This is a genomic window from Streptomyces sp. NPDC006261, assembly GCF_040613515.1.
GTDB lineage: Bacteria > Actinomycetota > Actinomycetes > Streptomycetales > Streptomycetaceae > Streptomyces.
Window position 1 is genome coordinate 1 of record NZ_JBEXSI010000025.1, and the last position, 57,671, is coordinate 57,671.

A 57,671-nucleotide genomic window follows, 5' to 3' on the forward strand; every position below is an offset into this window, starting at 1 on the left:
CGCGGCGCGCGCCAGGAGGAGTTGGTCGGTCGAGGTGCTCCGTGTACTGGTCTCCATGCCGCTCACCCCGGTGTAGGTGGTGCGCTCCATCCCGGCCCGGACGGAAGTCCGGGCCCGAGGCCATTTCCCTGGTACCGATGACCCGCGGCCATCGTCGGTACCGATGAACCGCAGGAGGTGGGTGGTTCAGGAGGAGCGGAGTTTTCTGGCCAGCCGCCGCACCGGAGCCGGAAGGTACCGGGCGGCCCGCTGCTTCGTGGTCTGCGACCGCACCACCGGCTTCCCCGGCGTACCGTCGTCCTCGGTGAGATTCCAGTACTGCTCGGACTTCTCGCCCTTGCGCGGGTACTCCTCGCCGGGGCGGCGGGTGACGACCTCGGGACGCTCCCAGGCGATGTTCCGCTTGACCACCTTCGCCGGGGCTCCCACCGCGACGCAGTTGTTGGGGATGGCCTTGGTGACGATGGAGCGGAAGCCGATCACCGAGCCGTTGCCGATGGTGGCGCCGCCCATCACGACCGCGTGCTTCGCGATCCAGACGTGCTCGCCCACGACGATCGACTGGGACGGGTTCGCGCGCTTCCCGCTGCGTACGTCGAAGATCGGGTGGGTGTCGTCACCGCGCACCTCGATGTTCTTGGCGAACATCACGTCGGCACCGATCGTCACCGAGACGCCCTCGACGGCGGATATGAAGGTACGGCCGGCGCAGCCGACGTTCTCACCGATCCGGATCCGGGACTCGTGCCCGCAGCGCAGTTCGAAGCGCAGGCCCGCACGCCGCTTCGTGGTCCGCTCGATATCGATCTGCCCGTTGTCTCCCGTGAAGATGACGAGCAGGTCCTTGATGTCCGCCTCGGGGCTGATGACGAGCTTGTTGTTCGCCCCCTTGAACCGGATATCGATCTTTTCCTCGCGGACCTCGCCGTCGTAGACGATCTCGTTTCCTTGATCGTCCTTGTAGCGCTCCAGCTTGCGCACTTGCAGCATCGCGATGTGAGGGGTGCTCTCGACCACGACCTTGACCGGTCAGGGGACGGGCTCGCCCTCGTACCTCCGTTCCGGCATGGGATCTCGGGCTCAATTTATCAGACGAGACTATTGCCGAATTGGCATGATCGAACCGGGGCAAGCGGTTCTTTTCGGCGCCTGAAGGGTACGTTTGAGGGAGAAGTCCCCTCAGGGAGGCTGATTCGATGCCGTGGCTCGCATGGTTGCTCGCCGCCGCGGCGCTGGGCGTCGCGGAGTTCTTCACCCTGACGCTGGTCTTCGGGCTGCTGGCCGGCGCCGCGCTGGTCGCCGCAGTGGTGGCCGGGGTGGGCATCGGCCTGCTCGGTCAGCTCGTGGCGCTCGCCCTGGCGGCGGTGGCGGGGCTCGTCGTCGTGCGTCCCGTCGCGCTGCGGGCCATGGCCCGCTCACCCATCACCCGTGAGGGCAGCGACGCGCTGATCGGCAAGCGGGCCGAGGTCATGCAGGAGGTGACCGCCACCCACGGTCTGGTCAAGGTCTCCGGTGAGGAATGGTCCGCCCGGGCTCTCGACGAAAGCCATGTGATCCCGGTGGGAGCGCTGGTGGACGTCATGGAGATCGAAGGCGCCACAGCCGTCGTGTACCCGCGCGAGCTTCTTCCGTGAACGGCTGAACACGTAGCGAGGGAGGACGCATGGATCCCGTTGTCATCCCGATCCTTGTCGCGGCGATCGTCGTTGTTTTCTTCGTGGCCGCCACCGTGCGGATCGTTCCGCAGGCGCGCCGCTACAACATCGAGCGGTTCGGCCGGTATCGCCGGACCCTGCAGCCGGGCCTGAATTTCGTCCTGCCGGTGGCGGACCGGGTCAACACCAAACTCGACGTGCGTGAGCAGGTGTACTCGTCCGACCCCAAGCCGGTGATCACCGAGGACAACCTCGTGGTGAACATCGACACCGTCCTCTACTACCAGATCACCGACCCGCGGGCGGCGGCCTACGAGGTCGCCGATTATCTGCAGGCGATCGATCAGCTCACGGTGACCACGCTGCGTAACGTCATCGGCAGCATGGACCTGGAGGGGACGCTCACCTCGCGTGAGGAGATCAACGCCCGGCTCCGTGCCGTCCTCGACGACGCGACCGGCAAGTGGGGCATCCGGGTCAACCGGGTCGAGATCAAGGCCATCGATCCGCCGAACACCATCAAAGAGGCGATGGAGAAGCAGATGCGGGCCGAGCGGGACAAGCGCGCGGCCATCCTCCACGCCGAAGGGGAGCGGCAGGCCAAGATCCTCACCGCGGAGGGTACGAAGCAGAAGGACATCCTGGAGGCGCAGGGCACGCAGCAGGCCATGATCCTGAGGGCGGACGGCGAGTCCAAGGCCGTGGAGCTCGTCTTCCAGTCCGTCCACCGCAACAACGCCGACGCGAAGGTCCTGGCCTACAAGTACCTCGAGACCCTTCCGCATCTGGCGCAGAGCGAGAACAACACGTTCTGGGTGATCCCGGGCGAGCTGACCGAGGCGGTCCGCGCCGTCACCAGTGCGTTCGGCGACCGGTCGGAGATGGGCTCTCCCGTATCCGCGCAGCCTGAGGAAGCCGCCGGCGACGGTACGCCGGACGAGGGCGGGGCTCCGGAGATCGAGGCGGACCCGACGCTCGCGCTGGACGCCGCCGCGGCCGCTGACGAGGTCGCGAAGCAGGCCGCTGTCGCGGTGAGCGACGCGAAGGCCGAGGCGGAGGCAGCGGGGGAGGCCCAGGTGCCGGGCCGGGGGCGGGCGTCCGGCGGTTGAGGGCGGGCAGCAGGTGCCCCCGGCGCAGTCCAAAGGCGACGCCGGGGGCACCCGCTGCTGGGAAGCGGTGGTCCGGGGTCCTTCGCCGACGCGCGCGTGAGGAGTGACCGCACCGACGCGGGTACGTTCACAAGCAGCGCGGCGAGCCGAGCGGCTCGGCGGTGATGTGGAAATGGCTCGGCGGTGATGTGGAGGTAGCGGCGTGGAACGGCAAGGCGCGGCGCCTGGCCATGCCGCCGGGCGCCCCGGGCAGCTCCTCGATCACGTAACGCTCGTGAGTCGCCCGTGCCCGCCGGGCGGTGGCCGGACGTCGGCATGACTTACCTCGTCGCCCAGCCCGCGTCCTCCAGAATGTCGCACAGGGCGTGAGCGGGGCGATCGACGCCCGAACCCGTACGGTCACACTGCCAGCGGCACCGCGTGGATCTCGTCCGCCGTGTGGCCCGTGCGCTCGTGGATGCGCTGGACGGCATCGGCGGAGGGGGCGGTGGAGAGGCAGTAGACCGTGCCGGACTCCGGGTCCGCCCAGGCGCGTTCGAAGTGGACGCCCTCCTCCTTCTCGATCGCCGTGTCGGCCTCGTGCGCTTCCTTCAGTTGCGCCGCCGTGATGCCCTTCATGCCTCGGTGGACGTCCATGTACATGGTCATGGCCCACGCACCTCCGATGGTCGGGTGTGGTCTCCCTTCCATGCTGCACCCGATGGAGTGCGGGGGCTCGACCGGCGGCCGGGCCCCCCGCCGCTTATCGCGCCGCCTCCACCCTCAGCTCCGCCACCCCCGCAGGTTTCGCCGGGTCCTCGGACCGCACCGTCAGCCGGACCTTGCGCGCCGTGTCGCCCGCCAGGTACGGGCGCCAGAAGCGGCCGTCGACCGAGGTCTCCAACGTGCGGGACGCAGGAGGTACGTCGCTCCAGCGCGGGGTCACCGAGGTGACGCGCAGGGGGTGCGGCCCCAGGTCCACCGTCAGGACTCCCTCCGCGCCGTCCGGGGACCAGGAGGTCGTCGGGGAGCCGTCCACCGCCGCCTCCGCGTAGAGGCCGGGGGCCTCCGAGGTGGCCGTCACCGGGCGGCAGCGCGCCGCGTCGGCCGTCGGGGTCAGATCGGGGCGGCGGGTGGGGAGGGTCAGGGGGGAGGAGAGGCGGTGCGCGCCCCGTGCCGTGTGGACCGTGAAGGGCGTGCCCGCCGTCAGGCGGACCGTGCTCGTCCGGGGGCCGATCTCGACCTCGTACGTCGCGTCCCGGTACCGCAGCCCCGTCAGCCGCACGCCCTCACCCAGCTGGGGCGGCAGCAGCGGGTCCAGGTGCACGCCGTCCTCGCGCAGACGCAGACCCGTCAGGCCGTGCGTGAAGACCTGGAGGAAGCCGCCCTTGCCGGTCAGGAAGTCCTCGGCCGGGAAGCCGGACAAGGGGTCCTCGGCGCCGGACTTCTCGCCGCGCGCCTCGGAGAACAGGTCGTACGGGCCCCGCAGATACGGTCGTACCGCCCGCTGCAGATACGTGTACGTCGAGCAGCCCGGCTCCCCGATCGCCGCCGCGTCGATCGCGTGGACCGAATCCGTCATCGCCGGGCCGTCCGGGTCGGTGCGGGCCGCGTAGTAGTCCAGGGTGGCGGCCGCCGCGCCCGGCTCCATCGGCCACTCCAGCGGGTACATCAGCAGGACCGTGTCCGCCTGCTTGATCGTGGAGCCGTTGTAGCCCGCGTACTGGAGGAAGACCTTCCGCTCCGCGTCGTACGGGATGCGGAGGCCGTCCGCCACCTCGTTCCACCCGGTCGGCGGGCGGTGACCGAGGAGTCCGGCGGCGCGGGTCGCGTTGCGCAGGGCGGTGGCGGCGACCGCGTTGGTGAAGACGGCGTCGTCGACGCCGTTGCTGTACTCGTCGGGCCCGGCCACGTTCTTGACGGAGTAGCTGCCGTCCGCGTTCGCCGTGGCGCGGGACTGCCAGAAGTCCGCGATGCCCTCGAGGAGCGGCCAGCCCCTCGCCGCCAGCCAGTCACGGTCGCCGGTGGCGAGGTAGTACTGCCAGACGGCGAGGGACACATCGCCCTGGAGGTGGTTCTGGGTCAGGCAGTGCGGCGGGTCCCAGCTCTGGCACTCGGAGTCGATGAGGCCCCGGCTGGCGCTGGTCCAGGGGTAGAACAGGCCCCGGTGGCCGTACTTCTCGGCGTTCGCGCGGGCCGCGTCCCGGGTGCGGTAGCGGTACTCGACGACCGAGCGGGCCAGCTCCGGGCGGGTGGCGAGCAGCCCTGGGAACATCCACGTCTCGGCGTCCCAGAAGATCATGCCCGCGTAGTTGTCGCTGGTCAGGCCTGCTGGGGCGATGCTGTCGGAGGAGCCACGCCGGGTGCCGGCCAGGAGCCCGTACTGGGTCGAGCGCAGCCAGCGCTGGAGCTCCGGGCGGCCGGGGACCAGGACATCGGCGGACCACGCCTCGCGCCAGGCCGTCTCGTTCGCCGCGAAGATCCGGTCCCAGCCGCGCCGGGCCGCCCGGTGCGCCGCCTCACGGGCGTCCTCGGCGGGGGCGGCGGAGGTGAGGGCGGTCTCGACGCCGACGTACTTCTCGAAGGTGTACGTGCGCCCCTCGCGGACCGGCGTCGGCCTCGGGGCCGTACGCGACTCGGGGCGCAGTGTTTCGACGATCCCGGCGTCTCGGCGCATCGTCTGCGCCACCGCCCCCTCCACGCCGGTGCCGAGCGTCCTGAACGTGCCGTCCTTGCGCAGCGTGATCCGGCGTGCGCCCCGGTCGTCCAACCGGCCGGTGACCGTCGCCGTACCGCTCCAGCGCGGCGTCATCCGCAGGCGTACGGCGCCGGTGTGGACGTCGGAACGGTCGGCCAGGACGTCGTAGTCGAGGTCCGTGGCCCGGCCGTCCGCCGTGGTCCACCGCAGCGAGGTGCGGACGAGGCCGCAGCTGAGGAAGACCGTCTGCCGGTAGTGCGAGATCCGGCCGGCCGGGGTGTCCGCTCCGAATTTCTCGTTGCCTACTCCCACCTCGATCGTCGTCCAGCTCGGCAGGGCGGCGATCACCTCGCGGCCCTCGGAGACCGCCTTGTCCCGTGCGTAGAGCCCTGAGACGAACGCGCCGTCGTAGCGGGGGGTGTAGAGCGGCCAGCCCGTCTTCTCGCCGGTGGCCGCGTAACCGCTGCCGGTGGCGGGGACCCGGTGGCCGAGGTAGCCGTTGCCGACGTACGCGTCGTAGCCGTCCGCCTCCCCGAAGCGGGTGGACGACAGCATCCAGCTGGGGTCCTGACCGTCCGGCCGGCCGCACGCGGGAACGGCCGGGGACGGCGGCGGCGTCGGGGTGGCGGCGGCCGCCGGGGCGAGGGGCGGCAGCGGTGCGATCAGGGCGGCCGCGACCAGGGGTGCGAGGACGGAGATACGCGAGAGGATCACGGTACGAAGGTAGGGAGGCGGCCGCACAAGCGGGTGGTGCGGCACGCCTGCCCCCGGAACTTGGCGTGAACGCGCCCGCCGGATGGCCCTGCCTTGCCTTCCCCGGCGCGACCCTCAGTGCCGGGCGAGGTCCTTGACGAAGACCAGGCCGTCCGCCTCCGCCAGGTGCGCCGGGTCCAGGCCGAAGTAGCCGAACCAGGGGGACGCGCGGGGCGCGGGGAGCGCGTCGCCCAGTGCGGCGGCAAGGCGGCGTGCGTCGACGAGGAGGCGGTCCGCTGGGAGCGCGTACAGCAGGCCCTCCACGGTGTCCGGCGGCGGCGCGTCCACTCCGTGGTGCCGGATCGTGCCGAGGGCCGTGGCGAGGAAGGCGTACTCCTGGCTCAGCCGGGCGCTCACGATCGAGCCGGCGCCCCACCACTCCAGCGGCTCACCACCCATCCGCACCGAACTCTTCTCCCGCTGCAGATGGCTGTTGTGGGCGAAGGCCAGGACCGGGCCGCGTGCGGCGAGGGCGAGGAGGTTGTCGGCCATCATCCGGTCCCGCACACCGAGCAGCCGCGTCATACGGCCGGGTGAGGCGTCGGCCATCCAGGAGTGGTAGCGCAGCAGGCCGGTCGCGGTGCGCCCGTACAGGCGGGCGCGGTCCCAGCTCTCCCGCCCGGCCGCCGCGATCAGGTGCGGGGCCCGCTCGTCGAGCAGGGAGACCAGGTCGGCGGCGAGGAGGTGGAGTTCGGCTGCCTCGGGTGAACGGCCGAAGGAGCGGGACGGGTCCGTCATCGCCGCCGGTTCGCTCCAGCGCTCGTCGGGACCGAGGAGGTGGTCGAGGGTGGCCGCGGCGCAGGGCAGCAGGCCGTCCGCGTCCAGAAAGGAGGCGAGGTGCTCGTGGAGCGCAGTGAGGGCGTGGCGGGGGCTCGCGGCGCCCGTGATCTCCAGCGGGCCGTCGAATCCGGCGAGGCGGAGGTGGTCGGAGGCGGGGCGGACGGCGTTGAACTCGCGTGCCCAGCGAACGAGTTCGCGGTTGGCGGCGGACGCGCCGAGCCCGTGGCTGAATCCGTGCTCCATGGCCTCGTCGAGGGTGCCGGTGCCCGCCGTCACATAGGCGTCCACGACCAGGCCCATCAGGCAGTCGCTCTCGATCGCGATCGTCCGGTATCCCTCCTGCTCGACGAGGTGCCGGAAGAGTTCGTTGCGTACGTCGAGCAACGTGTCCTCGCCGTGGGTGGGCTCCCCCAGGGCGAGCAGCCGGGGGCGGGACGGGAGCAGCTTCATGACGGCGGCGGCTCCGACGGCATGGGTGGTCTGCGCGATGCGCGTGATGTCGTTGGCCATGGATTCAACGGTATCGTTGAACCTTCGGTGGAGACTTCGGCGTACAGTCGGCTGCGTTCTGGGGTTGGTGTGAGGGAAAAGCTTCAAAGTCGGGTACGGCTCCGGCCGGTCGATCTGGCCCGCCCGCACGGTCTCTCCACCCAGGCCGTACGGAACTACGAGGAGGCGGGCGTCCTCCCGGCCGCCGAGCGCACGGAGAGCGGCTACCGCACCTACACCCCGCTGCACGCGCGCGCCCTGGGCACGTTCCTCGCCCTGGTGCCCGGCCATGGCCACCAGGCGGCGAGGGGCGTCATGCGCGCTGTGAACCGGGGAGCCGTCGATGAGGCGTTCCTCCTCATCGACGAGAGCCACGCCCAGCTCCTGGAGGACCGGCGGACCCTGCGGGCGGTGGAGAGCGCCCTGCGTGATCTGGGGCCCGAGGCGTCCGGGTCCGGGCCGGCCGGAAGTCCCGTCTCCACCTCCACCTCCACCTTCATCGGACCCCTGGCGGGCCGGCTCTCCCTCCGGCCCGCCACCCTGCGCAAGTGGGAGGACGCCGGGCTGGTGCGCCCGCGCCGCGACCCGCTGACCGGGTACCGGGTGTACGGCGAGGCCGACGTACGGGACGCCCGGCTGGTCCACCAGCTCAGGCGGGGCGGCTACCTGCTGGAGCAGATCGCCCCGCTGATCGACCAGGTCCGGGCGGCCGGCGGGCTCGCGCCCCTGGAGGCGGCACTGGGCGACTGGCGCTCCCGGCTCTCCGCCCGCGGGCGCGCCCTGCTGTCCGGGGCCGCTGAGCTGGAGGCGTACCTGCTGGAACTGAGTACAGCGGGCACCACCGCCTGATCCACCATCCCCCTCAATCCGCCATCCCCGTCTTCGCCCCCGCCCCGCACAACGGCACCACCACGCTCCCCGGCGGCCGGTGCGCCGATCCGTCCCGTACCGCCGCCCAGCACGCCACCCCCGTCGTCTCGACGTAGAACCCACGTGCTGCCAGGTCCCGTTGGGCGTCCCGGATCTCGTCCTCCGACACCGTCAGGAACGTGCCGCCGGACGCCCGTACCGCCGCCAGGATCTGCCGGGCGCGCGGCGGACGCGGGATCGCGATGCCCTCCGCCAGGGTCGGGGCGGCCTCTCCAGGGGTACCCCCACCCGCCGCCAGATCCTTTGCCCCCGCCCGGAACGCCCCCGCCAGCGGCGACGCCGCCTCGGCCTGTACGGCGACCAGCCGGGGGCGGGCCGCGATCAGGCCCAGGGCGTGCAGCTCGGCGGTGGCGAGGGCCGCGCCGAGGAGCAGGGTGCCGTTGCCGACCGGGACCACGAGGGCGTCCGGGAGCCGGCCGCCGAGGTCCTCCCAGAGCTCGTACACGTACGTCTTCGTGCCGTGCAGGAAATACGGGTTGAAGACATGCGAGGCGTAGAAGACGCCCGGCTCGTCCGCCGCGGCGCGGGCCGCCAGGGCCGTCGCCTCCCGGCCGCCGGGGACGGTCACCACGCGCGCGCCGTGGGCCCGGATCTGCTCGGTCTTCTTGGGCGATGTGTCCTCGGGGACGTACACCGTGCAGGGCAGCGCCGCCCGCGCGCAGTACGCGGCGACGGACGTGCCCGCGTTGCCGCTGCTGTCGGCCACCACCCGGTCGGGACTCAGCCGCCGGGCCAGCTCCGCGAGCATCACCGCACCCCGGTCCTTGAAGGAGAGCGTCGGCATCAGGTAGTCGAGCTTGGCCGAGACGGTGTCCGTGAGCGGGACGAGCGGGGTGCGGCCCTCGCCGAGGGAGACCTCGGGGCCGGAGAGCGGCAGAATCTCTTCGAAACGCCAGAGTGAATTGGCACGCCCGGAAAGCGCGTTCAGGGCGAGCCCGGGGGTGGGTGTGAAGTCCAGGTCCCACGGGCCCCGGCAGACCGGACAACACCAGGTCAGGGCGGAAATGGGGGACCGGGTTCCGTCCTGGGGGCAGCGGTAGGTGGTCATGGCCGCCAGGATGTCAGGCATATGGCAGGTGAATGGCGCGCGTACGGCGTGGCTCAAGGCACCCTTGTGGGTTTGCCATGGATCGGTCAATCTTTCGCTGGCAGCAGGGCGTGCCGGTCACGGACGACGCAGAAAACGGGGCGTTCGGACGGTTGATTTGTCATGCCCCTGCCGGGAGCTTCGCGCGGCTCCGGCACCACCCCCCACCAGCGCACCGCCTATGAGGAGGACCCCTCACATGTCAGTGATGCGTCACACCCCCCATGCACGTCGAAGACTTGCCGCGGCGACCGTCATAGCCACCGCAGCCGCCGTCGCCCTCGCCACCGCCGGTGCCCTCCCGGCGACCGCGGCCGAGCGCGCACCCGAAGGCGTGATTCTCAACGCGGGCGCTCCGGGCGCCGTCAGCGACAGCTACATCGTCACCCTGAAGGACTCGGCCGCCAGGTCCGACTCCGCCCAGGGCAAGGCGCTCGCGAAGAAGTACGGCGCGAGCATCGAACGGACCTTTCGCTCGGCCCTCAACGGCTACGCGGTCGAGGCCACCGCCGCGGAGGCGAAGAAGTTCGCCGCCGACCCGGCCGTCGCGTCCGTCTCGCAGAACCGCACCTTCACGGCCTCCGCCACCCAGAACAACCCGCCGTCCTGGGGTCTGGACCGGATCGACCAGCGCAACCTCCCGCTGGACCAGCGCTACACCTACCCCGACAAGGCCGGTGAGGGCGTCACCGCCTACATCATCGACACCGGGGTGCGGATCAGCCACAGCGACTTCGGGGGACGGGCGTTCAACGGCTACGACGCCGTGGACAACGACAACGTCTCGCAGGACGGCAACGGCCACGGCACGCACGTGGCGGGCACCGTGGCGGGCACCGCGTACGGCGTCGCCAAGAAGGCCAGGATCGTCGGCGTCCGGGTGCTGAACAACAGCGGCTCGGGCACCACGGCCGGGGTCGTCGCGGGCATCGACTGGGTGACGGCCAACGCCGTCAAGCCCGCCGTCGCCAACATGAGCCTCGGCGGCGGCGCGGACTCCGTCCTCGACGCGGCCGTCCGGCGCTCCATCGCCTCCGGCATCACCTACGCCGTCGCGGCGGGCAACGAGTCGACCGACGCCTCCACCAAGTCCCCGGCGCGTGTCGCCGAGGCCATCACGGTGGGCTCGACGACCAACACCGACGCCCGCTCCAGCTTCTCCAACTACGGCTCGATCGTGGACATCTTCGCGCCCGGTTCCTCGATCACCTCGTCGTGGCACACCGGCGACAGCGCCACGAACACCATCTCCGGTACGTCGATGGCGAGCCCGCACGTCGCCGGCGCGGCCGCCGTCTACCTCGCCGACAACCCGGGCTCGACCCCCGCCCAGGTCTCCGCCGGTCTCGTCGCGGCCGCCACCCCCGGCGTCGTCGGCAACCCGGGCACCGGCTCACCCAACCGTCTGCTGTACGTGGGCGCGGGCGGCACCACCCCGCCGGACCCGGACCCGGGCAAGAAGTTCGAGAACACCACCGGTTACCCGGTCAACGACAACTCCACCGTCGAGTCGCCGGTCACCGTCACCGGGATCACCGGCAACGCCCCGTCGGCGCTGAAGGTTCCGGTCAACATCTCGCACACCTACATCGGTGACCTGAAGATCGATCTCGTCGCTCCCAACGGCACGGTCTTCAACCTGAAGGCGTTCGGTTCCGGCGGCAGCGCCGACAACGTGATCACCACGTACACGGTCAACGCCTCCTCCGTCGCCGCCAACGGCACCTGGAAGCTCCGGGTCGCCGACAACGCCCGCTACGACACCGGCCGGATCAACAGCTGGGGTCTGCACTTCTGATCCCCGTGACGCGGTCCTGAACCGGTGACATGACGTCGGGGCGGTCGCAGCACGCGACCGCCCCGACCTCGTTACTGCTAGCGCCGGTTGAGCCCGCGGTCGACGGTGCTGACCAGCTCACCGTTCTCCGTGTCCCCGTCCAGCGACCAGAACATCGCGCCGCCCAGGCCCTTGTCCCGGATGTACGAGGTCTTGGCGCGCAGCACCTGCGGGTCGTCGTACGTCCACAGGGTGGTCCCGTCGAAGAGCCAGGCGTGGCCGTTCTTCGTGTCCCGGTGGATCTGGAACGTGCCGGACTCGGCCAGCTTCTTCAGGACCTTGTAGTCCTCGTAGCCGTTCGCCCAGGTGGCCGGAGCCGGGCCGGCGGCCGGCTGGCCGAGGCCCTTGCCGCCGCCGCTCACTCCGGTCCAGCCCTGGCCGTACGTCGGCATGCCCACCACGAGCTTGTGCTTGGGGGCACCGCGCTTGATCCAGTCCCGGACCGTCTGGTCGACGCTGTAGTCGTTCTTCGCGTACAGCGCCGACTGCTGCGCCGTCCTCGTCTCGCCCGACACGTGGTAGTCGTAGCCCTGAAGGTTGACGAAGTCGAAGTCCTTCAGGAGGCGCTTCACGTCGAAGCCCGCGTCGATCGCCTTCGGGTTGGCCGGGACGTACGCCGACAGGTCGTAGTGCCTGGGCTTCGGCTTGTGGTGCCCGTGGCCCTTGCCCTTGGCTGCCTCGCCCTTGACGGCCTTGGCCCGGCTCTTCGCGTACGCGTCGAGCTGGGTGCGGAACTCGCTGATCAGGGCGGTGAAGTTCTTCTTGTCCTCCGGGCGGAAGACCGTGCCCTCGTTGGCCGCCGAGCCGGGCCATTCCCAGTCGACGTCGATGCCGTCGAAGACGCCGGCCGCCGCACCCTGGCCGCCACGCACCCCGTCCAACGGCAGGTTGCCCTTGATGTACAGGTCGATGCAGGAGGCGACGAGCGCCTTGCGGGAGGCCGCCGTGCGCACCGAGTCGGAGAAGTGGGTGGACCAGCTCCAGCCGCCGAGCGAGATCATGACCTTGAGGCCGGGGTTCTTGGCCTTCAGTTTCCGGAGCTGGTTGAAGTTGCCCGCGAGCGGCTGGGTGTCGGTGTCGGCGACGCCGTCCACCGAGTTCGCCGCGTCGAGCGGGCGGGCGTAGTCCGCCCAGGCGTCGGCCTGGCCGGGGATGTTGCCGGTGAAGCACCTGCCCTCGGCGCTGACGTTCCCGAAGGCGTAGTTGATGTGGGTCAGCTTGGCCGCGGACCCGCTGGTCTGCAGGTCGTTGACCTGGAAGTCGCGCCCGTAGACGCCCCATTGGGTGAAGTAGCCGATGTTCTTGTACGCGGGGCGGTGGTGGCCCTCGGAGCGGTCGCCGCCGTTGCTCTGGCCACGGTCCGGGCCGGCCACGGCGGCCGGGGCGGCACTCGCCAGCAGGGCGAAGGTGACGCCCGCGATGGTCAGTCGGGACAGGTTTCTTCGGGGCATGAGGCTCGTTCCTGTGCGTGATCCGGTGCGGAAGGGACATGCGGAGCCGTGCTGTGCACAGGAAGGTATTGGTCTGGACCAAAAACGGTCAAGGGTTCGGGAGCCGCGGCTCCCGGCCGCTGTGTCGATCAGTGGGTTGCGGGGCGGATCCGGAGCGGGTCCGGGGCTGGAGAATGTCCGGGAAGTGCTCTGGCGGTCGCGGCCGATACATGCGCGATCCGCTGCACTGTCATCACATTGAGTGAAACTCTGACCCATGCTTGCGATGTACAACCCACGGTTGTCAGGCTGTTGCAGACTGTCAACCTGTTGGGAGTGGCCTGTGACTTTCGGTGAGCAGCCCGCCTATCTGCGCGTGGCGAGCGATCTGCGGGAGAAGATCGTGAACGGCGCGCTGCCGCCCCATACCCGCCTGCCGTCGCAGGCCCGCATCCGGGAGGAGTACGGGGTCTCGGACACCGTCGCCCTGGAGGCGCGCAAGGTCCTGATGGCCGAGGGGCTGGTCGAGGGCCGCTCCGGCTCCGGCACGTACGTGCGCGAGCGCCCCGTCCCCCGCATGATCGCCCGCTCCGGGTACCGGCCGGGGAAGGGCGCCAGCCCCTTCCGCCAGGAGCAGACCGCCGACGGGGCGCGCGGGACCTGGGAGTCCCGCAGCGAGCAGGAGGGGGCGAGCGCCGAGGTCGCCGAGCGGCTCGGTATCGAGCAGGGCGACCGGGTCATGCGCACCCACTACGTGTTCCGCGAGGCGGGTGAACCGATCATGCTCTCCACCTCCTGGGAGCCTCTCTCTGTCACCGGGCGTACGCCGGTGATGCTCCCCGAGGAGGGTCCGCTGGGCGGCTGCGGGGTGGTCGACCGGATGGCGGCGATCGACATCGTCGTGGACAACGTGGCCGAGGAGGTCGGCGCGCGCCCGGGTCTCGCGGAGGAGCTCCTGGCGCTCGGCGGGGTGCCGGGCCACGTGGTCATCGTGATCGGGCGTACGTACTACGCCTCGGGGCGCGCGGTGGAGACGGCCGACGTGGTGGTGCCCGCTGATCGCTACCGGGTCGCTTATCACTTGCCGGTCAGATGAGTTGACGCCCCGACGGGCCCGGCAGCTCCTTCGCGAGCAGGGATGATGGGGTTGAGAAGGGGGCGCATTCAGCGGATGCGCCCCCTTCGTCATGGCCGGATGTGTATCTCTTTGTACAAAGACGCCTGCGCTGAGTGAAGGTCAGGCGTACGCTCGGGCATATGCGCACTGCGGTTTCCTGGGGATCCTTAGAGACGTGCACGCCGGTGGAAAGAGGGGCGACATGCGGGGGAGCGACACGATGAGCGACAGCGGTGCCGTGCTCCCGTGGCTGGTGATACGGCAGGACGACAGCGGCAACCGCTACCGCGTCGGCAGATACGCCACACAGGCCGAGGCGCAGAAGGTCGCCGACGGTCTGGACGACCGCAAGCACCGCCAGGTGTACCGGGTGGAGCGCGTGGGCCAGGGCGGCGGCAGGCCCTGAGGGCCTGGCGCTCCTGACGCGTGCCGGGGCCCGCTTCCGGGTTCCGGGGCCCTGCCGCGCAGGCGGTAGGGTCCCGCCCGTCCGGTATGAGCGTCCCGGACGCGGCGAACGAGGGCGGAGCGGTGATGTCGGTGCTGATCGACACGGTGGCATGGGTACGGATCGAGGGCGGCAGGATTCTCTGCGCCCGCCCCAAGGGCAAGGACGTCTTCTACATCCCGGGCGGCAAGCGCGAGGGCGCCGAGACCGACCTGGAGACCCTTCTGCGCGAGATCGAGGAGGAGCTGACGGTCGGCCTGATCCCGGACACCGTCGTCCACGCCGGTACGTACGAGGCGCACGCCCACGACGGTCCGAACGCCCCCCTCGTCACGATGAGCTGCTACTACGCCGACTATCGGGGGACCCTGGCCGCGAGCAGCGAGATCGAGGAGGTGGCGTGGTTCTCCTACGTCGACCGTCCCCTCGTGCCCCCCGTGGACCAGCTCCTCTTCGACGACCTCGCGGGGGCGGGCGAGCTGCGCTGATCCGCTGCGCCGGGGCGGGCGGGGCCGTACGGCCGTCTGCACCAAACCTGGTGGTACGCGGTAGTAAGCGATAAATGGTGGGTATGGGCTGCATAGTCCCCCTTTACCTGTGGGGTGAGCCCGTGGCCGGCCCTGGGAAGTGATCGGCGTGATCGATACCGAAGGCGACTGCGCCGAGTGGACCTTCCCCGCCGAACCGGGTTCCGTGCGCAGCGCCCGGCACGCCGTCCGTGACGCCCTGGACTGCTGGGGCCTGGACATGGCGATCGGAGACCTGGCCGTTCTGCTGGTCAGCGAGCTGGTCACCAACTCCCTCCGGTACGCCTCCGGCCCCATCGGCGTACGGCTGGAGCGCTCGCACCCGGGCGCCGGGGGCAACGGGTCCGGCGAGCTGACCGGAGACTTGTCCACCGACTTCCGGCTCGCTGCCGACCCTCCCGCCATTCCGGGACTGCTGGTGGAAGTCTCCGATCCGCTTCCGGATCCACCCACCGAACGCAGTGCGGGACCCGACGACGAGGGCGGCCGGGGACTGCAGCTCGTGGCGTGTTCCGCACGCCGTTGGGGGACTCGTCGCGGAAAGAGTGGCAAGACGGTGTGGTTCGAGCTCGCTCTCCCTGGTTAGGAGTGGGGAGGGACGCACAGCGATCACCAGAGGTCGGGCAGAACCTGGCTGAAAGGGACTGAGACCTTGCTGTGATCGTGAACGCCGTGTCGGTCGGGGCCGTAGTGCTGAATACTGCGGGCAGGACCGGTCCGGTGTGTGAGCTGGAGGGGACGGTCGCGTGAGCGAAATACCTGGGACAACGGGCGACGTCGTGTGGCAGAGCAGTCCGCCCGGCTCGATCTACGACTACATCAGGGTCGCCTCCTTCTCGATCGGCCCCGACGGCCTGATCGAGCAGTGGAGCCGCCGGGCCGCCGGCCTCTTCGGCATGGCCGCCGACGAGGCGATAGGGCGGGACCCGGTCGAGGCGTTCATGCCCGCCGAGCTGCGCTCGGACGGCCACCGACGGGTCGGCGAGATCCTGGACGGCAAGGAGTGGACGGGCCTCGTCCCGTTCCGGATGCCGGGCGAGGGCGGTGCGCACGGGCTCGCCGAGGTCTATGTGATGCCCAGTCTGACGGCACAGGGTGAGCGGGCCGCGCTCTGCATCGTCGTGGACGTCCGCGCGTTGCGGAGGATCGAGACGGACCTCGCCGCCTCGCAGGCCATATTCGGCCAATCTCCCTTCGGCTTCGTGCTGTTCGGTACGGACTTCACCGTCGTCCGGGCCAACCAGCGCTTCGCCACGGTCTTCGGCGGCGCCGCCGAAGACCACCGGGGCCGCACGGTCGACGACTACCTCCCCGGCCCGGAGGCCGAGCGGCTGGCCGCCACGCTCGAACGCGTCCTGGAGACCGGCGAGTCCGTCACCGACCTCCAGCTGGTCGGACCCACCCCCGGCGAGACCGGCCGCCGCCACTGGTCCATGAACCTCTACCGGGTGCACAGCGGCGCCGGCCGCCCCGTCGGCGTCGCGGGCCTCGCCACCGACGTCACCCGCCGCCACATCGCGGCCCGCGAGGCCGCCAGCGCGCGCCGCAACCTGGCCCTCCTCAACGAGGCCAGCGCCCGCATCGGCAACTCCCTCGATCTGGAGACCACCGCCCGCGAACTTCTCGACGTGGCCGTCCCCGGCTTCTGCGACCTGGCCACCGTCGACCTCTACCAGGGCCTCCTCACCGGCGAGGAGGCCGCGCCCGGCAGCTGGGCGCCCGCCCACCGCGAGTCCGCCGGCGGATCGGCGGAGCTGCGCCGGGTCGCCCACGCCAGCGCCGTCGCCGACGCCCTGCCGACCGCCGTGGCGGGCAGCGGCGCGCCGGGCCCCGACGACCTGCCGCCCGCGCTCGGCTCGGTCCACCGCTTCCCGTTCGGCTCGCCCTGCGCGGTCGCCCTGCGCTCGGGCAAGGTCGAGGCGGTGCCCGGCGACGACATGGGGTTCGTGCAGTCGACGCTCGCCGTGCCGATGGTCGCTCACGACACCGTCGTGGGCCTCGTCCAGTTCTCCCGTACGAAGGGGAGCGAGCCCTTCGGGGAGCGGGACCGGGTGCTCGCCACCGAGCTGGCCGCCCGCGCCGCCGTCTGTATCGACAACGCCCGCCTCTACCGCCGCGAGCACGAACGCGCCCTGATCCTCCAGCGCAGCCTGCTGCCCCCCGGCGACCCCGAGGCCGCCGGGCTCGACATCGCCTGCCGCTACCTCCCCGGCAACACCGCGACCGAGGTCGGCGGCGACTGGTTCGACGTCATCGAACTGCCAGGACACCGCACCGCCCTGGTCGTCGGCGACGTCATGGGCCGGGGCCTGCGGGCCGCCGTGGCGATGGGCGAACTCCGCACCGCCGTCAGGACGCTGGCCCTCCTGGACCTGGAGCCCGCCGAGGTGCTCTCCGCCCTCGACGAGGTCGCGCGCGGCCTCGGCTCCCCGGGCGGCGGCGAGCGCAGCGAGGGGCTCGGCGGCAGCGGGGGAGCCCAGTGGCCCTCGCGCGCCGCGCAGAAGTCCCGCGAGGCGGACCTCTCCGAGGTGTACCTCGCCACCTGTGTGTACGCGGTCTACGACCCGGTCACCCGGCGCTGTACGTTCGCCAACGCCGGGCACCTCCCCCCGGCCGTCGTCGAGCCCGGCCGGCCCGCCCGGCTCATCGACGTACCGCCGGGGATGCCGCTGGGCGTCGGCGGCGAACCCTTCGAGGAGGTGGAGGTGGAGCTCGCCGAGAACGCCCTGCTCACCCTGTACACCGACGGGCTCGTCGAATCGCGCGACCAGCCGCTCGACGAGGGCCTGGACGCCCTGCGCGCTGTGCTGACCGGGCCGCAGATGTCCCTGGAGGGCGCCTGCGACTTCGTCCTCTCCACGCTCGACACCCGGCACGGCGAGGACGACATCGCCCTGCTGATGGCCCGCATCCAGGGGCTGCCCGGGGAGGCGGTGGGGGACTGGACGCTGCCGCGCGAACCCCGCTCGGTGGGCCGCGCCCGCGAACTGGCCCGCTCCCAGCTGATGGCCTGGGACCTCGACGACCTGGTCGACACCACCGAACTCCTCGTCAGCGAGCTGGTCACCAACGCCCTGCGCTACGGCGAGGGCGAGATCCGGCTGAGGCTGCTGCGCGACCGCACCCTGGTCTGCGAGGTGTGGGACGCCGGCCTGGTCCAGCCCCGCCGCCGCCGTGCCCGCGACACCGACGAGGGCGGGCGCGGGCTCCAGCTGGTCGGCCTGCTCAGCGCGGCGTGGGGCTCGCGCCGCACCCCGCGCGGAAAGACCGTCTGGTTCGAACTGGCCCTGCCGACCGGGGCCCCGGCCGCCGAACTCTCGGTGGAGCAGCTGCTGAGCATGTACTGAGCGGTTACGACGACCCCGCCTTCAGCGCCGCCAGCCGGGCCTCCACCTCCGCGCCGGCGCCCAGGCTGTCCAGCTGCTCGAACTGTGCGTCCAGCGAGGAGGCGGCCAGCTCCTGCTTGCCCAGCGCCCGGGCCTCCTCGCGCCGCACCTTGTCCTCGAAGCGGCTCAGTTCGCTCGTCGGGTCGAGGACGTCGATGCTCTTCACGGCATCCGTCATCCGGTTCCGCGCCTGCGCCGACCTGGCCCGTGCCACCAGCTCGTCCCGCTTGGCCTTCAGCGCGGAGAGCTTGACCTTCATCTGGTCGAGCCCCGTCCTCAGCTTGTCCACCACCTCGGTCTGCGAGGCGATCGTCGGCTCAGCCGTCCTCGCCTCCTGCTCCGACTGGAGCTGACGGCCGAGCGCCACCTTGGCCAGGTTGTCGAACTTGTCCGCCTCCGCCACCGACCCCGCGCCGCGCAGCTCGTCGCCTTTCCGGCTGGCCGCCAGCGCCTTGGAGCCCCACTCGGCCGCCGCCTCCACATCCTCCTTGTGGTCCTGCTCCATCAGCCGGAGGTTGCCGATGGTGGCGGCCACCGCCTGCTCGGCCTCGGCGATGTTGCTGGTGTAGTCGCGGATCAGCTGGTCGAGCATCTTCTGCGGGTCCTCCGCCTGGTCCAGCAGGGCGTTGATATTGGCTTTCGCCAGCTGGGTGACGCGGCCGAGGACGGTCTGCTTGGTCATGGCACGGCTCCTTGGATGTCGGGAACAGCTGAGTTGCGGTGTGTGCCGGTCGTTCAGAAGCGGCCGCCGCCGCCCCGGCGCCCCCGCGTGCCGCCCCCGCCGAAACTGCCGGGCCCGCCGCGGAACCCCCCGGACCGGCCGCCTCCGCCCCCGAACCCCCCGCCCATGCCGCCCCGGCCGCTCCCGCCCCCGAACAGGCCGCCGAGGATGATCCCGCCGAGCACCGCCCCGCCCATCCCGCCGCCCCCGCCCCGCACGCCGCCGGGGCCGCCGAAGCCCCCGGGGCCTTGCGGGCCCTGGAAGCCGCCTACGTCCTGCTCGGCCAGGCTCAGTGCCTGCCGGGCCAGCGCGTCCGCCTGCTGCGCCTGCGCCAGGGCACCCTGCGCGTCGTCATCGGCCAGCTGCCGGGCCTGCTCCCAGCGGCGCTGGGCCTCCGCGAGGCGGGTGCGGGCCCGGGCGCCGACCGCGCCCCGGTGGGTGGTGATGTAGTCGGCCGCCGCCCCGATCGCGGAGCGGGCGGTGAGCATCGCCTGGTCGAGGAGCGAGCGGGCCCGCCGGCCGCCCTCCTCCTGCTCCCGGGCCCCGGCGAGCGCCTCGTCCAGCGCCGCGTCGGCCTCCTCCACCCGGCGCAGCGCGTCGACCGGGTCGTACGGACCCGCCGCCATCGCCTCCCGTACGGCGGTGAGTACGGCCTCGGCGCGGGCGATCCGGCCCCGCAGGTCGGCCGTGGAGGTGGCGGCGGTGGTGCCTTCGAGGAGGCCGCCCGCGTCGGCGAGGTCCGTCTCCGTCTCGGTGAGGGCCGCGGGCAGCCTTCCGGCCGCCTCGGCCAGCTCGGCCGAGCGCCGGTCCACCGAGTCGATGAGGGTGCCCGCCTGGCCGACCGCGCCCTCGGCGGCCCGGACGTAGACGGCGGCCCGGGCGTGGTCGGTGCCGTCGACCGCCTGGCGGGCCTGGTCCAGGGCCGAGCCGGCGAAGGCGAGCCGGTCCTTCGCCTGGTGGACGTCGCCCGCGACGGGGGCGGCGGCCCCGTCCCCGTACCGCTCGCGCATCCCCGCGACCGTCGCCTCGGCACCCGGGACGCGCCCGGTGAGCGTGCGGTACGTGGTCACGACGGTGGCCAGGGCCTCCGGAGCGTCGCGTTCCAGGGCACGCAGCCGGTCGAAGTCCTCCGCGACCGCGTCGAGCCCCTCGTCGGCGGCCGCGCACCGGGTGAGGATCTCCTCCAGCATCCGGCGGCGGGTCGCGTCGTCCTCGGGGAAGGCGTCGTCGAGCTGCTGGCGCAACCGGAACGACCGGGTCAGCTCGTCCTTCGCCCGCACGACCGCCTCGGTGAACGGCTTCGCCGCCTCCTCCCCGAACTGGGCGGTCGCGAAGCCGAGTTCCTCCTCGCTGGTGCGCACCGCGTCATCGGTGTCCACCAGCACCTGCTTCGCCCGGGCGTCCAGCTCCTCCAGCGGCACCGGCGCGTCGTCCGCCTTCGCCGGTCGCCCCCAGCCGGTCGCGGCCGGGGTGGTGCGGGTCGCCGAGCGCCGCTTGCGCCGGGTGTACGCGAACGCGGCGAGCGCCCCCGCGCCCCCGACGGCCACCACCGGCAGGACGAAGTCACCGCCGGAGGGGCCGGAGGCGCCCGTACCGGGGTCGGCGGGCCCCGGGGTGATGGCGGGGGCGGTCACGGGGCGCCCGGCCAGGGCGGAGACGTAGCCGTCCGCCGCCCCGATCGCCGCACCCGCCCAGTCGTTCTCCCGCAGCGGGGGCTCGATCGCGGTGGACGCCACCTCCCGCAGCTGCTCGTCGGTGAGCCGGGAGGCCGCGTCCACGGAGTAGGCGTACTGCCGGTCGTGGGTGGCGACGGAGAGCAGCACGTCGTCCTGGCCGAGCCCGTTGCGGTGGGCGGTCTCGTCGCTCCAGGTCTGCCCGGAGCGCCCGGAGAACGCGCGTACGTACACGACGAAGAGCTGGATGCGGCGCTCGGCGTAGAGCCGGTCGAGGGCGTCCTCCACCGCGTCGGCCCGGTCCTGGAGGGCGCCGACGCGGTCGGTGATCTGGCCGTCCCGGGAGAGCTCCACCGGGTCCTCCGCGCGGGCGTCCACCGCTGCGGGCACGGCGAGCCAGCACGCGGCGATGAGCGTGGCGAGCAGGCCGGTGAGCAAGGCCCTGCCGGGCGCGGAGCTCCGGATACGGTCCACGGGTGACGTCACGTCTGCGAGGCTATGTCTGGCTTTCGGACCCCGCGACCGGAGCTCCGGCGGCCTCGTTCACGGCTTTCGCGCGGCCTGCGCTGTTCGGATGAAAGGGCGGGGCGGCCCGCGCGTCCGGGGCGGGAAGACCCGGTCTCCCTCTCCGGATGGGCAAATCTAGTGGAAAGCGCACAAAGCGTGACCGTGTGTTGCAGGTGACCGGCCGCCGAAGCGAAGTCCGGAGGATCCCCATGAACGGCCTTCAGCTCTCCGTCGTCGTGCCGTGCTTCAACGAGGCCGAGGTGCTCGACACCTTCCACACCGCCCTGCTCACCGTCCTCGAAGGCACCGGTACCCCCTTCGAGATCTGTTACGTGGACGACGGCAGCGGCGACGCCACCCGCCGGCTCCTCGCCACCCTCGCCCTGCGCGACGAGCGCGTCCACTACACCGCCTTCAGCCGCAACTTCGGCAAGGAGGCCGCCATGCTCGCCGGTCTGCGCATGTCGCGCGGCGCGGCGGTGGTCATCATGGACGCCGACCTCCAGCATCCGCCCGAGCTGATCCCCCGCATGCTCGAACTGCACCTGCACGGCTACGACCAGGTCATCCCGCGACGCGACCGGGTGGGCGAGGGCATGGTGCGCTCCACGCTCAGCCACACGTACTACGCCCTGGTCCGGCGGTGCATGGACGTCGAGCTGATCGACGGCTCGGGCGACTTCCGGCTGCTGTCGCGGCGGGCCGTGGAGAGCGTCCTCTCGCTCCCCGAGAGCAACCGCTTCTCCAAGGGGATCTTCTCCTGGATCGGCTTCGACACGGTCAGCTTCCGCTACCGCAACAGCGAGCGCGTGGCCGGCCGGTCGAAGTGGGGGAGCAGGCGCCTGCTGAACTACGGCATCGACGGGCTCCTCTCCTTCAACAACCGCCCCCTCCGCCTCGCCATCTACACCGGCTTCTGGGTCTTCGTCTCCGCCCTGGCGTACGCGCTGTGGACGGTCATCACCGTCGTCCTGCACGGCGCGGACACCCCGGGGTACGCGACCCTCCTCACCGCCGTCGTCGCACTCAGCGGCATCCAGCTGGTCACCCTCGGCGTCATCGGCGAGTACGTGGGCCGCATCTACCACGAGACGAAACACCGCCCGCCCTACGTGGTGCGGGAGACCGACGTGACCTGCCGGACCCGGCCGGAGCGCCGGCTGCCGACCGGGCCGCTGGTCATCGGGGAGCCGGGGAGGCCGGGGGAGCCGGGGGAGCCCGCCGCGCAGGGGCCGCCCGCCCCCCGGTCCCGTACGGGGCGTCAGTTCGGCAGCTTCGTCCTCATCGGTTGCGTCAACACGGCCGTCTACCTGGGCGTCTACGCCTCACTGAACCGCTGGATCCCCTACCTTGCGGCCCATGTGGTGGGCTACGCGGTCGGCATCGTCTGCTCGTTCCTCCTCAACTCCTACGTCACCTGCCGGACGAAGCCGACCTGGCACGCGTTCGTGCGCTACCCGGTCTCCGCGCTGGTCAACCTGGTGGCGTCCGGAGCACTGCTCTACGGCGCGGTCAGCGGTCTCGGGATGGACAAGAACCTCGCCGCGCTGGCGGCCGGGGTCATCGTCACGCCGGTCTCGTTCCTGCTGGCCCGGTGGGCCATCATGTCGGGCCGCCACGCCGGGGTCTCCGTACCGGAGCGGGAGACGCGGCCCCTGCCCGGACGGCCGGTGCCGGACGCGCCCTTCTCCGTCCGGACCTCCGTGCGCTCCTCCGAGGACCGGTGAACAGGTGGACAAAGGATCGTGATGGCCGACAGCGCCCGGGAGACTGCCGTGTCGGACGAGCCGGCGGAGAGAGGCGGAGCCCCGGGGAGGAGACCGGAACACCCTCACGGGACCCGGACCGCCCTCTGGGTGAGCGCCCTCGCGCTCCCGCCCCTCGCCCTGCTCGCAGCCGCCTCCTGGTTCGGCCGGTGGGTGCGGCCCAGCGCCGACGACTGGTGCTTCCTCCCCGCCGTACGGGAAGACGGCATCACGGGCCTGGTCGGCACGTTCTACCTCGACGACAACGGACGCGTCGCCAACGCCCTGCTGGTCGGCGCCTACGCGAAGTTCCAGGTCGCCGGGCACCAGTGGTTCCCGGTCATCAGCGGCGTGCTGGTGCTCGCGGTCCTGTGGGCGGTGACGGCGCTGGCGCTGCGCCGGGGCGGCATCACCGTGCCGCGCGGGCTGCCGCTGCTGGTCGCGGCGATGGTGACCGCGCTCTTCCTCTTCGTCACGCCGAACACGTACAAGACGTTCTACTGGCCCGCCGCCTCGGTCTCGCACACCCTGCCACCGGTCCTGGCCTGCGCCGCCCTGATCCCGCTGCTGATCGCCCGTACGCGCCGGGGCAGGGGGGCCGCCCTCGCCGTCGCGCTGCTCGGGGGCGCCTTCATCGCCACCCTCTCGGAGGAGACGACGGTCGTGATGGTGCTGGTGCTGCTGGCCACGCTGCTCCTGAGCGGCCGTCTCATCCCGGCCACCGCACGGGCGTTCGCGCGCCGGTGGTGCGTGGCGGGCCTTGCCGGAACGGCGGCGGGCGGACTCGTCCTGATCACCTCACCCGGCTCGATCCACCGCCGTGAACGGTTCGGGGCACAGACCACGTCGCTGCTCGCCCCCGACTCGCTCGCCGCCTCCCTGCGGCACTTCGCGGAGATCACCGTCACGGTGGTCACTACCTGGCAGTACGTCGGCGCGGTCACCGTCGGCGTACTGCTGGGCCTGCTCGGCGAACGCCGGGACGGCCGCACGCCCCGCCCTCCGGCCCACTGGCCGCTGCTCGCCTGGGCCGGTCTGCTGACCCTCCTGCTCTCCGGCTACCTGTGCACGGTGATCGCGTACCCGGTGTTCCGAGACCGGGTGAGCGACCCGAGCGCCAACCGCCTGTGGAACGACTACCTCCTGCTGTACGTGGTCCTCCTCGTCGCGGCCGGGGCGCTGGTGGGCCTCGCGGTGCGGCAGCACGTACGGCGTACGGCCCCGGCGAAGGCCGTGTGCGCCGCACTCTGCGTCCTGGTCTGCGCCGGCCCGGCCGTCTCGCTGCTCAACCTGGACACGAACATGCGGGCCCGGGCGGAGAAGTGGGACGCGCAGGACCGGCGGCTGCGGCAGGGGGCGGCGGACGGTGAGCGGGTGATGCCGTACGAACGGCTCGTCGTCAGCGCCATGCTGGAGCCGTTCGGCCGGGGAGGCGCCAACTACTGGCCGGGCGGGTGCGTGGCGGACTACTACGGGCTGGATCGGGTGACGGACGGGACGCGAAACCCCTGAGTCCCACACCCTGACGGCCCGATCACCTCGGTGGCACCGGTTCTGCCCGGTGGGCTACGTTGGCGGCGATGACTACCGGGACGGCCTCGCGCCACTCACCGATCGGTTACCCGGCGCCGCTCTGAGCGCCGCGCGGGCCCCGCCTCCTGTCGTGCCGACCGCAGCTCACGACGTCAGCCACGACAGGAGAGAACGCATGCCCCCCCAGACCGAGACTCTGCACATCCCCACCGCGGACGGCCGGGCGGACGCCTTCGCCGCCTTCCCCGACGGCGGGGAGCGGCACCCAGGGGTGCTGATGTACCCGGACGGCTTCGGTATCCGGCCCGTACTGCGGGAGATGGCCGCCGAACTGGCCGGGCACGGGTATCACGTGCTCGTCCCCAACTTCTTCTACCGGCACGGCCCCTCACCGGTGACCGACCTTCCCGCGTACATCGGGGGCGAGGACCGGTCCGCCGTCCTCGACCGGCTGATGCCCCTGATCCAGGAGCACACCGCCGAACGCACCCTGCGCGACGCCGACGCCTTCCTCAGGTTTCTCACCACCCGGCCCGAGGTCGCCGCCGGCCCGGTCGCGGTCACCGGCTACTGCTTCGGCGGCCTCCTGGCGACACGCACCGCCGCGGCCCACCCGGGACAGGTGGCCGCGCTCGCCGCGTTCCACGCCCCCGTGGGCTCCGACGGGCCCGACGCCCTCGCCGGGATCACCGCGCAGGCCCACTTCGGCCACGCCGGGAGCGACCTGACACCCGAGGCCCTGCGCGAGCTGAACGAGACCCTGGACGCGGCTGGCATCGACCACACCTCCGAGATCTATCCCGGCACGGTTCACGGGTTCACCATGTCCGACACGGACGCCTTCGACCCGGCAGGACTGCGGCGCCACTGGGGCCGCCTGCTCCCCCTGCTCAAGGGTGCCCTGTCCGACGGCTGAGGCGTGCGACACCGGAGAACATCACTGCCGTGGGCGGGAGTTGAGCCGGGCCGCCTGGCGGGTCAGGTGGTCGCGTTCGGCGAGGTTCGGGGCCTTGCGGGCGGCCTCGGCGTAGAGCTGCGCCGCCCGCTCCAGGTCGCCGTCGCGCTCGTGGAGGTACGCCGCCACCGCCGCGTACCGGGGCAGCGCACCGTCCAGCTCCGCGAGGGCGGCGAGCCCGGCGCGCGGCCCGTCCGCCTCACCGACGGCCACCGCCCGGTTGAGCCGGACGACCGGGCTGTCGGTCAGGCCCGCGAGCTCGTCGTACCACTCGGCGATCTGCACCCAGTCGGTCTCCCAGGCGGTGGGCGCGTCGGCATGGAGCGCGGCGACGGCGGCCTGGGCCTGGTACTCGCCGAGCCGGTCCCGGGCCAGCGCCGCCTGAAGGATCTCCACACCTTCGGCGATCGCCACCGTGTCCCACCGGCTCCGGTCCTGCTCTGCGAGCTGGACCAGGCTGCCGTCGGGTCCGGTGCGCGCGGCCCGCCGGGCGTGGTGGAGCAGCATCAGAGCGAGCAGTCCGGCCACCTCCGGATGGTCGATCGCGGCCGCGAGCTGCCGGGTGAGCCGGATGGCCTCGGCGGCGAGATCGAGGTCACCGGAGTAGCCCTCGTTGAAGACCAGGTAGAGGACGCGCAGCACGGTGGAGACATCGCCGGGCCGGTCGAACGGCACGCCGGAGACCGTGCGCTTGGCCCGGCTGCTCCTCTGCGCCATGGTCGCCTCTGGCACCAGATAGGCCTGCGCGATCTGCCGCGTGGTGAGCCCGCCGACGGCCCGTAGCGTGAGCGCGACAGCGGACGACGGCGTCAGCGAAGGATGCGCGCAGAGGAAGTAGAGCTGGAGCGTGTCGTCCGTGCCGGAGGCAGGCCCGGGAGCCGGCTCCTCCTCCACCGCGTCCTCCCGCCGCCGCCGGGCGGACTCCGCCCGGGTCGCGTCGAGGAACCGCCGCCAGGCCACGGTGACCAGCCACGCCTTCGGGTCGCGCGGCGGGCCGCCGGGCCAGGCCCGGACCGCCTCGATCAGCGCGTCCTGGACGGCGTCCTCGGCCGCCGCGAAGTCGGCTCCGCGGCGGACGAGGACCCCGAGCACGCCCGGGACGATGCTCCGGAGCAGTAGCTCGTCCATCGGTGAGGTCACTCCGCGATGGTCGGCGGCGCCGTCAGGAACGGCCGCAGCTCCAGCCACTCGTGAATCGGCTTCCCGCCCGCGCCCGGAGCGGCCGACAGCTCACCGGCCAGCTCGACGGCTCGTTCGTACGAGTCCACGTCGATGATCATCCATCCGGCGATCAGGTCCTTGGTCTCGGCGAACGGCCCGTCCGTCACCGGCGGCCGCCCTTCACCGTCGTACCGCACCCAGGCGCCTTCCGGCGCGAGCGCCTGCCCATCGACGAACTCGCCGTTCTTCTCCAGCCGGGCGGCGAAGTCGTTCATGTACTGGATGTGCGCCGCGACCTCCTCCGGCGCCCACCGGTCCATGGGCACGTCGTTGACGGCCTCCGGAGCGCCTCGGTAGTGCTTGAGCAGCAGGTACTTGGCCATGGGTTTCTCCTCTGTCGGGGCCGCTTCGTGGTCACCTTGCGGCTGCTTCCACCACGGGGACGGAGCCGGGCGCGGGTTCTCGACATGCTCCCCGAATTTCTTCGCGGACTCCTCCAACGGCCCGGGAGTGTCGGGCGGCTCCGGGAGATCCAGATGAAGCCGACAGCGAAGGTCCACCGCCCTCGGCGCCAAGGAGACGCACGTCACAGGATGGGGAGGAACCTCGGAGTCGATCACTCCCTCCCTCTAGAGGGATCCGCTCCGCCTTTCCAGTACCTTCATGTTCTCATCACATAAGTGATGAGAATGTGTTGATAGGCTGAGGGGGGCATCGCGGTGCCTATATCTGCGCCCGAGAAGCATGGGCGTTTGTGGTCCGGGGGGAGTCTTCGCCATCTGGCGGGGAGTCTGGTCCTGGCGCTGTCCGTCACGTTGCTCGATGGAAGTACGGTGGCCGCCGGCCAGCGCCAGGAGCCGACCGCTGCGGAGAAGCCGGCTGCTGCCACGCAGGCCGCGGACATCCGGTCGGCCCGGGTGGCCGCCCGGTTGTCGGGCAAGCGGGTGGAGGCGTTGTCGGAGCGTACGGAGACCTCCACGACGTGGGCGAACAAGGATGGTTCGCTGACCACGGAGTTGACGGCGGGTCCGGTCCGTTTCGAGGACGAGGCCACGGGTGGGTGGCGGGACGTCGATCTGCATCTGGTGGCTCAGGCGGACGGTTCGGTGGAGCCGAAGGCGCACCCGGAGGGGCTGAAGCTCTCCGGCCGCACCGGTACTCCGCCTGCCTCGCTGAAGGCGGCGCAGTCGGCCAAGGCCGCCGACCTGGTGACGCTCGGCGAGGGTGACGAGCAGATCGCCCTCCAGTGGAAGGGCGCTCTGCCCGCGCCGAAGCTGGACGGCACGCGTGCGGAGTATGTGAACGCCGTGCCCGGTGCGGACGTGGTCGTCGAGGCGACCCGTACCGGCTTCGAGCAGTACGTCGAGATCAAGCAGCGGCCCACGACCGACGGCTACACCTACACCCTGCCGCTGAAGGCCAAGGGCCTGGACGTCGAGCAGCAGGCCGACGGCAGCGTGGTGTTCACGGACGAGAAGAACAAGAAGACGGCTGTCATGCCGGCGCCGGTGATGTGGGACGCCACCGTGGACGAGGTCTCCGGTGAGCACACCCGCCGGGTGCCGGTGGCGATGAAGGCCGTGAAGAACGACGACGGGGTCGACCTGGTCGTCACCCCCGACGCGACGTTCCTCGCCGATCCGAAGACCAAGTACCCGGTCACCGTGGACCCCTCCACCTCGGCGCTCTCCAACGTCTTCGACACCTACGTTCAGCAGGGCGAGACCCGTGACTGGTCCACCGATGTCGAGCTGGACCTCGGCAACCCGGGCACGACGAACGCCAACGGCACGCCCCGTACGGCTCGTTCGTTCATCTCCTGGAACACCGCACCGATCGCGGACGCCTTGGTGACCGACGCCAGGCTCTCCCTGTGGAACTTCCACTCCGGCAACACCGACTGCAAGCCGCAGTCGTGGGAAGTCTGGGCCACCGGCGCCGCCTCCACCTCCTCGCGGTGGACCGCGCAGCCGGCGTGGAACGCGGTGAAGGCCACCTCCACCGAGACCAGGGGCAACACGGCTTGTGCCTCGGCTCCGGCCGGGTGGATCAACGCGAATGTGACGACCCTGGCTCAGGAGTGGGCCTCCGCCAAGGCGGCCCGGTCGAACATGGGTCTGCGGGCCACGAGCGAGACGTCGGTGCCGCAGTGGAAGCGGGTCAACTCCGCCAACGCCGCGAAGAACCCGCCCAAGCTCACGGTGACCTACAACCACCGGCCGCAGACCGGCACGAAGCAGGAGGCGGGTCCGCCGTTCTTCTCCTACGGCGGCGCGTACATGGTCAACACCGTGCGCCCCAGCCTGCGGGACACGTTCGTGGACCCCAACGGTGACAAGATCCAGGGCGCCTACCAGATCTTCGACAACGCCACCAACACCCAGGTCGGCGACGTCCTGCGCTCGGCGTTCGTCCCGTCCGGGCAGCCTGCCCCGGTGACCGTCCCGGCCGGGGTGCTGGTCAACGGCAAGACGTACAAGTTCCGCAGCAGCCCCTACGACGGGACGCACTACAACCTGGGCTGGTCGGAGTGGAAGACCTTCACGGTCGACACCGCCGCCCCCTCCGCCCCCACGAAGATCGTCTCGACCGACTACCCGTCGGACAAGTGGGTCAAAGGCGCCGGCCAGGCCGGAACCTTCACCATCACCCCGAACGCCACCGACCACAACTGGCTGGAGTGGACCCTGGACGAGGTGACCTGGACGAAGGTCGTCACCGGTGGCTCCACCGCCGCCAGAGCGATCAGTGTGACCCCGCCGAAGGACGGCACGCACGTCCTTCAGGTACGTCAGGTCGACAAGGCCGACAACAAGTCCGAAGCGATCGAGTACGCCTTCCACGCCGGCCCGGGCGGCATCGCGCAGCCCGAGGCGGGGGAGCGCACCGCGCGTCGGCTTCCGCTGGTCGCCGAGGCCGACGCCGCCAAGTACAACGCGGTGTCCTTCTCGTGGCGCCGTTCGGATGCCGATCCCTGGGTGAGAATGCCGCTCAAGGACGTCTTCTCCCAGGGCAGCGTGATCACCGCGTGGCCGGTTCCGCTCGTCAGCGGGAAGAACGCACCGCTGGTCTGGAACGCGACCGACACGGTCGACCCGGACGGCTCCGTACAGATCAAGGCCGACTTCACCGGCCCCGACAACGCGACCAGCAGTACCGACCCCATCACCGTCACCGTGGACCGGAACGCCTCCGGCGCGGCGACCGAGGAGATCGGGCCGGGGTCGGTCAACCTCCTCACCGGCGACTACAGCCTCTCCGCCACGGATGCCTCGTTCTTCGGCATGACCGTGACGCGCAGCGCCTCTTCCCGGGACCCGGACGGAGGCGCGAAGCTCGAAGGACAGGCTCCGATCTTCGGAAAGGAGTGGGTGACGGGCACCACCGCCGAACTGTCCGAGTCCGTCTTCGGCCACATCCGCAAGGTTTCCGACACCGCGCTGGACGTCGTTCTCTCCGACGGCAAGGCGATCGCCTTCACCAGTAACGCGGCCAGGACGGGATGGCTTCCCGAGCCCGGCTCGCAACACCTCACCCTCACCGGCCGTTTCGACGCCTCCTTCACCCTGTCCGACACCGAGGGCACGGTCACCACGTTCACCAAGGCCGCTCCGGCCGCGTCGACCTGGCAGGTGTCCAGCACCCTTCTGAAGGGGCTGACGCACACCACGACCACCACGGTGTCCGAGTCCGTGACCGTGAACGGCAAGCAACTCGCCCGGCCCAGGAGGATCATCGCCCCCACCTCCGCCGTGACAGCGGCAGCCTGCGAGGCGACTCCTTCCACCAAGGGCTGCCGCGTCCTGGAATTTGTCTACGCGACCACGACCACCGCGACCGGGACGCAGACCGACGAGCAGTTCGGTGACTTCGCGGGCCAGGTCCGCGAACTGCGCCTGTGGGCAACCGCTCCGGGCGCCGCTTCCGGAACCGCGACAGCCGTGACGGCCTACCGTTACGACACCAACGGAAGCCTCCGCCAGGTCTGGGACCCCCGGCTCAGCAGGGCCGGGCTGAACCAGTACGCCTACTGGGCCGGCCGAGTGACGTGGGCCCAGCCCGCAGGAACGCTGCCCTTCACCTTCACCTACGGCAATGCGGGCTCCGGCTCACTGCCCGGCGACGGCATGCTCCTCAAGGTGTCCCGGCCGACCCTCGTCCCGGGCACCGTCGACCAGCAGCAGGGAACGGCGTCCACGTCGGTCGTCTACGGCGTTCCGCTCACCGGGGCGAGCGCTCCGTACGGCCTGGGCTCCGCGGACGTCAAGAAGTGGGGGCAGAGCGCGCTCCCCGTGGACGCCACCGCCGTCTTCCCGTCCGACGCCGTACCCGCCTCCCATTCCGGCGGAAATCTCGCCGCGTCGGGGTACAAGCGTGCCACGGTGCACTACATGGACGCTTCCGGACAGTCGGTGAACGTCGCCGAGCCCGGCGGGCACATCTCCACCACCGAGTACGACCGGTTCGGGAACACCGTCCGCGAACTGACCCCCGCGAACCGGACGCTCGCCCTGGGCACCACAGCCGCCGAGCGGGCCACGCTGACGGATCTCGGCATCGACTCACGGTCCTCGGCCGAGCGGGCGCACCTGCTGTCGACCAGCTCGGTGTACGACCCGACCGGCATGCGGGAGACCGAGACGTTCGGGCCTCTGCACCGTATCGATCTGACCAAGGACCTCAAGGACGGCAACACCGTTCTGATCCCGGCGAACAGCTCGGTCCCCGCCCGTGTCTGGACGGTGACGGAGTTCGACGAGGGCAGGCCCACCGACGGGAGCGCCGCGGTCAGCAATCAGGTCACCCTCACGATCAGAGGGGTCCGCGTCCGTGACCACTACTCGGTCATGGGTGAGAAGCGGCTGAATGCCACCCAGTACGACTGGGCGAAGGGCATCCCCACCCTGACTGTCCAGGACCCGGGCGGCCTCGGCCTGGTGAGCAGTGCCCAGTACAACGCCGCGGGCCAGGTCACGGGAATCCAGCCTCCCGGTGGCACGGGTGCGGACGCGGTCTCCAAGGTCGTCGAGTACTGGTCGGCCACCGGCACCGGATGGTGCAAGGGACGCCCCGAGTGGGCCGACCAACTGTGCTGGACCGGCCCGGCGGGGGACATCGTCGGTGGCGGCAGCAACCCCGCCAAGCTCGAGGACTCCACGATGGAGTACGGCCTCTACGGTCAGCAGGCCAAGCTCATCGACACGGCCAACGGGGTGACCCGCACGCTCTCACTGGAGTTCGACGCGGCAGGGCGCCAGACCACCGCGACGGTGAGCGGCGGCCTCGGCGAGTCCGTGCCGACGAGCACCATGTCCTACGATCCCGCGAGCGGAGAGCCGGTCACCGTCACTTCCCCCACGGGGGGAACCATCACCAAGCAGTACGACAAGCTGGGCCGGCTGATCTCCTACACCGATGCGGATGGCGGCGTCACGAGAACGGCCTACGACGGGCTGGACCGCCCCCTGACCGTCACCGACACAGCACCGTCGACCCGCACGTACACGTACGACACGGCGGCCGAGCCGCGCGGTCTGGCCACCAAGGTCGTCGACTCCGTCGCCGGCACGTTCGCGGCCACGTACAACGCCGAGGGGTCGATCGAAACCGAGCAACTGCCGGGCGGATACACACTTCGCCGGACGGAGAACACCCTCGGCACAGCGGTCAGCCAGACCTACACCCGTACCAGCGATGACGTCACCGTCTACTCCGACGCGGTCGCCCACACCGCCCATGGGAAGGTCAGCAACCGCGTCGGCGGGAGCAGCAGCCGCGACTACACCTACGACGGTGTCGGCCGGCTGACGGCGGCGCAGGAGACGACCGACTCGGTCTGCACCCGTCGCGCGTACTCCCTCGACAAGCGCAGCAACCGCACCAAGCTCGCCACCACGGTCGGCGAGGCCGGCCCCGCGTGTGCGACGGCCGGAGAAACCACTACCACCACCCACGCCTACGACAGCGCCGACCGTCTCACCGACGCCGGCCACACCTACGACGCGTACGGCCGTACCACGGCCCTGCCCGGAGCCAAGATCGACTACTACGTCAACGATCTTGTCCGGCGGCAGACCGCCGGCACCGAGCGCCAGACCTGGCAGCTCGACTCGGCCTTCCGCTTCCGCGGCTGGACCACCGAGACCGAGAGCGGCGGCACCTGGACCCGGACCGGCTCCAAGCTCAACCACTACGGAGGCGACGGTGACAGCCCCAGCTGGATCGCGGAGAACGGCACGGGAGCCATCTCACGCCACGTCAGTTCGCTGAACGGCGCTCTGGCCGCGGTCACCGACGAGACCGGCGCGACCGTGCTCATGCTCACCAATCTCCACGGTGACATCCGCGTCCAGCTTCCCCTGAAAACCTCCGAAAGCCCTGTCGTGCTCGACTCCGACGAGTACGGCAACCCCCAGGGTTCCTCGCCGGCCGGCCGCTACGGATGGCTGGGCGGGTTCCAGCGCTCCGCCGAGACCCCGACCGGAACTCTGCTCATGGGCGTACGTCTCTACTCCCCGTCCACCGGCCGCTTCCTGAGCGTCGACCCCATCGCCGGGGGGAGTTGCAGCGCCTACGACTACGTGTGCGCCGACCCCGTCAACCTCTTCGACAACGGGGGGACGGCCAAGACCTCGTGCAAGACCGTCTCCAAGACGTACCGCCTGTACGAGGGTGCCGTGAAGATCCAGCTGGGCACGTCCACGCTCCAGGCCGAGTTCTGCCTGGACAAGAAGGGGTACATCAAGAGCTCCAAGGGGTGGTCCAGCAGCGATGTGAACGGACTCGCAGCGGGGCTCGGCTGGTCGATCCAGTTCCATGGCCCGTCCCGCAACAAGAAAACGGCCACCTACCACGAGTGGGGGGACAGCGGTATGGCCCAGGTCTGCGCGTTCAAGATCCTCCCGGTCTGCGGCTACCAGGAGCGCTACGCCATCACCGTGTCGTACCACCGCAACAAGCAGGGGCCCGGGCTGTCCGGCCACAAGCGCTACACCACCAAGTTCCGCGCCTACTGCACCAACAAACACTGCAAACTGCGGTTCTCCTAGAGAAGCGCGGCACCTCCTCATCTCATGAACCGAAAGGAGGGGCGGGATGCCAGGAAGACGCTGGTGGCTGGTCATCGTCCTGATCGAGACGCTCATCTTCTGCACCATCGGCTACCACCTCAATGGCGGTAGCCCGAGCGTCCCTTGGGCACTCGCGGGCCTGGCCTGCGGCGCGCTCACGGTCCTCGTGATCATCAGGTCCCAGAAGAACCAGAAGAACTAGAAGAACCAGAGAAACCATGGTGCGGCCACCCTGACTCGCAGGGTGGCCGCACTCATGCGGCAGGCGGCAGCTTTCCGCCCGACCTCCTGTCCGGACCAGGCCCCGCCACCCGCCGCCGCCGTCCGGGTCCTCAGTACCCGAAGATCATCTTGTACGCCACCTCCGGCAGGAACTGCCCCGCCGCCGAACCGCCGCCGACCCCGCAGTCGCCGTCGGATTCCCCGGGGGTCTTCAGCCAGAGCAGCATCTCGGCGCCGCCCCCGCCGCCCGTCTGACTGACGGCCCCGATCCGGCGTCCGCCGGGATTGCACCACCCGCCGTTCGCCCCGTTGCCGTTGCGGCTGGTGTCGACGACGTACGGCTTCGTGTAGCCGTAGGACGCGGACAGCGCCGAGCTGATGGCGTTGCCGTAGGCGGTGTTCTCGCCGGTGGTGAAGTAGTTCGAGATGTTCAGCGAGAAGCCGTGCGCCTCGCGGGCACCGGCGCCGTCGAGGTGCTGGGCCATGGTGGCCGCGCCGATCCAGGCCGGGTTTCCGGCGTCCAGGTAGGTCCAGGTGTTGGGCGCGCGGTCGCGGAACTGGGCCAGGGCGCCCCGGAGCATCCCGTTGCGCTCAGCGATCCGGGCCTGGCTCAGGCAGCTGAAGTCGCCGAGCGAATCGGGCTCGATCACCACGAGCGCGGGGCGCGAGCCGATGGCCGAGGCGAAGGCGGAGATCCAGGCCTGGTACGCGGCCGGGGTGCCCGCACCACCGCCGGAGTGGCCGCCGCAGGCGTCGCGGCCGGGGATGTTGTACGCGATGAGCAGGGGCAGCTTGTCGGCGGCGTCGGCGGCGCCCACGTACGAGCCGACGGCGGCCCCGATGTCCCCGCTCCAGGCACCGAACCAGCGGGCCATGGGGCGCGATGCGATGTTGTCGCGGATGGCGGCGGCCCGCCCGTCGCCGGGGTTCGCGGCGGCCCAGGCGGCGGGGCCGGAGGAGGGGTCGGTGTAGAAACCGCTGGTCATGCCGATGGGGTCGGCCTGGGCTGCGGCGGTGGTGGGTGCGGTGGCGTTGCCCGGCCCGGCGCCGAGGGGGAGGAGCAGACAGGCGAACGCGGAGGCGGCGAGCGTACGGAGGAGTCTTCTCACGAGTGCGGCCCTTCTCTGGGAGCGCTCCCACTCCACGGCGGCCGAGGGGTGGGGGAGGGGGCGCGGGGTGGGGGAGGGGGTGCGGTGGGCCCATGGCGCGGGGGTGGGCCCATGGCGCGGGGGTGGGCCCATGGCGCGGGGGTGGGTCCGGGGACTGCCGCCGTCAGACGAGACGGTGACAGCGGGGCGGCCGGCTGTCAATGAGTCCGGCACGGCTGCGGCCGCCGGGTTCGGCGGGCTGTTCACCGGACACCCCTCCGTACATGACTGGGACGTCGTGGACCGCACGATGGAAGCGGTGGACGCCGTCGTCGGCGGGTGGCCGGACCCCGCGGCGCCCCGCCCTGACCCGCCGGACGGGCCGTAGGAATCACTCGGGCCGGTGAGCGTACGGCGGCTTCCGGCGGTCATCCCCGTATCCTGCCCGGCCGCGTGCTAGGGATAGCAGCAAGATTTCCTAAATGGGAGGTATGCCACGATGCGCACGACCCTTATCCGTGTGACGACCGCGCTCGGTGCCGCCGCCGCTCTGGCCCTCTGCGGCGCCGGTACGGCGAGCGCCGACAGCGTGGGCAGCTCCGGGATCGGCAACACGGGCGTCGGGAGCGCGGGCCTCCACAACGGCGGCGCCGGCAACGCGGGCATCGCCAACTGGGGCCTGGGCAACGCCGGCATCGAAAACTCCGGCGCCGGCAACGCGGGCATCGCCAACTCGGGTCTGGGCAACGCCGGGATCGCCAACTGGGGTCTGGGCAACGCGGGCATCGAGAACGGCGGCATCGGCAACGCGGGTCTCGGCAACACGGGCCTCGGGAGCCACGGCATCGGCAACTCGGGCGTGGGCAGCTCCGGCATCGGCAACTGAACCACGCAGCACGATGAGGAAGGGGCCGGGAGCGCGAGCTCCCGGCCCCTTCGGCCGTTCAGCTCGCTGCTGTGCCGGCCCGCAACACCTGCGCGCCCGCGTACTGAGCGCTGCTCCCCAACTGCTCCTCGATGCGGATGAGCTGGTTGTACTTGGCGGTGCGGTCGGAACGGGACAGCGAACCGGTCTTGATCTGACCGCAGCCGGTGGCCACCGCCAGGTCCGCGATGGTCGTGTCCTCGGTCTCTCCCGACCGGTGGGACATGACGACGGTGTAGCCGGCCCGGTGGGCGGTGTTGACGGTGGCGAGGGCCTCCGTCAGGGTGCCGATCTGATTGACCTTCACCAGAACGGAGTTGGCGACGCCGGAGCCGATGCCCTCGCGCAGGATGGCCTCGTTGGTGCAGAAGACGTCGTCACCGGTGAGCTGGCAGCGCGCGCCGACGCGGGCGGTCAGGTCCCGCCACCCCGGGAGGTCGTCCTCGGCCATGGGGTCCTCGATCGACACGATGGGGTAGGCGTCGATCAACTTGACCAGGTAGTCGGCCTGTTCGGCGGGGGTGCGGCGTACGCCCTCCCCGGTGTAGTCGTAGACGCCGTCGCGGAAGAACTCGGACGTGGCGGGGTCCATGACCAGGCCGATGTCGGTGCCCGGCCGGTACCCGGTGCGTTCGACGGCGGCCACCACGAAGTCGAGGGCCTCCTCGGCGGTGCGCAGGGAGGGCGCGAAACCGCCCTCGTCGCCCACGCCGGTGGAGTGCCCGGCGGCGAGGAGGTCGCGGCGCAGGGTGTGGAAGACCTCCGACCCCATGCGTACGGCCTCGGCGAAGGTCTCCGCACCGATCGGCGCGATCATGAACTCCTGGAAGTCCAGCGGATTGTCGGCGTGCGCGCCCCCGTTGACGATGTTCATCATCGGTACGGGCAGCAGTCGGGCGTCGGAACCGCCGAGGTAGCGGTAGAGCGGCAGGCGGTGGGCGGCGGCCGCGGCCTTCGCGGCGGCCAGGGAGACCCCGAGGATCGCGTTGGCGCCGAGCCGGGACTTGGTGGGGGTGCCGTCGACGGCGACGAGAACGGCGTCGAGGCCGGCCTGGTCCTCGGCCTCGCGCCCGGTGGCGGCGGCGGCCAGCTCCGTATTCACGTTGCGTACGGCCTGGTCGACGCCCTTGCCGTGCCAGCGGGCCGGGTCGCCGTCGCGGAGCTCGACGGCCTCGCGGGCGCCGGTGGAGGCGCCGGAGGGGACTGCGGCCCGGCCGATGGACCCGTCGGCCAGTTCCACGTCCACTTCGACGGTGGGGTTGCCCCTGCTGTCGAGGACGGTGCGGCCGGTGACGGAGGTGATGGCGGTCATGGGATGCCCTCCCGTTGTCGCATGTGTTCCGCCGGGTTCGGCTGCGGCGACGGTGGCGCGGGGCCCGGCTCCGTAGACTCTACAGCAATGCTGTTCAGCTGTGCTGTTTAGCTTTGCTGTGCAGGTGGACTGCGCAGTTCTGCTGTGTGAACGGCGGGCGGCTGTCCAGCGCGCCCGCGTTAAAATTCGGTATGTCCCAACCGGAATCCGCCGCCGTCGCGGCCGAACTGCGCACGGCGATGGGCAAGCTCACCCGGCGCGTGAAGCTCGAGGACCAGATGCCGCTCGGCCAGGTGGCCGTCCTCGGCGCGCTGGACCGCAGCGGTGCGATGACGACCAGCGAACTCGCCGCCGACCAGCGGGTCCGCCCGCAGTCCATGGCCCGGGCCGTCGGCCTGCTCATGGACCAGGGCCTGATCACCCGTCGTGCTCACCCGACCGACGGCCGCAAGAGCCTGGTCGAACTCTCCACCGCCGGGCAGACGCTGCTGGAGGAGGAGCGGGGGCGCAGGACGGACTGGCTCGCGCGGGCCATCGAGTCGGAACTCACGGGTGAGGAGCGGGAGCTGCTGGCGCGGGGCATCGGGCTGGTGGAGAGGCTCGCGGCGCACTGAGGAGGCGGGCGCGGCCGGCCGGTAACGGGTGGCGCTGCACGGGTAGTTCCCAGGCGCCCCGCCTCGCGCTCGTCCTATCCCGACCGACGCGGCGAACGGGAAGGCCGAGCACTTTCCCGCCTTGACGCGTATCGCCCGCACTCCTTCGGCAACCACCCCCTCCGGCTGACGCTGCCCGGCGCCCGCACCGGCACCGGCTCAGGCACCGGCACCGGCGCCGACTCAGGCGTCCGGTCGGCGGGTCTCGCTCCGGGGGCCGTGCCAGTCCAGGCACAGGACGGTGGCGTCGTCCCTGGGCGGGCGGCCGCCGTGGGCGTCGGCGACCGCGGTGACCAGGGTGCGGACGACCTCACGCGGGTGCTCGGCTGCGGTCTGGGCCAAGAGCGCGGGCAGGTCCACCGTCTCCGCTTCACGTTCCTGTGCGCCGTCGGTGAACAGGAGGATACGGTCACCGGGGCGCAGGTCGAGATCCTGTACCTGGTAAGCACCCTGCGGAGGGAAGCCGAAGGGCATGTCGACCCGCAGGGGGATCTCCTGGACCGAGCCGTCGCGCATCCGGAGCGGTCCGGGGTGGCCGGCGTTGACGAGCTGGGCGCGGCTCCCGTCCAGGGCGATGCGGAGCAACTGACCGGTGGCGAACGTCTTGTTGCCGTGATCGAGAAGGGCCTGATGCATCTGGCGGGCCTGCTCGGCGAGCTCCGCTCCGGCTCGGCGGGCGCCGCGCGAGGCGTTCACGACGAGGGTGGCGATGAGCGAGGCGTTGACGTCGTGGCCCATGGCGTCGGTGACGGACAGGTGAACGGCGCCGTTGTCGAGACTGAAGTCGTAGGTGTCCCCGGCGATGTCGCAGGCCGGAACCAGGGCCCCGGCGAGGGTGAACTCCGCCGCTTCGCAGGAGGGGGCGGAGGGCAGGAGCTGGCGCTGGATCTCCGCCGCGAGGCTGACCTGCGTGGTGCGGTTTCCCCAGTGGTAGAGGTCGGTGAAGCGGCGGTCGGCGACGATGATGTACGCCAGCGCGTGCGCGGCCTCCTCGACCTGTGCGAGCACGTCCTCGGTGACGGCTTCGAGAAACAGCTCCAGCACGCCGATGGTGTCACCGCGGTTGGTCACAGGAGCGAGTACGCGCCGGCCCTTTCCGTCCTGCTCCACCTGCATCAGCTTCTGGGAACGCAGCACCTTGTCGTAGATGCCGCTGCCGGCCAGGGGCACCCTTTCGGTCCGGTCCTTCGGGGAGGCGTCGGCCATATCGTTGACCCGCAGGAGGCGATTGCCGACCACGTCCACGAAGAGGAACGACACGTACCGCGCACCGAACCGGGTGCGCAGGTCGCGCGCCACGACATCGAGAGAATTCACCGGCGCGGCATCCCTTGCGGCCGCCAGCACTGCGGCCAGCCCCGTCCTGTCGCTCACCACAACCTCCTCGGGTAGAGAGTTGCTTATGCCCTCCCAGCCCTGACTCAGTGCCCCGTCAGAGAAACCTGGCTGGTTTATGGCCATAAATGCCCCTGAAGCGGTCGAGGTGTCGACGGGGCCACCGCGGGCGCCCCGGTGGCGCCAGAACGTTCCTCCGGGCGGGTGAGCTTGTCGTCCCCGTCGGCCGTGTCGGCGCCGCCTCCCGCGCGGAGGCGCTTTCAGTGGGTGGCAGGAATCAGTGTGATCAACTGCAAATGCCACCAAGCACGCACTATCCGGTCCATTCCGGTACGGGGTGGTCCGGGCCGGCCCCGGAGGTATCAGCCATGTCCCACGTCGGCGTCCCGCGCGGGACGGTACGAAAGCGCCGCTGGCTCGCGCTCCTCACGGCGGGGGTGCTCACGATCCCCGCGCTGGCGGGGTGCAGCTCCAGCGCCGAGGAGTCTTCCCGGGGGGTCCCGCAGGACATCGCCCCCGCCGCCCGCGACCGGGTCGCCGACGGATCGACGGTGACCTGGGCCGTCGACGCGATGCCCGCCACCCTCAACGCCTTCCAGGCGGACGCCGACAGCGCCACCACCAAGATCACCGGGGCCCTGCTGCCCACGCTCTTCCCGATGGACGCGGCCGGGCAGCCGAAGCTCAACCCGGACTACCTGGAGTCGGCCAAGATCATCGAGCGCGAGCCGAAGCAGGTCGTGCTCTACAAGCTCAACCAGCAGGCGGTCTGGAGCGACGGCCGTGAGATCGGCGCCCCCGACTTCGTCGCCCAGTGGCGGGCGCTCAGCGGCAAGGACTCGGCCTTCTGGACGGCCCGGAACGCCGGCTACGAGCGGATCGAGAAGATCGAGCGCGGAGCCGACGACCTCCAGGTCAGGGTCACGTTCGCCAAGCCGTACGCGGACTGGCGCTCGCTCTTCTCGCCGCTCTACCCGAAGGAGATCACCGGCTCGCCGGACACCTTCAACGACGGCGCGCGCACCGCCCTGAAGAACACCGCGGGACCCTTCCAGCTCAAGGGCGTGAGCAAGGCCAAGGGGACCGTCACCCTCGTCCGCAGCCCCCGCTGGTGGGGCGAGAAGGCCAAGCTGGACAGCCTCGTCTTCCGTGCCGTCGCGCCCGCGGACCGCACCAAGGCCCTCGCCGACGGCACCGTGCACATCACCGACGTCGACGCCACCACCGCCAACCGCATCGCCCTCGCCCTCCGCGAGGGCAGCAACGGCCAGCCGCTCACCCACGGCCCGGGCGCCGAACTCACCCCCGCCGCAGCCCTGCGCTCCTGGGCCCTGGCCCACGGCTCCGACGAGGAGCAGGCGGAGATCGCCCAGGCCGCCCGGGAGAGGAACCGCAAGGCCGTCGTCGCGTACGGGGCGGAGCAGAAGGCCCTGCGCGGATACGTCGTACGCAAGTCCCTGGAGCCCGCCTACACCCAGCTCGCGCTGAACGGCGAGTCCGGCCCGCTCGCGGACGACCGGGTCCGCCGGGCGGTGGCCCGAGCCCTGGACCGCCAGGAGCTCGCCGAGACCGTACTGAAGCCGCTCGGGCTCCCGGCGAAGCCGCTCGGCAGCCACCTGGCCCTGGCCGGACAGCCCGGTTACAAGGACGGCAGCGGGGCGCTCGGCGACCAGAACACCAAGGAGGCCCAGGCCCTGCTGGCCGACGCGGGGTGGACGCAGGGCGGTGCGGCCGAGAAGCCGAAGGACACCAAGGCGGGCAGCGAGGCGGAGAAAAAGGACGCCGAGGACAAGAAGAAGGACGCGGACAAGGACGACACGGAGAAGGCCGAGGCGGACGAGAAGAAGACCGACAAGACCGACAAGACCGAGGAGAAGGCGGAGAAGAAGGCTGCCGACAAGACCGAGAAGGACGAGGACAAGGCCGACCGGGCCGCGGCCGGCTCCGACGACAGCGCCGCCTCCCGCGCCGAGGGCCTCTACATCGTCGGCCAGGACAACAAGCCGGGCGCCGGACCCGTCCGGGCTCCCGACGCCTCCACCGCCACCCACGCTCTCTCCCCGTCCCGGGCCGCCGCCGCCCAGAGCCTCGCCCTGCTCCGTCAGGCGAGCGCCGTGAGCGAGGACAGCACCACCGCCGACGCCGCCTCGAAGGTCACCGCGCAGGACCAGGCCACCGTCCAGGACAAGGCCACCGCCCAGGACAAGGCCACCGCCCAGGACAAGCAGCCCGGTGGAGCCGCCGGAGCGTACGCCCCCCTGGGCACCGCGGCCCCCGCCCCCGCCTCGGTCAAGGGGCCGCTCGGGAAGGACGGCAAGTCGCTGACCCTGCGCTTCGTGCTCCCGTCCGGCGACGGCTCGCAGTCGCTGCGCGGCGTGGGCGAGCGGATCGCGGCCATGCTGGAGAAGATCGGCATCGGTACGGAGATCACCAAGGTGCCCGACGAGAGCTACTTCAAGGACCACATCGCCTCCGGCGACTACGACCTGGCGCTCTACTCCTGGCCCGCCACGGCCTACCCGGCCACCGACGGACGCCCGATCTACGCCAAGCCGGAACCGGCCACCGACGGGTCGCTCCTCGTCGAGCAGAACTACACCCGGGTCGGCACCGACCACATCGACCAGCTCTTCGACCAGGCGGTCGCCGAGCTCGACGAGAAGGCCTCACGGGAGCTGATGAAGCAGGCGGACGCCCGGATCTGGGCCGCTGCCGGATCGATTCCGCTCTTCCAGCGACCGCAACTCGTCGCGGTGGACAAGAAGCTGGCGAACGTCGGCGCCTTCGGTTTCGCGGCCCCCCGTTACCAGGACATCGGGTTCACGGACCGGCAAGCGGCAGGTTCCCCCGCAGATCGCAAGAAGTAGCAGGTCACCGGAAGAACCAGCAGGTCAGCGGAGAAAACAGCAGGTCAAAGGTTTGCGCAAGCTCAGATGCTGCTCAAAACCCTTGCCCGTCGGCGACCCCGGCGGGCAAGGTGGTAACCGCCCTGACCCGGGCCGTTCGACCCTCCTCACACCCTCCCCCACGCGGCCCCCCAACGGCCGCAGCTGTTCTTTGACACCGGCTGAATATCGGTTGAATCACACGGGAAGACCGCATGCGCGGATCGGCCCGGGAAGCCCGGCACGCGCAAGGCCCGTACCATGGGACGAGCCGTGGCGTGCCGCCCGGCGGGCGTACGAGGACTCGAAGACCGACTGAGACGCCTGATCCCACGATCCGAGAGAAGCGCAAGCCACCCATGCCCACGCGCCACGACATCCGTAACGTAGCCATCGTCGCCCACGTCGACCACGGCAAGACCACGCTGGTCGACGCCATGCTCAAGCAGGCCGGAGCGTTCGCCGCCCACGCCGCCGAGCACCTCGACGATCGCATGATGGACTCGAACGACCTGGAGCGTGAGAAGGGCATCACGATCCTCGCCAAGAACACGGCGGTGAAGTACCACCCCAAGGAGGGTGGGGACCCGATCACGATCAACATCATCGACACCCCCGGCCACGCCGACTTCGGCGGTGAGGTCGAGCGCGGCCTGTCGATGGTGGACGCCGTCGTGCTGCTCGTCGACGCGTCCGAGGGCCCGCTCCCGCAGACCCGCTTCGTGCTGCGCAAGGCGCTGACGGCCCGGCTGCCGGTCATCCTCTGCATCAACAAGACGGACCGCCCGGACTCCCGGATCGCCGAGGTCATCGACGAGACGTACGACCTCTTCCTGGACCTCGACGCCGACGAGGACCAGATCGAGTTCCCGATCGTCTACGCCTGCGCCCGTGACGGCGTCGCCTCGCTGACCAAGCCCGAGGACGGCACCGCCCCGCAGGACAGCTCCAACCTGGAGCCGTTCTTCAACACGATCCTCTCCGCGGTCCCGGCCCCGGAGTACGACGACGACGCCCCCCTCCAGGCACATGTCACCAACCTGGACGCCGACAACTTCCTCGGCCGTATCGCGCTCTGCCGTGTCGAGCAGGGCGAGCTGCGCAAGGGCCAGACCGTCGCGTGGATCAAGCGTGACGGCACGATGTCCAACGTCCGCATCACCGAGCTGCTGATGACCGAGGCGCTCACCCGCAAGCCCGCCGAGAAGGCCGGCCCGGGCGACATCTGTGCCATCGCCGGTATCCCGGACATCATGATCGGCGAGACTCTGGCCGACCCCGAGAACCCGATCGCGCTGCCGCTGATCACGGTCGACGAGCCGGCCATCTCGATGACCATCGGTGCCAACACCTCGCCGCTCGTCGGCAAGGGCGGCAAGGGCCACAAGGTCACCGCCCGGCAGATCAAGGACCGTCTGGACCGCGAGCTCGTCGGTAACGTCTCGCTCCGCGTCCTGGAGACCGAGCGCCCGGACGCCTGGGAGGTGCAGGGCCGCGGTGAGCTCGCCCTGGCCATCCTCATCGAGACCATGCGCCGCGAGGGCTTCGAGCTGACGGTCGGCAAGCCCCAGGTGGTCACCAAGCAGGTCGACGGCAAGACGTACGAGCCGATCGAGCGCATGACCATCGACTCGCCCGAGGAGCACCTCGGTGCCATCACGCAGCTCATGGCGACCCGTAAGGGCCGCATGGAGACGATGACGAACCACGGTTCGGGCTGGGTCCGCATGGAGTGGATCGTCCCGTCCCGCGGCCTCATCGGCTTCCGTACGGAGTTCCTGACCCAGACCCGCGGTACGGGCATCGCGCACTCCCTGTTCGAGGGCCACGAGCCGTGGTTCGGCGATCTGCGCACCCGTCACAACGGTTCTCTCGTCGCGGACCGCGCGGGCGTCGTGACGCCGTTCGCGATGGTCAACCTGCAGGAGCGCGGTGTCATCTTCACCGAGGCCACCACGGAGGTCTACGAGGGCATGATCATCGGCGAGAACTCGCGCGCCGACGACATGGACGTGAACATCACCAAGGAGAAGAAGCTCACCAACATGCGTGCGGCTTCCGCGGACACCACCGAGAACGTGGTGCCCGCGCGCAAGCTCTCCCTGGAGCAGTCCCTGGAGTTCTGCCGCGACGACGAGTGCATCGAGGTGACCCCGGAGACCGTGCGTATCCGCAAGGTCGTCCTGGACCAGAAGGAGCGCGGCCGCGCCGCCTCCCGCGCCAAGCGCTGACGTACCCCGTGCCGGGCGCTGTGGCACCGCCACAGCGCCCGGGTCTTCGGGCCGGGAAGGGGCTGCTCCCCTTCCAGATGGGGCGTTCCGGTAGAGGCTGTGACCTCCCGCCCTCGAAGTGGGCCCTTGGCCGCCGCGTCCGAAAAGTGGTGCAAGTACAAGGTGACCACCACGGCCGGCGTCAACATCCGCAGCGGCCCGGGCACCAACTACTCGATCGTCGGCACGTACGCCCACAACCAGACCTTCTGGGCCAAGGCCGCGAGCAGCAACGGCTGGCGTTACGTGGCCGCCTCGCGGTACGTGACGACGTAGTACACCTCTCAGGTCACCAGCACGGCCTGTCTGTACAGCTGACGAAACCGCGCCGGAACGGATGGCCGGAAGCTGGCGGTCCGTCAACGCGTATGCGGCCCGGCCGTCGTGGATGCACCGCGACGGCCGGGCCGTTCGTCGTTTATCGCCCCTGTTTCGTGAGAAGTGTCACCGGCATGAGCACGGCCCCGGAGCAACTCCTTTTGGGCGTCCGGCTGCTGGCCCGATGTCCGGATAGCGACCGTCGTGCTCCGGAAGTTGCGTTAACAGTCCGTTTCGCGGGCGTCTGTCTAGGATCACTTTGTCCGGATTTCGGTCATCCGAGGGCCGGTGATGTTGTCAAACCGAGACCCTTTAAGTGTGGTTTACGGCTCGGCCGTACTCAATAGTTGGCTCCATTGAGCTCGGGTCAATGGGTCACGCGCTGTGGGGAGCGCCGACTCACGAGCACACTTCGGGGTTACTGCTCGTCGCCGTCAGGGGTGTCGGCGACGTACCAGTGCCCCTCTCGCAGTGATCAAAAGTGGACTCTTGAGGAGGAGAACCCATGCGTGGTTCCAAGATGGTCGGGTGCGCGATAGTCGTCGCCCTGGCCGCAACCGCTTGTGGCGGTGGCGGTAGCGATGACAAGGACAAGGGCAGCTCCGGCGGCGGGTTCAGCATGAACATCGCCGAGCCCAAGCGCCTCGTCCCGCAGTCGACCACCGAGTCCGGTGGCTCGCAGGTCCTCTCGGGCCTGTTCACTCCGCTCGTCGACTTCGACGCGAAGAACCAGCCGGTGCTGGCCGCGGCGGAGTCCATCGAGAGCCCGGACAACAAGGTCTGGACGATCAAGCTCAAGGACGCCACCTGGCACGACGGCAAGCCCGTCACCGCCAAGGACTACGTCGGTGCCTGGAACTGGGGTGCCTACGGCCCGAACGCGGCCGACGGCAACTACTTCTTCGACACCATCCAGGGCTACGACGAGATGAACCCCGTCGACCCGGACGGCGAGGAGGGCCCGAAGAAGGCCGCGGAGCCGAAGGCCAAGGAGCTCTCCGGCCTCAAGGCGCTCGACGACAAGACCATCGAGGTCACCCTCAAGGCCCCGTTCGCCGGCTACAAGTCGGTCCTGGGCTACACGGTCTTCTACCCGATGCCGGAGGCGGCTCTCGCCGACCTCAAGGCGTACGAGGAAGCCCCGATCGGCCAGGGTCCGTTCCAGATGGACGGCAAGTGGAACCACGACAAGTTCGTGAAGGTCAAGGCCTACAAGGACTACAAGCTCGGTGACAAGCCGAAGGTCGACTCGGTCGAGTTCCGGATCTTCCAGGACCAGAACACCGCGTACAACGACCTGCTCGCCAACAACCTCGACATCGTGGACCAGATCCCGACCGAGGTCATGGGTACCGCTCCGGGCGAGCTCGGCGACCGCTTCCAGACGTCGACGGCGTCCACCTTCCAGTTCGTCGCCTTCCCGACGTACGACAAGAAGTACAGCGACGCGCGCGTGCGCAAGGCCATCTCGATGGCCATCGACCGCGACGAGATCATCAAGGTCGTCTTCCAGGACTCGCAGTCCTCCGCGCGTTCCTTCGTCTCCCCGGTCGTGGGCGGGTACCGCGAGGACACCTGTGGCGAGGCCTGCAAGTTCGACCCGGCCGCCGCCAAGAAGCTGCTCGCCGAGGCCGGCGGCATCGACGGCAACAAGATCAACATCGGCCACAACGCCGATGGCGGTCACGAGCAGTGGGTCAACGCCACGTGTGACCAGCTGAAGAAGAACCTGGGTCTGAAGTGCGTGAGCCAGGCCGTGCCGAAGTTCGCCGAGCTGCTGACGCAGGTCGAGAACAAGAAGTTCTCCGGCATGTTCCGCATGGGCTGGATCATGGACTACCCGTCCATGGAGAACTACCTGGGCCCGCTGTACAGCTCCAAGGGTTCCTCGAACTACTACGGCTACAGCAACAAGGACTTCGACCGTCTCGTTCAGGAGGGCCGCGAGGCCAAGACCGAGGCCGAGGCCATCAAGAAGTGGCAGGAGGCCGAGGACATCCTCGCCAAGGACATGCCGGTGATCCCGCTGCGCTTCGGCAAGAACGTCTTCGGTCACTCGACCAACGTCAAGAACGTCGAGATGAACCTGTTCAACCAGGTTGAACTCACCAAGGTCGAGAAGTCCTGACCTGCGTCTTCCATGACGCAGCAGTCAAAAATTAGGGCCTGACGACGGGGGGCGGACCCAATCCGCCCCCCGTCGTTCCCACGAGGAGGAACCATGGGCCGCTACGTCGCAAGACGGCTGCTCCAGATGCTCCCGGTCATCATCGGGACCACCTTTCTGGTCTTCGCTCTCGTCACCGCCATGGGCGGCGATCCGGTACAGAACCTGTACGGAGAGCGACCTGTTCCGGAAAGCATCAGAGTTGCGCTGACCGCGCAGTACCACCTGGACGACCCCCTGCCGATCCGCTACGGCTACTACCTCGCGGGTCTGGTCCAGGGTGATTTCGGGACGAGCCTCAGTGGCGGCCGTCCCATCAGCGAGATGATCGCCGACGCGTGGCCGGAGACCCTCCGCATCGCCGGTATCGCCTTCGTCTTCGAAATGATCATCGGTGTCGCAGCCGGTGTGATGGCGGGCATGCGGCGCGGGAAGTTCCTGGACAACCTTGTCCTGCTCTCCACGCTGACCGTCATCGCTGTCCCGATCTTCGTCCTCGGGCAGGTCAGCCAGATCTTCCTGGGCGTCAAGGCCGGCATTTTCCCCGTCTCGGGGACCAACGAAGGTTTCGTCAGTTACCTTCTGCCCGGCCTCGTGCTCGGTTCCGTCTCGCTCGCCTACATCGCACGTCTCGCACGGGCCTCCGTCGCGGAGAACCTGCGCATGGACTACGTGCGCACGGCCAAGGCGAAGGGCCTTTCCCCGTCCCGCATCACCGGTATCCATGTCCTGAGGAACTCGCTGATCCCCGTGGTCACGTACCTCGGCGCGGACCTCGGAACACTCATGGGCGGCGCGATCGTCACCGAGCGGATCTTCAACATCCCCGGTGTCGGCTACAACCTCTTCAAGGCGATCCAGATCGAGGACGGACCGGCGCTGGTCGGTTTCGTGACCCTTCTCGTCATCGTCTACGTGGTGATGGCGCTCGTCGTGGACCTGCTCTATGCCGTGCTTGACCCGAGGATTCGCTATGCGTGACGCAACCAAGACTTCCGTCGCTCCGGCGTCCGGCGAGGAGCCCCCGGCCGGCTCGGCCGAGGCCTCCAAGGCCCCCGTGAAGGAGCTTGCCAAGCCGCGCAGCCTCCTCCAGGACGCGGTCCGCGACCTCGTTCGCCGGCCGCTCTTCCTGATCCCCTCCGGCATCATCCTGGTGCTGGTGGCGATGGCGGCGTTCCCGTCCCTGTTCGCCAGCGCCGACCCGCAGCTGTGCGAGCTCGGCCGCTCGTTGCAGAAGCCCAGCGCCGACGCCTGGTTCGGCTACGACGCCCGCGGCTGCGACGTCTACGCCCGTACCATCTACGGCACCCGGACCTCGATCACCGTCGGCGTCCTCGCCACTGCGGGATCGGCCCTCATCGCCCTGATCTTCGGCCTCGTCGCCGGGTTCTACGGCCGGTGGGTCGACGCGGTCATCTCCCGTGGCATCGACATCGTGATGGGCATTCCGTTCCTGGTCGGCGCCATCGTGATCCTCAACAGCTTCCGCGACGACGACGGATTCCGTATCGGCGGCATCTGGGGTGTGCTCACCGCGCTCACCGTGCTCGGCTGGATGAGCATGGCCCGCATCATGCGGTCCACCGCCATGCAGACCAAGCAGTCCGACTACGTGACCGCCGCCCGCTCGCTCGGAGCCTCCACCGGCCGGCTGATGTTCCGGCACGTGCTGCCGAACGCGCTGACGCCGCTGATCGTGCTGGCGACCATCTCGCTCGGCGTGATCATCTCGGCCGAGGCCACGCTGAGCTTCCTCGGTGTCGGTATCCAGGAGCCGACCATCTCCTGGGGCGTCATGATCAACCAGTCCCTGGGGCGGATCCGCGAGGCGCTGCACCCGCTGCTCTTCCCGGCCGGCTTCGTCAGCATCACCGTGCTGGCGTTCATCATGCTCGGCGACGCGGTCCGCGACGCCCTCGATCCCAAGCTGCGCTGAGGGAGGCGTACGTGACCACCATGGAAAAAACTGCGAACGTCCCCGCCCCTCGCGGCGAGGAGGACCACCAGGGTCCGCTGCTCGAAGTCCGGGACCTGCACGTGGAGTTCCACACCCGCGAGGGTGTCGCCAAGGCGGTCAACGGTGTCAACTACACCGTCGACGCCGGTGAGACGCTGGCCGTGCTCGGCGAGTCAGGCTCCGGCAAGTCCGTGACCGCCCAGGCGATCATGGGCATCCTCGACATGCCGCCGGGCCGCATCCCGCAGGGAGAGATCCTCTTCCGCGGCAAGGACATGCTCACCATGTCCGAGGAGGAGCGCCGCAAGATCCGTGGCCGCAAGGTCGCGATGATCTTCCAGGACGCCCTCTCCTCGCTCAACCCGGTCCTGACCGTCGGCTACCAGCTCGGCGAGATGTTCCGCGTACACCTGGGCATGTCCAAGAAGGACGCCAGGCTCAGGTCCATCGAGCTGATGGACCGGGTCCGCATCCCGGCGTCGAAGGAGCGGGTCGACGACTACCCGCACCAGTTCTCCGGCGGTATGCGCCAGCGCATCATGATCGCGATGGCACTCGCCCTGGAGCCCGACCTGATCATCGCGGACGAGCCGACCACCGCGCTCGACGTGACGGTCCAGGCCCAGGTCATGGACCTGCTCGCGGAGCTCCAGCGCGAGTACAACATGGGGCTCATCCTGATCACCCACGACCTCGGCGTGGTCGCCGACGTCGCGGACAAGATCGCGGTGATGTACGCGGGCCGGATCGTGGAGACCGCTCCGGTGCACGAGCTCTACAGCCGCCCGTCGCACCCCTACACCCGCGGTCTGCTCGACTCGATCCCGCGTCTGGACCAGAAGGGCCAGGAGCTCTACGCGATCAAGGGCCTGCCGCCCAACCTGACGCGTATCCCGGCGGGTTGCGCGTTCAACCCCCGGTGCCCCAAGGCCGAGGACATCTGCCGTACGGACATCCCGCTGCTGCACCCGGTCACCGAGCGCGACGGCGCCGACCTGCCGGGCCGCGGAAGCGCGTGCCACTTCTGGAAGGAGACGATCCATGGCTGAGCTCGACAAGGAGTCCGTGGACGCCACCCCCCACGTCACCGAGGTGGAGACGGTCGACGCCGCCACCGTCGACGAGGCCGTCGCCGCCATCGAGGCGCCGGTCGAGCGGGGCGAGCCGATCCTTCAGGTGCGCAACCTGGTCAAGCACTTCCCGCTGACCCAGGGCATCCTCTTCAAGAAGCAGGTCGGCGCGGTCAAGGCCGTGGACGGGATCTCCTTCGATCTCTTCCAGGGCGAGACGCTCGGCATCGTCGGCGAGTCCGGCTGTGGCAAGTCCACCGTCGCCAAGCTGCTCATGATGCTGGAGAAGGCGACCGCCGGCGAGGTCTTCTACAAGGGCCAGGACATCACCAAGCTGTCCGGGCGTGCGCTGAAGGCCGTGCGGCGCAACATCCAGATGGTGTTCCAGGACCCGTACACCTCGCTGAACCCGCGCATGACGGTCGGCGACATCATCGGGGAGCCGTTCGAGATCCACCCCGAGGTGGCGCCGAAGGGCGACCGGCGGCGGAAGGTCCAGGAGCTCCTGGACGTCGTGGGTCTGAACCCGGAGTACATCAACCGGTACCCGCACCAGTTCTCCGGCGGCCAGCGCCAGCGCATCGGCATCGCCCGCGGCCTCGCGCTCAACCCGGAGATCATCATCTGCGACGAGCCGGTCTCCGCGCTCGACGTGTCGGTGCAGGCGCAGGTCATCAACCTGATGGGGAAGCTCCAGGACGAGTTCAACCTCTCCTACCTCTTCATCGCGCACGACCTCTCCATCGTCCGGCACATCTCGGACCGGGTCGGCGTCATGTACCTCGGCAAGATGGCCGAGATCGGTACGGACACGCAGATCTACGACCACCCGACGCACCCGTACACCCAGGCGCTGCTCTCCGCGGTGCCGGTGCCGGACCCCTCCGCGCGCGAGGGCCGCGAGCGGATCATCCTCACCGGTGACGTTCCGTCACCGGCGAACCCGCCGTCGGGCTGCCGCTTCCGGACCCGGTGCTGGAAGGCGGAGGAGCGCTGCGCCACGGAGATGCCGCTGCTGGCGATCCCCGAGCGCTTCGTCACGGCGGGTGGCCCCGCCGCGCACGAGTCGGCGTGCCACTTCGCCGAGGAGAAGGACGTCGTGCACGCGGCGTAACCGAACGCGTAGTAGCGGTACGTCGGATGCCCGGCCCTCTTGGAGGGGGCCGGGCATCCGTGCGTCCGGCCGACCCGGTGCCCGTACGGGGTAAGCCCGCATGCGATGCGTGGCGGTATGCGGTGGTATGAGGCATTGAGCTACTCGATGACTCTAGGAGGCACTTCATGCGCGGAGCCACACGGACCAGGTGGGCCGCATGTGCGGTGGCCGTCGCCCTCGCAGCGACGGCCTGCGGCGGCGGAGGCGACGACAGCGGCGGCAGCGGCGCCGACGGGATCGTCAGCTCCTCCTGGGGCGACCCGCAGAACCCGCTGGAGCCCGCGAACACCAACGAGGTGCAGGGCGGCAAGGTCCTCGACATGGTCTTCCGGGGGCTCATCCGGTACGACCCCAGGACCGGCGAGGCGCAGAACATGCTGGCCGAGTCCATCGACTCCAGCGACGCCCAGAACTTCACGATCAAACTCAAGGACGGCTGGACCTTCTCCAACGGAGAGAAGGTCACCGCCAAGTCCTTCGTGGACGCCTGGAACTACGGCGCCGCGCTGAAGAACAACCAGAAGAACGCGTACTTCTTCCAGTACATCGAGGGGTACGACAAGGTCCACCCCGAGTCCGGCTCCGCCTCCGCCGACACCCTCTCGGGCCTCAAGGTCGTCGACGACCTGACCTTCACCGCCAAGCTCAGCCAGAAGTTCTCCCTCTGGCCCGACACCCTCGGCTACTCCGCCTTCGTGCCCCTGCCCAAGGCGTTCTACGACGACCACGACGCCTGGCTCTCCAAGCCCATCGGCAACGGCCCGTACATGATCGACTCGTACGCCAAGGGCTCCGCGATGAACCTGCGCCGCTGGGACGACTACCCAGGTGACGACAAGGCGAAGAACGGCGGCGTCGACCTCAAGGTCTTCACCGACAACAACACCGCCTACACCTCCCTGACCTCGGGCAACCTCGACCTCGTCGACGACGTGCCCGCCTCCCAGCTGAGGAACGTCGAGCAGGACCTCGGCGACCGGTACATCAACACCGCCGCCGGCATCATCCAGACCCTCTCCTTCCCGTTCTACGACAAGGAGTGGGACACCGACAACGCCCGCAAGGTCCGGCAGGGCCTCTCCATGGCGATCAACCGGGCGCAGATCACCGACCAGATCTTCCAGAAGACCCGCACCCCCGCGTCCGACTGGACCTCCCCGGTCCTCGGCGAGGAGGGCGGCTTCAAGAAGGGGCTCTGCGGCAAGGAGTGCACGTACGACAAGGCCGCGGCCAAGAAGCTGATCGACGAGGGCGGCGGCATCCCCGGCGGCCAGCTGAAGATCTCGTACAACGCGGACACCGGCTCCCACAAGGAGTGGGTCGACGCCGTCTGCAACAGCATCAACAACGTCATGGGCAACAACCAGTCCTGCGTCGGCGGCGCGGTCGGTACCTTCGCCGACTTCCGCAACCAGGTCTCCACCCAGAAGATGACGGGTCCCTGGCGCGCGGGCTGGCAGATGGACTACCCGCTGATCCAGAACTTCCTGCAGCCGCTCTACTACACCAACGCCCCGTCGAACGACGGCAAGTGGACCGACAAGGACTTCGACGACCTGGTGGACAAGGCGAACGCCGAGACCGACAAGGCGAAGGCCATCACCACGTTCCAGGACGCGGAGAAGGTCCTCGTCGAGCAGATGCCCTCCATCCCGCTGTGGTATCAGAACGGCAGTGCGGGCTACTCGGAGCGTGTCGACAACGTCGAGCTGAACCCGTTCAGCGTGCCGGTCTACACGGAGATCACGGTCAAGTGACCCGCTGAGGCCGGAGGCCGGGGCGCCCCGGGCGTCCCGGCCCTCCGTCCGTTTCGCTCTCCAGCCCGGTTCGGCCTTCCGCCCGGTTGGGCCTTCCGCCTCTCGCCCGTTCGCCCCGACCCCCGGAGCCCCTCATGGGACGTTATGTGATCCGGCGGCTGCTGCAGATGATCCCCGTCTTCTTCGGCACCACGCTGTTGATCTTCCTCATGGTGAACGTGATGGGCGACCCCATCGCGGGCCTCTGCGGCGACCGCCAGTGCGATCCGGCCACCGCCGCCCAGCTGCGCTCCGAGTTCGGCCTCGACAAGCCGGTCTGGCAGCAATACCTGACCTACATGGGGAACCTCTTCACCGGCGACTTCGGCACCGCGTTCAACGGTCAGAAGGTCACCGAGCTGATGGCCACCGCCTTCCCCATCACGATCCGGCTGACCATCGTCGCGATCGTCTTCGAGATCGTCATCGGCATCAGCCTCGGTGTCGTCACCGGCCTGCGGCGCGGCCGCCCCGTCGACACCACGGTCCTCATCCTGACCCTGGTCGTCATCGCGATCCCGACCTTCGTCACCGGCCTGCTGCTCCAGCTCCTGCTCGGCGTCAAATGGGGCATCATCAAGCCCTCGGTCTCCTCGGACCCCACCTTCGACGAGCTGCTCGTCCCCGGCCTCGTCCTCGCCTCGGTCTCGCTCGCCTACGTCACCCGGCTCACCCGGACCTCGATCGCCGAGAACGCCCGCGCCGACTACGTACGCACCGCCGTCGCCAAGGGGCTGCCCCGGCGCCGGGTCGTCGTCCGGCACCTGCTGCGCAACTCCCTGATCCCCGTCGTCACCTTCATCGGTACGGACGTGGGCGCCCTGATGGGCGGAGCCATCGTCACCGAGCGGATCTTCAACATCCACGGGGTCGGCTACCAGCTCTACCAGGGCATCCTGCGCCAGAACTCCCAGACCGTCGTCGGGTTCGTCACCATCCTGGTCCTCGTCTTCCTGGCGGCCAACCTGATCGTCGACCTCCTGTACGCCGTACTCGACCCGAGGATCCGCTATGCCTGAGCCGCAGTCACCGGACGAAGCGATCTCCCAGGCGGGCGCCGGCGGCGCGACGGACCTCGCCATGGAGGAGGGCACCAGCCTGGAGAAGACCCCGGGCGGGCCCGAGGGCACCGGGCCGGCCGGCAAACCGCGCAGCCTCTGGTCGGACGCCTGGCGCGACCTGCGGCGCAACCCGGTCTTCATCATCTCCGCCCTGGTCATCCTCTTCCTGGTGCTGATCTCGATCTGGCCCTCGCTCATCGCGAGCGGCGACCCCCTCCAGGCCGACCTGGACGACGCCCAGAAGGGCTCCGAGCCCGGCCACCCCTTCGGCTTCGACCCCCAGGGCCGCGACGTCTACACCCGGGTCGTCTACGGGACCCGCACCTCGGTCACCGTGGGCGTCTGCGCGACCCTCGGCGTCGCGATCCTCGGCAGCGTGCTCGGGGGCCTGGCGGGCTTCTTCGGCGGCTGGTGGGACTCGATCCTCTCCCGCCTCACCGACGTCTTCTTCGGCATCCCCGTCATCCTCGGCGGCCTGGTCTTCCTCTCCGTCGTCACCAGCTCCACCGTCTGGCCCGTCGTCGGCTTCATCGTCCTGCTCGGCTGGCCGCAGATCGCCCGTATCGCCCGCGGCTCGGTGATCACCGCCAAACAGAACGACTACGTCCAGGCGGCCCGCGCGCTCGGCGCCTCCAACTCCCGCATGCTGCTGCGCCACATCACTCCCAACGCCATCGCGCCCGTCATCGTCGTGGCGACCATCGCGCTCGGCACGTACATCTCGCTCGAGGCGACCCTCTCCTTCCTCGGGGTCGGCCTGAAGGACCCGGCCGTCTCCTGGGGCATCGACATCTCCGCGGCCTCCAACTACATCCGCAACGCCCCGCACATGCTGCTCTGGCCCGCCGGAGCGCTGGCGGTCACCGTGCTCGCGTTCATCATGCTCGGCGACGCGGTGCGCGACGCCCTCGACCCCAAGCTGCGCTGAGGAGCCGGTTGCCATGTTGCTCGAAGTGCGCGATCTGCACGTGGAGTTCCACACCCGCGAGGGCGTGGCCAAGGCCGTCAACGGGGTCAACTACTCGGTGGCCGAGGGCGAGACGCTCGCCGTCCTCGGGGAGTCCGGCTCCGGCAAGTCCGTCACCGCCCAGGCCGTCATGGGCATCCTCGACATGCCGCCCGGGAAGATCACCGGCGGCGAGATCCTCTTCAAGGGCCAGGACCTGCTGAAGCTCAAGACGGAGGAACGGCGCAAGATCCGCGGCCAGGAGATGGCCATGATCTTCCAGGACGCGCTCTCCTCGCTGAACCCGGTCCTCACCGTGGGCGAACAGCTCGGTGAGATGTACGTCGTCCACCGCGGGATGTCCCGCAAGGACGCGCGGGCCAGGTCGGTCGAGCTGATGGACCGGGTCCGCATCCCCGCCGCCAAGCAGCGGGTGGGCAACTACCCGCACCAGTTCTCCGGCGGGATGCGCCAGCGCATCATGATCGCCATGGCGTTGGCCCTGGAGCCGTCCCTGATCATCGCGGACGAGCCCACCACCGCGCTCGACGTCACCGTCCAGGCCCAGGTCATGGACCTCCTCGCCGAACTCCAGCGCGAGCTGAACATGGGCCTCATCCTGATCACCCACGACCTCGGTGTCGTCGCGGACGTGGCCGACAAGATCGCGGTGATGTACGCGGGCCGGATCGTGGAGACCGCCCCCGTCCACGAGATCTACAAGGCGCCCGCCCACCCGTACACCAAGGGCCTCCTCCGCTCGATCCCGCGCCTGGACCAGAAGGGCCAGGAGCTCTACGCGATCAAGGGCCTGCCGCCCAACCTGCTGCACATCCCGCCCGGCTGCGCGTTCAACCCCCGCTGCCCGATGGCGCAGGACGTGTGCCGCAGCGATGTGCCGCCGCTCTACGAGGTGGACGAACAGCGCCGGAGCGCCTGCCACTTCTGGAAGGAGACGCTCGATGCACGCTGACCGCGAGGGGACCGACGGGGGCGCGGCGGGCTCCACCCTGCTGTCCAAGGCACGCGGGGAGAGCAGGCCGTACGCGGAAGGAGAGCCGATCCTGGAGGTCCGCGGCCTCGCCAAGCACTACCCGCTGACCCAGGGCATCCTCTTCAAGAAGCAGGTCGGCGCGGTCCGGGCCGTCGACGGCGTCGACTTCGACCTCCACGCGGGCGAGACGCTCGGCATCGTGGGGGAGTCGGGCTGCGGCAAGTCGACCGTCGCGCGGCTGCTGGTCCACCTGGAGCGGCCCACCGCGGGCGCGATCCGCTACAAGGGCGAGGACATCGCGAAGCTCTCCGGGCGGGCCCTGAAGGCCGTGCGGCGCAACATCCAGATGGTCTTCCAGGACCCGTACACCTCGCTGAACCCGCGCATGACGGTCGGCGACATCATCGGGGAGCCGTACGAGATCCACCCCGAGGTCGCGCCCAAGGGCAGCCGCCGGCAGCGGGTCCAGGACCTGCTGGACGTCGTCGGGCTCAACCCGGAGTACATCAACCGCTACCCGCACCAGTTCTCCGGCGGCCAGCGCCAGCGCATCGGCATCGCCCGCGGCCTCGCGCTCAACCCGGAGATCATCGTCGCCGACGAGCCGGTCTCCGCGCTCGACGTCTCCGTACAGGCGCAGGTCGTCAACCTGCTGGACCGGCTCCAGGCGGAGTTCAGCCTCAGTTTCGTCTTCATCGCGCACGACCTCTCCATCGTCCGGCACATCTCCGACCGGGTCGGCGTGATGTACCTCGGCCGGATCGTGGAGATCGGCTCCGACGCGGAGATCTACGACCACCCCACCCACCCGTACACGCAGGCGCTGCTCTCCGCCGTCCCCGTGCCGGACCCGGAGGCCCGCGCCCACCGGGAGCGGATCATCCTCCACGGCGACGTGCCCTCGCCCGCCGACATCCCCTCGGGCTGCCGCTTCCGCACCCGCTGCTGGAAGGCGCGGGAGCGGTGCGCGCTGGAGGTGCCGCTGCTGGCCGTCCCGGCGGAGTTCCGGGACGTCGACTCCCCGGCCCGGCACGACTCGGCGTGCCACTTCGCGGAGGAGAAGCAGGTGGTGCCGCACGAGGGGGAGCGGGAGACGCCGGGAGGTACGCCGGGGCCGGACGTGGAGGCACCGGGGACGACGACGCGTGGCCGGCCGGTGGAGGACGTGGGCGGGCCGGGGGAGGGCCTGGGCGGGCCGGGGTCGGACGTGGGCGGGCCGGGGGAGCCTCCGCAGACCTAAGACCCCGGCCCGCCCGCGTTACGGGATCAGCTCCCGGTGCTGCCGCAGGGCTCGCGGGCCTCGATGTCCTTCACGGCCGGCCCGAGGGCCGAGAGCACGGCCGATGCGTCGGTGGTCTCGTTGCGGAGCCGGACCTGGACGGCGGGGTCGCGGCCCTGGGTGGAGAACATCTTGGCGGTCCGGGTGTCCGCGGGCGGCTGGGCGACCCAGTCGACGCCGCCCTCGTCGATGCAGTCACCACCGGCCTCTGGCTCGGGCATTCCGCAGTAGACGATGACGTCGCCGTCCCCCCAGGCGGCGGCACCGGTCACGTCCGATCTCTCCAGGTCGTACCCGCCCAGCTCGGCGGGTAGCTTGCCGGTGAGCGTGTCGCAGGCCGGACCGGCCGAGTGCGGAGGCCTGGTGAGGTTGTAGCCGGACCCACCGCATCCGGCGACGAAGGCCGTACCGGCGGTCAGAGCGGCGGCGAGGCGGAGCGGCCCGCGGATGTTCCTGGTCAACACATTCCCCCGTGTGGGTGATTTGTCGGTCGGTAGGGAAATCTATCGCCCGACTGCGAGCCGCCCGTACGCAGACTGCGCACCGACTGAACGCAGAGCTGGGGAACCACCGGCCGAGATCCGTTAACAGGCAGGCAACTCGGCCGTCGCCACACCGATATACGGACGCTGCACGCTGGACAACGTACG

43 protein-coding genes are annotated in these 57,671 nt (G+C 70.2%); 29 read left to right on the forward strand and 14 right to left on the reverse strand.

Annotation, left to right across the window (positions count from 1 at the left end; genetic code table 11):
* Positions 1–186 precede the first annotated feature (186 nt).
* Positions 187–1,017, reverse strand: a complete 831-nt coding sequence (locus ABZ154_RS18075; protein ID WP_356833691.1) for an acyltransferase — start codon at positions 1,015–1,017, stop codon at positions 187–189.
* 179 nt (positions 1,018–1,196) lie between these two features.
* On the opposite strand from ABZ154_RS18075, the gene ABZ154_RS18080 reads away from it, so the two are divergent.
* Positions 1,197–1,634, forward strand: coding sequence for an NfeD family protein (locus ABZ154_RS18080; RefSeq protein WP_356833693.1), 438 nt, complete (start codon positions 1,197–1,199; stop codon positions 1,632–1,634).
* 29 nt (positions 1,635–1,663) lie between these two features.
* On the forward strand, positions 1,664–2,764 hold the full coding sequence (locus ABZ154_RS18085) for an SPFH domain-containing protein (RefSeq protein ID WP_356833695.1): 1,101 nt from the start codon (positions 1,664–1,666) through the stop codon (positions 2,762–2,764).
* A 399-nt stretch (positions 2,765–3,163) separates the two neighbouring features.
* Here the strand turns inward: ABZ154_RS18085 and ABZ154_RS18090 are convergent, their stop codons facing one another.
* From ABZ154_RS18090 to ABZ154_RS18100, 3 genes are all read right to left on the reverse strand, one after another.
* Entirely contained in the window at positions 3,164–3,412 is a 249-nt protein-coding gene (locus tag ABZ154_RS18090) for an SCO4226 family nickel-binding protein (RefSeq protein ID WP_356833697.1), read from the reverse strand.
* Positions 3,413–3,506: 94 nt separating this feature from the next.
* Complete coding sequence (locus ABZ154_RS18095; RefSeq protein WP_356833699.1) at positions 3,507–6,155, reverse strand: glycosyl hydrolase family 65 protein; 2,649 nt, start codon at positions 6,153–6,155, stop codon at positions 3,507–3,509.
* A 114-nt stretch (positions 6,156–6,269) separates the two neighbouring features.
* A complete protein-coding gene (locus ABZ154_RS18100; RefSeq protein WP_356833701.1) occupies positions 6,270–7,484 on the reverse strand; it encodes an erythromycin esterase family protein in 1,215 nt (404 codons plus the stop codon).
* Between the two features lie 69 nt (positions 7,485–7,553).
* On the opposite strand from ABZ154_RS18100, the gene ABZ154_RS18105 reads away from it, so the two are divergent.
* On the forward strand, positions 7,554–8,312 hold the full coding sequence (locus tag ABZ154_RS18105) for a TioE family transcriptional regulator (RefSeq protein ID WP_356833703.1): 759 nt from the start codon (positions 7,554–7,556) through the stop codon (positions 8,310–8,312).
* Between the two features lie 13 nt (positions 8,313–8,325).
* Here the strand turns inward: ABZ154_RS18105 and ABZ154_RS18110 are convergent, their stop codons facing one another.
* On the reverse strand, positions 8,326–9,441 hold the full coding sequence (locus ABZ154_RS18110; RefSeq protein WP_356833705.1) for a threonine synthase: 1,116 nt from the start codon (positions 9,439–9,441) through the stop codon (positions 8,326–8,328).
* Positions 9,442–9,679: 238 nt separating this feature from the next.
* Here ABZ154_RS18110 and ABZ154_RS18115 point away from each other — a divergent pair, with 238 nt between their 5' ends.
* Positions 9,680–11,278: a S8 family peptidase gene (locus ABZ154_RS18115; protein ID WP_356833707.1), complete on the forward strand. Its 1,599-nt coding sequence runs from the start codon at positions 9,680–9,682 to the stop codon at positions 11,276–11,278.
* A 77-nt stretch (positions 11,279–11,355) separates the two neighbouring features.
* Here ABZ154_RS18115 and ABZ154_RS18120 read toward each other — a convergent pair whose 3' ends face one another.
* A complete protein-coding gene (locus ABZ154_RS18120) occupies positions 11,356–12,768 on the reverse strand; it encodes a glycoside hydrolase family 18 protein (protein ID WP_356833709.1) in 1,413 nt (470 codons plus the stop codon).
* A 322-nt stretch (positions 12,769–13,090) separates the two neighbouring features.
* Between ABZ154_RS18120 and ABZ154_RS18125 the strand changes: the two genes are divergently transcribed.
* The 5 genes from ABZ154_RS18125 (at position 13,091) to ABZ154_RS18145 (ending at position 18,183) form a co-directional block, all read left to right on the forward strand.
* Entirely contained in the window at positions 13,091–13,843 is a 753-nt protein-coding gene (locus ABZ154_RS18125; protein WP_356833711.1) for a GntR family transcriptional regulator, read from the forward strand.
* A 223-nt stretch (positions 13,844–14,066) separates the two neighbouring features.
* Positions 14,067–14,270 (forward strand): SPOR domain-containing protein, encoded by a 204-nt coding sequence (locus tag ABZ154_RS18130; RefSeq protein ID WP_356833713.1) that lies wholly within the window; start codon positions 14,067–14,069, stop codon positions 14,268–14,270.
* 122 nt (positions 14,271–14,392) lie between these two features.
* Positions 14,393–14,797 carry an NUDIX domain-containing protein gene (locus ABZ154_RS18135; protein WP_356833844.1) on the forward strand — a complete coding sequence of 135 codons (405 nt, stop codon included), beginning with the start codon at positions 14,393–14,395 and terminating at the stop codon, positions 14,795–14,797.
* 139 nt (positions 14,798–14,936) lie between these two features.
* On the forward strand, positions 14,937–15,422 hold the full coding sequence (locus ABZ154_RS18140) for an ATP-binding protein (protein ID WP_356833715.1): 486 nt from the start codon (positions 14,937–14,939) through the stop codon (positions 15,420–15,422).
* A 193-nt stretch (positions 15,423–15,615) separates the two neighbouring features.
* Positions 15,616–18,183, forward strand: coding sequence for a SpoIIE family protein phosphatase (locus tag ABZ154_RS18145; protein ID WP_356833847.1), 2,568 nt, complete (start codon positions 15,616–15,618; stop codon positions 18,181–18,183).
* A gap of 4 nt (positions 18,184–18,187) precedes the next feature.
* Here the strand turns inward: ABZ154_RS18145 and ABZ154_RS18150 are convergent, their stop codons facing one another.
* Together ABZ154_RS18150 and ABZ154_RS18155 are read right to left on the reverse strand one after the other, a co-directional pair.
* A complete protein-coding gene (locus tag ABZ154_RS18150; RefSeq protein ID WP_356833717.1) occupies positions 18,188–18,904 on the reverse strand; it encodes a PspA/IM30 family protein in 717 nt (238 codons plus the stop codon).
* Positions 18,905–18,957: 53 nt separating this feature from the next.
* Positions 18,958–21,090, reverse strand: a complete 2,133-nt coding sequence (locus ABZ154_RS18155) for a TPM domain-containing protein (protein ID WP_356833849.1) — start codon at positions 21,088–21,090, stop codon at positions 18,958–18,960.
* A gap of 242 nt (positions 21,091–21,332) precedes the next feature.
* Between ABZ154_RS18155 and ABZ154_RS18160 the strand changes: the two genes are divergently transcribed.
* The 3 genes from ABZ154_RS18160 to ABZ154_RS18170 all read left to right on the forward strand — a co-directional run bounded on the left by ABZ154_RS18160 (position 21,333) and on the right by ABZ154_RS18170 (position 25,317).
* On the forward strand, positions 21,333–22,850 hold the full coding sequence (locus tag ABZ154_RS18160; protein WP_356833719.1) for a glycosyltransferase: 1,518 nt from the start codon (positions 21,333–21,335) through the stop codon (positions 22,848–22,850).
* Positions 22,851–22,871: 21 nt separating this feature from the next.
* The gene (locus ABZ154_RS18165; RefSeq protein ID WP_356833721.1) at positions 22,872–24,380 is read left to right on the forward strand and encodes a DUF6056 family protein; all 1,509 of its coding nucleotides are present in this window, start codon (positions 22,872–22,874) and stop codon (positions 24,378–24,380) included.
* Positions 24,381–24,576: 196 nt separating this feature from the next.
* On the forward strand, positions 24,577–25,317 hold the full coding sequence (locus ABZ154_RS18170; RefSeq protein WP_356833723.1) for a dienelactone hydrolase family protein: 741 nt from the start codon (positions 24,577–24,579) through the stop codon (positions 25,315–25,317).
* Between the two features lie 21 nt (positions 25,318–25,338).
* Here the strand turns inward: ABZ154_RS18170 and ABZ154_RS18175 are convergent, their stop codons facing one another.
* Together ABZ154_RS18175 and ABZ154_RS18180 are read right to left on the reverse strand one after the other, a co-directional pair.
* The gene (locus ABZ154_RS18175; RefSeq protein ID WP_356833852.1) at positions 25,339–26,484 is read right to left on the reverse strand and encodes a DUF6596 domain-containing protein; all 1,146 of its coding nucleotides are present in this window, start codon (positions 26,482–26,484) and stop codon (positions 25,339–25,341) included.
* A gap of 8 nt (positions 26,485–26,492) precedes the next feature.
* Positions 26,493–26,900, reverse strand: a complete 408-nt coding sequence (locus tag ABZ154_RS18180) for a YciI family protein (RefSeq protein ID WP_356833725.1) — start codon at positions 26,898–26,900, stop codon at positions 26,493–26,495.
* Positions 26,901–27,350: 450 nt separating this feature from the next.
* Here ABZ154_RS18180 and ABZ154_RS18185 point away from each other — a divergent pair, with 450 nt between their 5' ends.
* The gene (locus ABZ154_RS18185) at positions 27,351–33,566 is read left to right on the forward strand and encodes a DNRLRE domain-containing protein (protein WP_356833726.1); all 6,216 of its coding nucleotides are present in this window, start codon (positions 27,351–27,353) and stop codon (positions 33,564–33,566) included.
* A 46-nt stretch (positions 33,567–33,612) separates the two neighbouring features.
* Positions 33,613–33,789, forward strand: coding sequence for a hypothetical protein (locus tag ABZ154_RS18190; protein ID WP_356833728.1), 177 nt, complete (start codon positions 33,613–33,615; stop codon positions 33,787–33,789).
* Between the two features lie 130 nt (positions 33,790–33,919).
* Here the strand turns inward: ABZ154_RS18190 and ABZ154_RS18195 are convergent, their stop codons facing one another.
* On the reverse strand, positions 33,920–34,918 hold the full coding sequence (locus tag ABZ154_RS18195; RefSeq protein ID WP_356833730.1) for a glycoside hydrolase family 6 protein: 999 nt from the start codon (positions 34,916–34,918) through the stop codon (positions 33,920–33,922).
* A 478-nt stretch (positions 34,919–35,396) separates the two neighbouring features.
* Here ABZ154_RS18195 and ABZ154_RS18200 point away from each other — a divergent pair, with 478 nt between their 5' ends.
* Positions 35,397–35,783 (forward strand): hypothetical protein, encoded by a 387-nt coding sequence (locus ABZ154_RS18200; RefSeq protein ID WP_356833732.1) that lies wholly within the window; start codon positions 35,397–35,399, stop codon positions 35,781–35,783.
* Between the two features lie 58 nt (positions 35,784–35,841).
* Here the strand turns inward: ABZ154_RS18200 and eno are convergent, their stop codons facing one another.
* Positions 35,842–37,134, reverse strand: a complete 1,293-nt coding sequence (eno, locus tag ABZ154_RS18205; protein ID WP_356833734.1) for a phosphopyruvate hydratase — start codon at positions 37,132–37,134, stop codon at positions 35,842–35,844.
* A gap of 191 nt (positions 37,135–37,325) precedes the next feature.
* On the opposite strand from eno, the gene ABZ154_RS18210 reads away from it, so the two are divergent.
* Complete coding sequence (locus ABZ154_RS18210) at positions 37,326–37,748, forward strand: MarR family transcriptional regulator (RefSeq protein ID WP_356833736.1); 423 nt, start codon at positions 37,326–37,328, stop codon at positions 37,746–37,748.
* 222 nt (positions 37,749–37,970) lie between these two features.
* Here ABZ154_RS18210 and ABZ154_RS18215 read toward each other — a convergent pair whose 3' ends face one another.
* On the reverse strand, positions 37,971–39,164 hold the full coding sequence (locus ABZ154_RS18215) for a PP2C family protein-serine/threonine phosphatase (protein WP_356833738.1): 1,194 nt from the start codon (positions 39,162–39,164) through the stop codon (positions 37,971–37,973).
* Positions 39,165–39,490: 326 nt separating this feature from the next.
* On the opposite strand from ABZ154_RS18215, the gene ABZ154_RS18220 reads away from it, so the two are divergent.
* The 13 genes from ABZ154_RS18220 to ABZ154_RS18280 all read left to right on the forward strand — a co-directional run bounded on the left by ABZ154_RS18220 (position 39,491) and on the right by ABZ154_RS18280 (position 56,982).
* Positions 39,491–41,989 carry an ABC transporter substrate-binding protein gene (locus ABZ154_RS18220; RefSeq protein ID WP_356833740.1) on the forward strand — a complete coding sequence of 833 codons (2,499 nt, stop codon included), beginning with the start codon at positions 39,491–39,493 and terminating at the stop codon, positions 41,987–41,989.
* Positions 41,990–42,366: 377 nt separating this feature from the next.
* Positions 42,367–44,238 carry a translational GTPase TypA gene (typA, locus tag ABZ154_RS18225; protein ID WP_356833742.1) on the forward strand — a complete coding sequence of 624 codons (1,872 nt, stop codon included), beginning with the start codon at positions 42,367–42,369 and terminating at the stop codon, positions 44,236–44,238.
* A 162-nt stretch (positions 44,239–44,400) separates the two neighbouring features.
* On the forward strand, positions 44,401–44,553 hold the full coding sequence (locus ABZ154_RS18230) for a hypothetical protein (protein WP_356833744.1): 153 nt from the start codon (positions 44,401–44,403) through the stop codon (positions 44,551–44,553).
* 547 nt (positions 44,554–45,100) lie between these two features.
* Positions 45,101–46,723, forward strand: coding sequence for an ABC transporter substrate-binding protein (locus ABZ154_RS18235; RefSeq protein ID WP_356833746.1), 1,623 nt, complete (start codon positions 45,101–45,103; stop codon positions 46,721–46,723).
* A gap of 93 nt (positions 46,724–46,816) precedes the next feature.
* Positions 46,817–47,743 carry an ABC transporter permease gene (locus ABZ154_RS18240; protein WP_356833748.1) on the forward strand — a complete coding sequence of 309 codons (927 nt, stop codon included), beginning with the start codon at positions 46,817–46,819 and terminating at the stop codon, positions 47,741–47,743.
* The gene (locus ABZ154_RS18245; protein ID WP_356833750.1) at positions 47,736–48,698 is read left to right on the forward strand and encodes an ABC transporter permease; all 963 of its coding nucleotides are present in this window, start codon (positions 47,736–47,738) and stop codon (positions 48,696–48,698) included. Before ABZ154_RS18240 ends, ABZ154_RS18245 begins: the two co-directional genes overlap by 8 nt.
* A gap of 11 nt (positions 48,699–48,709) precedes the next feature.
* Positions 48,710–49,768, forward strand: a complete 1,059-nt coding sequence (locus ABZ154_RS18250) for an ABC transporter ATP-binding protein (RefSeq protein ID WP_356833752.1) — start codon at positions 48,710–48,712, stop codon at positions 49,766–49,768.
* Complete coding sequence (locus tag ABZ154_RS18255; protein ID WP_356833754.1) at positions 49,761–50,903, forward strand: dipeptide ABC transporter ATP-binding protein; 1,143 nt, start codon at positions 49,761–49,763, stop codon at positions 50,901–50,903. The genes ABZ154_RS18250 and ABZ154_RS18255 overlap by 8 nt, the downstream gene beginning before the upstream one ends.
* Before the next feature lie 167 nt (positions 50,904–51,070).
* A complete protein-coding gene (locus ABZ154_RS18260; RefSeq protein ID WP_356833756.1) occupies positions 51,071–52,702 on the forward strand; it encodes an ABC transporter substrate-binding protein in 1,632 nt (543 codons plus the stop codon).
* A 134-nt stretch (positions 52,703–52,836) separates the two neighbouring features.
* On the forward strand, positions 52,837–53,760 hold the full coding sequence (locus ABZ154_RS18265; protein WP_151509842.1) for an ABC transporter permease: 924 nt from the start codon (positions 52,837–52,839) through the stop codon (positions 53,758–53,760).
* Entirely contained in the window at positions 53,753–54,730 is a 978-nt protein-coding gene (locus ABZ154_RS18270; protein WP_356833758.1) for an ABC transporter permease, read from the forward strand. The genes ABZ154_RS18265 and ABZ154_RS18270 overlap by 8 nt, the downstream gene beginning before the upstream one ends.
* Before the next feature lie 13 nt (positions 54,731–54,743).
* Positions 54,744–55,721 carry an ABC transporter ATP-binding protein gene (locus tag ABZ154_RS18275; RefSeq protein ID WP_356833760.1) on the forward strand — a complete coding sequence of 326 codons (978 nt, stop codon included), beginning with the start codon at positions 54,744–54,746 and terminating at the stop codon, positions 55,719–55,721.
* Entirely contained in the window at positions 55,711–56,982 is a 1,272-nt protein-coding gene (locus ABZ154_RS18280) for a dipeptide ABC transporter ATP-binding protein (protein WP_356833762.1), read from the forward strand. The genes ABZ154_RS18275 and ABZ154_RS18280 overlap by 11 nt, the downstream gene beginning before the upstream one ends.
* 26 nt (positions 56,983–57,008) lie before the next feature.
* Here ABZ154_RS18280 and ABZ154_RS18285 read toward each other — a convergent pair whose 3' ends face one another.
* Positions 57,009–57,482 carry a DUF3515 family protein gene (locus ABZ154_RS18285; protein ID WP_356833764.1) on the reverse strand — a complete coding sequence of 158 codons (474 nt, stop codon included), beginning with the start codon at positions 57,480–57,482 and terminating at the stop codon, positions 57,009–57,011.
* Positions 57,483–57,671: the final 189 nt, after the last annotated feature.

Bases quoted from the DNA above. Each gene is read 5' to 3' on its own strand.
- ABZ154_RS18080 (WP_356833693.1), top strand. From the start codon at position 1,197: ATGCCGTGGCTCGCATGGTTGCTCGCCGCCGCGGCGCTGGGCGTCGCG.
- ABZ154_RS18085 (WP_356833695.1), top strand. From the start codon at position 1,664: ATGGATCCCGTTGTCATCCCGATCCTTGTCGCGGCGATCGTCGTTGTT.
- ABZ154_RS18090 (WP_356833697.1), bottom strand. From the start codon at position 3,412: ATGACCATGTACATGGACGTCCACCGAGGCATGAAGGGCATCACGGCG.
- ABZ154_RS18100 (WP_356833701.1), bottom strand. From the start codon at position 7,484: ATGGCCAACGACATCACGCGCATCGCGCAGACCACCCATGCCGTCGGA.
- ABZ154_RS18110 (WP_356833705.1), bottom strand. From the start codon at position 9,441: ATGACCACCTACCGCTGCCCCCAGGACGGAACCCGGTCCCCCATTTCC.
- ABZ154_RS18115 (WP_356833707.1), top strand. From the start codon at position 9,680: ATGTCAGTGATGCGTCACACCCCCCATGCACGTCGAAGACTTGCCGCG.
- ABZ154_RS18120 (WP_356833709.1), bottom strand. From the start codon at position 12,768: ATGCCCCGAAGAAACCTGTCCCGACTGACCATCGCGGGCGTCACCTTC.
- ABZ154_RS18130 (WP_356833713.1), top strand. From the start codon at position 14,067: ATGCGGGGGAGCGACACGATGAGCGACAGCGGTGCCGTGCTCCCGTGG.
- ABZ154_RS18150 (WP_356833717.1), bottom strand. From the start codon at position 18,904: ATGACCAAGCAGACCGTCCTCGGCCGCGTCACCCAGCTGGCGAAAGCC.
- ABZ154_RS18160 (WP_356833719.1), top strand. From the start codon at position 21,333: ATGAACGGCCTTCAGCTCTCCGTCGTCGTGCCGTGCTTCAACGAGGCC.
- ABZ154_RS18165 (WP_356833721.1), top strand. From the start codon at position 22,872: ATGGCCGACAGCGCCCGGGAGACTGCCGTGTCGGACGAGCCGGCGGAG.
- ABZ154_RS18170 (WP_356833723.1), top strand. From the start codon at position 24,577: ATGCCCCCCCAGACCGAGACTCTGCACATCCCCACCGCGGACGGCCGG.
- ABZ154_RS18175 (WP_356833852.1), bottom strand. From the start codon at position 26,484: ATGGACGAGCTACTGCTCCGGAGCATCGTCCCGGGCGTGCTCGGGGTC.
- ABZ154_RS18180 (WP_356833725.1), bottom strand. From the start codon at position 26,900: ATGGCCAAGTACCTGCTGCTCAAGCACTACCGAGGCGCTCCGGAGGCC.
- ABZ154_RS18190 (WP_356833728.1), top strand. From the start codon at position 33,613: ATGCCAGGAAGACGCTGGTGGCTGGTCATCGTCCTGATCGAGACGCTC.
- ABZ154_RS18200 (WP_356833732.1), top strand. From the start codon at position 35,397: ATGCGCACGACCCTTATCCGTGTGACGACCGCGCTCGGTGCCGCCGCC.
- eno (WP_356833734.1), bottom strand. From the start codon at position 37,134: ATGACCGCCATCACCTCCGTCACCGGCCGCACCGTCCTCGACAGCAGG.
- ABZ154_RS18210 (WP_356833736.1), top strand. From the start codon at position 37,326: ATGTCCCAACCGGAATCCGCCGCCGTCGCGGCCGAACTGCGCACGGCG.
- ABZ154_RS18220 (WP_356833740.1), top strand. From the start codon at position 39,491: ATGTCCCACGTCGGCGTCCCGCGCGGGACGGTACGAAAGCGCCGCTGG.
- typA (WP_356833742.1), top strand. From the start codon at position 42,367: ATGCCCACGCGCCACGACATCCGTAACGTAGCCATCGTCGCCCACGTC.
- ABZ154_RS18235 (WP_356833746.1), top strand. From the start codon at position 45,101: ATGCGTGGTTCCAAGATGGTCGGGTGCGCGATAGTCGTCGCCCTGGCC.
- ABZ154_RS18240 (WP_356833748.1), top strand. From the start codon at position 46,817: ATGGGCCGCTACGTCGCAAGACGGCTGCTCCAGATGCTCCCGGTCATC.
- ABZ154_RS18245 (WP_356833750.1), top strand. From the start codon at position 47,736: ATGCGTGACGCAACCAAGACTTCCGTCGCTCCGGCGTCCGGCGAGGAG.
- ABZ154_RS18255 (WP_356833754.1), top strand. From the start codon at position 49,761: ATGGCTGAGCTCGACAAGGAGTCCGTGGACGCCACCCCCCACGTCACC.
- ABZ154_RS18260 (WP_356833756.1), top strand. From the start codon at position 51,071: ATGCGCGGAGCCACACGGACCAGGTGGGCCGCATGTGCGGTGGCCGTC.
- ABZ154_RS18265 (WP_151509842.1), top strand. From the start codon at position 52,837: ATGGGACGTTATGTGATCCGGCGGCTGCTGCAGATGATCCCCGTCTTC.
- ABZ154_RS18270 (WP_356833758.1), top strand. From the start codon at position 53,753: ATGCCTGAGCCGCAGTCACCGGACGAAGCGATCTCCCAGGCGGGCGCC.
- ABZ154_RS18275 (WP_356833760.1), top strand. From the start codon at position 54,744: ATGTTGCTCGAAGTGCGCGATCTGCACGTGGAGTTCCACACCCGCGAG.
- ABZ154_RS18280 (WP_356833762.1), top strand. From the start codon at position 55,711: ATGCACGCTGACCGCGAGGGGACCGACGGGGGCGCGGCGGGCTCCACC.